Raw genomic sequence first — 55,089 nt, 5'->3', positions numbered from 1 at the left:
CGCCTGCACGGGCTCTCGCCGCTCGCCGGCACCGACGTCGACGCGCTGCTGCGCAACCTCGGCTGCCGCACCCTGATCGTCACGGGGGTCTCCGCCAACGTGGCCGTGCCCAACGCGGTCTTCGACGCCGTGAACCTCGGCTACACGGTCGTCGTTCCCGGGGACGCCATCGCGGGGGTGCCGGCCGACTACACCCCCGCGATGATCCGTCACACCCTCGCGCTCGTCGCCACGATCACCACGACCGACGAGGTGCTGGGGTGCTGGAAGGCCCCCAGGCGCCCCGGGAGTTCCGGAGGCGCCGTCAGCCGGGGCTGATCTCCTCGCCACCACCCGGATCGGCTCCGGCGGCAGCGGCGCGGTCGCCGGGCCGGACGGCCGGCGCCCCCAGCAGGACCGCCGTGACACTGACCGCGACTGGGGTCTGTCGTGAAAGTGCTGGTCATAGCCACTCGTTGATGACTGCGGTCAGCGCGGTCGCTTCGCAGCGGACGGCGAGTTCGTCGTACCGGGTGTCTCACCGTCCCGGCTTCGGCCTCCTGGTACGTCACGCTCCGGGGCGGGTGAGGCGCGTGGAGCCGACGTGAGCCGATCGGTGCGCTGATGTCCGGGCGGGGACTCATGGGACGTGGCCCGGCACCCGGTTCAGGTTCCGGGGAGGATGCGGCGCGTTTCGTAGGCCCACATCGCGATCTCGACCCGGTTGCGGGCGCCGAGTTTGGCCATCAGGCTGGCCAGGTGCGTCTTCACCGTGCTGAGGCTGATGTGCAGTGCATCGGCGATCTCGGTGTTGGTCAGCCCGCGGGCGACGGCGAGGAGCACCTGCTCCTCGCGGGCGGTGACGGGGGAGACCGGCTGGGCCACGGGCCGCCCGGCGGGCAGGTCCGCGAACGCCTGGAGCAGACGGACGGTGACGCTGGGCGCGATGAGCGCCTCGCCGTCGGACGCCGACCGTACGGCCTGCGCCAGAAGGTCCGGTCCCGTGTCCTTGAGGAGGAATCCGCGGGCGCCGGCACGCAGTGAGCCGTAGACGTACTCGTCGAGGTCGAACGTGGTGATGACGACCACGGCCAGCGGGTCGGCGACGCCCGGGCCGGCGATCAGCCGGGTGGCCTCGAGCCCGTCGAGTACGGGCATACGGATGTCGAACAGACAGACGTCGGGGCGCAGTTCGCGGGCCAGGCGTACCGCCTCCCGCCCGTCGGCGGCCTCGCCGACCACCTCGATGCCGGGCTGGGCGTTCAGCATGATCCGCAACCCGGTGCGGATGATCGTCTGGTCGTCAGCGACGAGGACGCGAATGGACACCGCTCTCGCTCCTCGTCCTCGGCAGTTCGGCTTCCACGTGCCAGCCCCGGTCGGTACCCGGGCCGGCTCGTAGTGTGCCGCCGAGCAGCGTCGCGCGCTCGCGCAATCCGGTAAGTCCGTATCCGTCGCGACCCCGGCCGGTGCGCCGGCCGTCGTCGCGCACGCTCACCCGCACCACGTGCCGTTCCGCGGCGACCCGGACGACGAGCTCGGTCGCGTCGACCGCATGGCGCAGCGCGTTGGTCACCGACTCCTGCACGATCCGGTAGACGGCCGCGTCCACGGCCGGGGGCAGCGCGTCCAGCTCGCCGTCGAGCCCCAGGTCGACCCTGAGGCGACCACCCGGGGTGCGCACCAGGCGCTCCAGATCCGCGACTCCTGCAGGGGGCGCCAGCTCGGCGCCGACCCCGCGGTCGCGCAGCGTGGCGACCATGGCGCGCATTTCCTCCAGCGTGCGCGCCCCTTCCTCCTCGACCCCCTCCAGCGCCTCGACGGCGGCGGACGGGTCGGCGCCCGCGAGCACCCGGCCCGCCTGGGCGATGATCACCATGGCCGACACGTGGTGGGCCACCGTGTCGTGCAGTTCCCGGGCGAGCTGCTCGCGCTCGCGGGAGCGCACCTGGTCCAACTGCCGCTCGCGAGCGGTCACCCGGAACCGCACGGCAGCCCCGATCACGCCGGGCGTGAGCAGGAAGGCGAGGCCCACGACGTTCTCGAGGACCGGGGTCTCGTCCGTGACGGAACACAGCGTGCCGGCCGCGAGGATCACCGCGCCGCCCAGCACGGTCTCGCGCCCCGATCCCCACCGGGGCAGCGCGTACACCAGCACGAGCACGACCGCCCCGGTGTACAGGCCGACGGGCTCGCGCGGTGCGCCGACGAGCGAGGCCACCGGAAGCAGGACCACCGAGCCGAACGCCAGCGTCACCATCGCCAGCGGGCGGGTCCGGCGCCACAGGGGCAGCAGGCACAGCCATACGGCGAGCACCACGGCCACCGGCCGCCACACGACGTCCTGGCGCAGGGTGGCCTCCAGCGCCACACCGGCAAGGCCCGCGGCGAGCAGCGCCCAGTCACGCCACACCCGGGCGGGCGCGTCGGGCGGCCGGGGTTCGGTCCACAGGGTTCGCAGGTCGTCTCGGAGCATGGTTCTCAGCCTAGGGACCGCGGCGTGCCGCGCATCGGCCGAAAGGACGGGTCGTCACTCCGCCCCGGGGCCGACGGATCCGCGGCCCGCGGGCCGATGTCGCGGAGCGCCGTGGCGACGAGCCTCGGTACCGGCGGCCGTACAAGGACGGCCGACGAGGTGGTTGGAGGACCCGATGCTCTCGAAAGCCCTGTTGCGCCTGGGCGCAAGCGCCGCCCGCCATCCCTGGCGGGTGATCGCGGCATGGCTGATCGCCGCCACGCTCGCCGTCCTCGCCGCCGTCGCCTTCGGCGGACGGACCGCGGACTCGATGACCGCTCCGGGACTGGACTCGCAACGGGCCGCGGAACTGATCGAGCGGGCCGGCACCGGACAGGAGGGGATGACCGCCCAAGTCGTCGTCACCCCCCTCGACGACGGTGCGACGTTCTTCGACGACGACGACGACGGCGCGCGCACCGCTCTCACGCGACTGCGGACCGAGGTGGAGCGGCTGCCGCACGTGCTCGGCACGAGCGACCCGGCGGGGGCGCTCGACGCGGGCGGGGACACCGCCGTGCGCGGCGGCCTCGTCTCGGCCGACGGGCGGATCGCGGTCGTCCGGGTGCAGTACCCCGACCAGAGCCGGCTGTCGGCGGAAGACCTCGACGCCCTCGTCGAACTCGGTGACCGGCTGCGCCCCGAACTGCCCCTGCGCATCGAGATGGGCGGGAACCTCTTCTACGCCTTCTCCGACCCCGACGGCGGCGCGAGCGAGTTGATCGGCCTCCTCGCCGCGGCCGCGATCCTGTTCCTGGCGTTCGGTTCGCTCGTCGCCGCCGCGCTGCCGATCGGCATGGCGGTCTTCGGGCTGACCGTCGGGGTCGCCACGATGACGGTACTGGCGGGGGTGACGGAGGTCCCCACCTTCGCACCGGTCCTGGGCAGCATGGTCGGGCTCGGAGTGGGCATCGACTACGCGCTGTTCGTGCTCGCCAGGCACCGGGAGTACCTCGCGCGCGGGCTCGACCCGCAGGCGGCGGCCGGACGGGCGGTGGCCACGGCGGGGAGGCCGGTGGTCTTCGCCGGCGGCACCGTCGTCGTGTCGATCCTCGGCCTGGCGGTCGCGAACGTGCCGTTCATGACGGTGGGCGGGGTTGCCGTCTCGATCGTCGTCCTGACGATGGTGCTCGCGTCGGTGACGCTGCTGCCGGCCTTCCTCGGCGCGGCGGGCCCGCGCCTGGCCCGGGTCGGCCGGGTCGGCCGGGTTCTGCGGACCAGGAAGCCGGGCCGACTCGCACGGCGGGACCCGGCGGCAGGCGCCGCCCGCGCCGCCGGTTGGCGTCGCTGGATCGGGCACGTCAGCCGGCACCCGGTGCCGTACGCGGTCGGCGCCGCGGCGCTGCTGCTGACCGCGACGCTGCCCGTGCTCGGCCTGCGCGTCGGCCTGCCCGACGACGGCTCACTGCCCCCCAGCCGGACCGAGCGCCGGGCCTACGACCTCGTCGCCGAGGGATTCGGCCCGGGCACCAACGGTCCCCTCGTCATCGCCGCGGACCCCGCCGGTGATCCGGGCGTGCTGGGCCGACTCGTCGGGGCGGTCGCGGCGGATCCGGGCATCGCATCCGTCGCGCCGACGCACATCGACCGGGCCACCGGCATCGCGACCCTCGTGGTGTTCCCGACCACCAGCCCTCAGGACAAGGCCACGGCCGACACCATCGCCCGGCTGCGCACCGACGTCCTGCCCACGGCGATCGGGCACGGCCCGGCCAGGGCCCACGTCGGCGGCGCCGCCGCGAGCCTGTCCGACGTGGGGCGACGCACCAGCGAACGCCTGCCGGTGCTCGTCGCCGCCGTGCTGGGGATGTCGTTCCTGCTGCTGATGCTGGTCTTCCGCTCGGTACTCGTACCGCTCAAGGCGGTACTGCTGAACCTGCTGAGCATCGGCGCGGCCTACGGCATCATGGTCGCGGTCTTCCAGTGGGGCTGGGGAGGCGCACTCATCGGGCTGGAAGCGACGGTTCCGATCGTGTCGTTCATCCCGATGTTCCTCTTCGCCATCCTGTTCGGCCTGTCGATGGACTACGAGGTGTTCCTCCTCTCCCGCGTACGCGAGGAGTACCTGCGCACCGGCGACAACGGCACGGCGATCGTCGAGGGCGTCTCGGGCACCGCCCGGATCATCACCTCGGCCGCCCTCATCATGGTGGCGGTCTTCCTGTCCTTCGCCGTCGCCGACGACCCCTCCACCAAGATGTTCGGGCTCGGCCTGGCCACCGCGATCCTCATCGACGCCACGGTCGTACGCATGGTGCTGGTACCGGCGACCATGACACTCCTCGGCCGGACCAACTGGTGGCTGCCGAAGTGGCTGGACCGGACGCTTCCCCGCGGCCCGGTCGGCACCGACGACACCGACGCGGAATCCACGGGTGAGGCCCCGCGTCCACGGTTGGCCGACCGCTGACTCGACTCCTGCCCGCCCTTGGCGTCCGGCACCTCGGCGCGTCACCCAGGGGGCCTTTTCCCACCGGGTCATCAGTGCGGCCGACTGCGTCCGGTGGAGAGTCCGGCGCGCAGTGACCGGCTGTGAACGTGCCGGTCAAGGGCCTGTTGCCGACTGGCGTGGCCAGCTGTCCGCAGGCCCTTGACCGGCACGGATGCGAGCTTGGGAAAGCTCGTTCTCCCCAGAGGCTCGGGGAGTTCCGGAGGCGCCGTCAGCCGGGGCTGATCTCCTCGCCCACCACCTGGATCGGCTCCGGCGGCAGCGGTGCGGTCGCCGGGCCGGACTTCACGCTGCCGTCCGTGATGTCGAACTGGCTCTGGTGGCAGGGGCAGACGATGACGCCGTCCTTGATGCTGCTCACGGCGCAGCCCTGGTGGGTGCACTTCGAGGAGAAGGCCTTGAACTCGCCGGCCTTCGGCTGGGTGATGACCAGGCCCTTGTCGGCGAGGATCTTCCCGCCGCCCACCGGGATGTCCCCGGTCCGCGCGAGAGCCGCGCTTTCGGGTGCCGCGCCTCCGGGCGCCGCGCTCTTGTCGTCCGCGCCGCTCCCGCAGGCGGCGAGTGCTGCCGTCAGGCCCGCGCCGCCCGCCGCCGCGACCACCGTCCGGCGTGCCACTCCGCTCATGTACTGCCCCTCTTCGCTCGGTCTGCCTGTTGCATGGGTGACGGTACGGCTGTGAGCTGTGTCCCGTTCACAGGATGCGCGCTTCGGGGCCCTTACAGTTCTGAGTAGAGTGTCGGAACCTGGACATCCTTCGATGAAAGTGTCTAGCTTCCGTGAACTCGTCGGTCAGTACTCATCACGTCCGGGCCGTGCTGCTCGGCGCGGAACGGCGCGGGGTGGACCCGGGCCCGCTCCTCGCCCGCGCCGGACTGCCCTCCGCGCTCCTGGAGGAGTCCCGGGCCAGGATCCCGGCGGAGCAGTTCTCGCAGCTGGTCAGGACGGCCTGGGCCACGCTGGACGACGAGCTGATCGGCTTCGGCGGCGCGCCCAGCAAGGTCGGGACCTTCGCGATGATGGCCCACGTCGTGGTCCACGGCAGCCGGGACCTGCGCGAGGCGCTCCGGCGCGCCCGGACCTTCTACTCCCTCTTCCCGGCGGGGCCGCGCTTCCGGCTCGTCGAGCCCGGCGCGGACGGGAGCGGCGGGACCGGGGGACCCGACGAGGCGCGGCTGGAGTTCGACGTCTCCGGGTACGACGACCCCCTCCACTTCGCCGCCGAGTCCACCGTCCTGGTGGCGCACCGCTTCGCCGGCTGGCTCGTGCGCCGCCGGATCGGCCTGCGAAGGGTCGAGTTCGTCCACCCCGAGCCCCCGCACGCCCGCGAGTACGTCCTCCTCTTCGGCGCGCCCTGCGTCTTCGGCGCCGGGCGGACGGCGGCCGTCTTCGACCGCGCGGACCTCGACGAACCCGTCCTGCGGGACGGGGAGGCGCTGAAGGCCTTCCTCCGCCGCGCCCCGGTCGACGTGCTGGTCTGCGCCGACCAGGACAGTACGGTGACCGGCCGGGTGCGGCACCTGATCGGACGGGCGCTGCCCGCCGGGCCGGTGCCGACGCCCGAGCAGCTCGCCGACCGGCTGTCCGTCAGCCCGCAGACCCTGCGGCGCCAACTGGCCGCCGAGGGGACCACGTACCAGCGGCTCCGCGACCAGGTGCGGCGCGACCGGGCCATCGCCGAGCTGGCCGGCGGACGGGTGTCGATCGAGCGGCTCTCCCGGGAGCTGGGCTTCTCCGAACCGAGCGCGTTCCACCGGGCGTTCCGGCGGTGGACCGGCGAGACGCCCCGCTCTTATCAGACGCGCGGTCAACAACCCTGAGCGGTACGGTCACAGCCGCCGCCCGCCGCCCGGCCTACCTTCCCGCCATGACCGAAATCGACCGGTCCGGCGCCGAGCGGCCGCCGGACCCCATCCGACGCCGATGAACCCGCGCCGGGCGGCCGGCGCCGTCCTCGGGACCGCCGTCCTGCTCTGCCTGATCGCCGGGGTCGCCGTCACGGCCCTCGGCGTCCGGGTCGACGGCACCAGCATGACCCCCACCCTCCACCAGGGAGACCGGATCCTCGTCGCCCCGGACTCGGCGGGCCAGGCGCGCCGGTTCGACGTCGTGCTCCTGCGGGCCACCGGGAGGGACTCCCTGCTGGTCAAGCGGGTGATCGCGCTGCCCGGCGACCGGGTCGGGATCGCTTCCACACCGGACGAGCCCTTCCAAGTCCTCCTCCAGGAGCGGGGGAAGGGCCCCGTGCGCCGGGTGGTGGCGCCCCAGTGGACGGCGCGGGTCCACCGCACGGGCGCCTGCTGCGGGCCCGACGGGACCCGGTCGGCGCGGCCCGCCCTGGTGACCGTGCCCGAGGGCGCCTTCTTCTACCTGGGCGACAACCCCGACCTGTCGGACGACTCGCGGACGTACGGCTGGGGGGCGCTCGACCGGATCGAGGGCCGGGTCGGCGTACGGGTCTTCCCCGTCTCGGCGTCACCGGGGATCGGCAACCGGCCCGTCCTGGAGGAGTACCGGGGGCCGGGTCCCTGACGCCGGTGCGGGCACCGGGCCCTGACGTCCTCCGGGACCGGCCCCTGAGGACGTCAGGGGCCGACCTCTGAGGCCTGCTCGGGGAGCCGCTCCCGGCCCGTGCTCAGGGCGACCCGGACCACGGTGTCCGCGACGCGGCGGGCCGACTCCTCGGGCGAGGGGCCGGCCTGGACGATGTGACTGGCGGTCAGCCGGACCGCGGCGTCCACGGCCAGTTCGCGCGCCACCGGATCGATCGCGGGCCAGGCGTCCGTGACGTACGCGTCGCACATCTCCGTCGCCAGGTCGAAGGCCGCCGCGGACCGGGTCGTGAGGTACGAGAGGAGTCCGTCCTCGCCGGTGCTGGTCAGCATGGCCTTGATCAGCGGGTTCCGGCCGGCCAGCGTGAGCGTGAAGCCGACGGCGGCCTCCACGGCCGCGCGCAGGTCGTCCGGGTGCGCGTCCAGGCCCTGCTGGATGCCGACGAGGCAGCGCTCCAGCTCGCGCTGGAACAGGGCCTCGCCGACCGCCTCCTTGGAGGGGAACTCCGAGTACAGCGTCTGCCGGCTGACGCCGACCGCGCTCGCCAGGTGCGCCATGCGCAGCTTGTCGAAGCCGCGGTCCGCGACCGCCTCGTACGCGGCGTCCAGCAGCCGCTCCCGCAGCAGTGTCCGGACCGTCTCCCTGAACCGTGGCATCGGCCAAGCCTAGTCCAGGCGGAAAAGTCCCCAGGATTGTCAGAAGTGTTGACACTTATTCGGAGAGTGTCCAATCCTCGAACAGGCAGCCGCGAAGTGTCATTCGACCGGTGCGGCACGAAGGTTGGAGATCCCATGCAGCACGAGACCAGAGGCGTCACCCGCTGGCGCAGATCGGCGTTCCTCGCCGTGCCCGCGACGGCGGCCATCGCCGCCATGGCCACGGCCATGGTGCAGGGCGCGCTCGCCGCGAACCTCTCGCTCACCAGCGTCCCCTTCACCCTCAGCTCCAAGACGGTCGCCGCACCGCAGGGCATCGGCGCGGTCATGCACACCATCGACGCCGGCGGGGCCAAGGGCGCCGCCGAGGTCGGCATCGCCAAGGCGGGCCTGGACGGCATCTGCGTCCACGCCACGCAGTCGGTCAACCTCCCGGTGATCGGCAGCCTCGGCACCTGGTCGCTCAACATCTCCTCGCCCGCCGCAGCGACCCCGCTCACCAGCGACCAGCTCGTCGCCGGTGCCGGACTCCAGGCGAACAAGCTCGTCCTCGACGCGCAGGCGCTCAAGGCGGCCAAGGCCACGCTCAACGCGAGCGACACCACCCCGAACGTCATCGGCGCGGCCGCCGACGGCGCCGCGATCAAGGGCACCGGCATCAACGACGGCACCCCCGGCCAGTTCGGTCTCGACGCCACCGGCGGCCGGACCGACATCGCCAACCTCAACGCCGACGCCAACGGGGCCACGATCGCCGGCGCGATCACCCTGCCGGACCTCGCGATCGGGATCGCCCAAGGCGACAAGACCTGCGGCGCCTGACCGCACGCCCCACCCCGGGGCTCCGCGTCCTCCGTACGGCGCGGGGCCCCGGCCCTCCCACCCCGACCCACCGCTGCGAGGCCCCCATGACCACCGATCCGCCGACCGAGCCGACCGAAGCGCCCACCCCCGGCGGGCCGCGCCGCGCGCGTCTCGCCTTCCGCCGCTGGCGCCGCACCCGGCCGTTCTGGGCCGCCCTCTGGACCGCACTCGGCGGCTTCGTCATCTTCTTCCTGCCGATGGCGCCGCTCGGCAAGATCCTCCAGGTCGGCGTCGGAGGCATCGCGGGCATGGCCGGCGGCGTCCTGTTGATGGCGATGGCCCTGCTCATCCTGCTGCTGCCCGGACAGCGGCACACCGCCGGCGTCATCGCGGTGATCGCGGGAGTCGCCTCCTTCCCCCTCTCCAACCTCGGCGGCCTGTTCGTCGGGATGTTCCTCTCCGTCCTCGGCGGCTGCATGGCCTTCGCCTGGCTCCCCGAGAAGCCGGCCAAGCGGCGCTTCCCGCGCCGTACCACCCCCACGGCCCTGGGGAGCGGATCCGCATGAGCAACCTCCTCTCCGGGGCCCGGAGCGCCGCCGCCGACTGGAACGACCGGATGCTCGCCCAGGCCGCCGACGGCACCCGCCGCGGCACCCGCTGGGGGCGCGGCGCGTTCGCCCTCGTTCCCTCCGCGCTCGCCATCGGCTTCCTCGGCACCGCCCTCGCGCAGGGCGCCCTCGCCGCCAACTTCAGCGTCACCGGGCAGCCCTTCACCCTGACCTCCAACGGGGTCGAGGGCAGCGGCTTCGGCGCCATCGTCAACACCCCGGCCGTCGCGCGCCCCGACGGCACCTCGACCACCACCACCGCGATGGCGCGCGTCGGCTTCGCCAGCGCCCATCTCGCCGGACTCTGCGGCATCGTCCACCAGACGATCGCCGGACTCCCGTACTCGCTGCTCCTGACGGGCGGCCAGACGGTGACGGCGACCGCGCCCGCCGCCTTCACCACCGACATCGACGCCTCGAACCTCTACATCCAGGCCACCGAACTCCAGGCGTACGGGCCCACCACCCTCCAGAACGCGGTGCTCGGCCAGTCCGCCGACCAGGTCACCGTCGCCGGCAAACCTCTCACCGGCGCCCTGCCCGGCGGCTTCGGACTCGGCTCGGCCGGCGGCGAGGGCGGCAGCTCCATCGCCCTGCACGGGCTGAACGCCAGCGCGTACGACGCCGAGATGGCCGGGGCGCTCGTGCTGCCCAACCTGAAGATCAGGGTCGTCGCGGGAACGGCGAGCACGTGCTGAGCCGGGCGAGGACCGCGTACGCCTGGTTCCGCGCGTTCCGCCGCACCCGCCCGTTCTGGGGCGGGGTGTGGCTGGTCGCCGGCGGCTGGACCGTCCTCAAGTTCTCCCTCAGCTCCCTGCAGTTGATCGTGAGCACCGGCTTCGGCGGGGTGGCCGGCTACCTCGTCGGCGGCGGGATGATCCTCTGCGGCCTCATCCCGCTCGCGCTGCCCGCCCAGCGCTACACCTTCGGGCTCATCGGCGCGGTCCTCGCCGTCGTCTCCCTCGTCGTCTCCAACCTGGGAGGCTTCCTGCTCGGCATGGCGCTCGGCGTGCTCGGCGGCTCCATGATGGTCGGCTGGGGCGTCAAACGCCCGCGCGGCAGGGCGGTGGAAGGGTGACGGCGCGACGCAAGGCGTGCTCGGTGGCGGCGGCCCTGCTCCTCGCCGTCGTCACGGCCGTCTGGTCCGGGCAGCCGAGCAGCGCCTCTGGCGAGACCGCCGCGGTCGATCCCCTCGGCGTGCCCTTCCTGCCCTCCCCGGACCCGCTGCACGTCACCATCGCCAGCATGGTCGCGGTCTCCATGACGGTCGAGAAGAACGTCACCATCCGCCTCTCCGACGGCTCCACGCGCACCACCACCAAGTACACCTTCACCAAGCTCCAGATCCGCTCCCACATGAACGTGGTCCAGAAGGCGGCCGGGCACACCGTCACCATCGACGTGCCCGCGGAGGGCTCGCTCGGCGGCTACGACAGCGCGGGCAGGGCCGAGACGACGACGATGTGGGGGAACATCACCAACGTCTGCGTCCGCGTCCTCGTCAAGATCTGCGGAGTGCAGGGACTGCTCGACTTCTTCGGCTCCCTCATCCCGCTCACCGCCGGGGCCGAGGACTTCACCGGCGACATCTACGCGATCCGGACGGTCGACGACCACGCGGCCCTCGACTCCACCGACAACCCCGTCCACCTCCCCGGAACCATCTCGGTGACCACGCCATGAACAGCCGTCAGGAAGGCCGCACCCACTGGCGCCGCTCCCTCGCCGTCGCCGTGCCCGCGCTCCTCGCCGCGGGCGGCCTCGGCACCGCCATGGCGAGCGGGGCGCTCGCCGTCGGCCTCCGGATCCAGGACCGGCCCGTCGACTTCACCACCAGCAGCCTGTACGGGACGCAGTACGGCGCCGCCGTCGTCGACCAGGCCGTCGTACGGCCCGACGGCTCCACCGGCAGCGAACGCGTCCTGCGCATGGGCTTCGCCGACGGCGTCATCAACGGCCTCTGCCTGAGCCAGCGCCAGCAGATCGCGGGAGCCACGTACACCCTGCTGCTCACCCTCGGCGACGACAACCCGGGCTCCTGGGAGATCAGGACGAAGAACACCGTCCTCGACCTGCGCAACGCCACCGGGGTCCTCGACATGGACGGCATCGTCGACCTCAACGTCAACGGCGCCGACGTGAAGACCGTCAAGGACGCCACCGGCGCGTACGTCCCCAACCCGCTCGACAGCCCGCAGCACCGCTTCGGCATCCAGGCGCGCTACGCCAAGTTCGACCGGATCACCGGCACCGCCCAGGACTTCCAGATCCCCGGCCTCCTCACCACCCCGAAGCTCTCGCTCTCCGTACGGCCCGGCACGGTCGCCTGCCCGGCCCCGGCGGCGCCCACCGGGACGCCCGGCACGCCGTGACCCGTCAGGGTTCGTCCCGAGGCGGGCCCGCCGCGTCGGCGTCCTTCGCCCTGCGGCGGGCCCGGACGGCCTCGACGACCACCGGGACCAGGGAGAGCAGGACGATCGAGACGAGGATGAGCTCCACGTGGTCCTTGACGAAGCCGATCCGGCCGAGCCAGTAGCCGGCGAGCGTGACGCCCGCGGCCCAGCCGACCGCGCCGACCACGTTGTACGTGACGAACGTGCGGTACCTCATGCGCCCGGCGCCCGCCACGATCGGCGCGAAGGTCCGCACGATCGGCACGAAACGGGCCAGCACGATCGCCTTCGGCCCGTACTTCTCCAGGAACTCGTGCGCCCTGTCCAGGTTCTCCCGCCGGAAGAACCTGGAGTCCGGCCGGTTGAAGAGTTTCGGCCCCACGTACGTGCCGACCAGATAGCCCACCTGGTCGCCGAGCACGGCCGCCACCACGAGCAGGACGATCACCAGCCACAACGGCTGGTGGATGTACCGGCCGTCGGCCACGAGCAGGCCCGCGGTGAAGAGCAGCGAGTCACCCGGGAGGAAGGCGAAGAGCCCCGACTCGGCGAAGACGATGACCAGGATGCCGATCAGGCCGAAGGTGGAGATCCAGTAGTCGGGTGACCACCAGTCGGAGGCCCCGGTCGTGAGGATCGTCGTGCGCACGGGACCGTCAGCGCGCGGCCGCCGGCTTCTGGCCCGTCTTCCAGTGGATCCGCCGGCCGGTACCGGCCCGCGTGTCCACCGGCTCCGGCTCGGACTCGGCGGCCACGCTCATCGGCCCGGTGCCGACCGTCGTGGTGCCCATGACCCGGTCGGTCTCGGTGTCGACGTAGACCGCGGAGCGCGAGCCGAGCCCCGTGGCGACGTACATCTGCCGCCCCTCGTAGCCCAGCGCGAGCCCCTCCGCGCCGCCGGGGACGCGGAAGCTGCGGGCGACGGTGCCGACCTCGGTGTCGATGACCGACACCTCGTCGTTCCCGAAGCCGGAGCTCACGTACACCGACCCTCCGTCGGGCGACACGGCCAGCGACTCCGCGCCCGCCTCGACCGGCACGGCGTCGAGGACGGTGGCCGCGCGGGTGTCGATGACCGACACGTACTCCGTCCCGTTGCCCGTGCTCACGTACGCCAGCCTGCCGTCCGGGCTGACGGCCACGTCGTAGGCCGCGGTTCCGGTGCCCAGCGGCACCGTCGCCACGACCCGGCCGGGGGCGGCGGCGATCACCGACACGCTGCCGGACAGCAGGTTGGCGACGTAGACGTGCTTCCCGTCGGGGGAGACCGCCACGCCCCGGGGGAACGCGCCGACCCGCACCGTGCGCAGGACCCGGTTCCGGCCGGTGTCGATCACGGACACGGTGCCGGAGTCCGCGTTGGCGACGTAGGCGCGCCGGCCGTCACGGCTGACGGCGATGCCCTCGGGCCGGTCGCCGACCCGGATCGTGCCGACGACCCTGGCCCGTTCGGTGTCGACGACGCTGACGGTGTGCGAGCCGCTGCCACCGGTCACGTAGGCGCGGTGCACGCGCCAGGAGACCCCCACGTCGGCCGCGCCGGACGGCACGGCCACCGTGTGGGTGACGGTCCGGTCGTCGGTGTCGAGGAACGACAACGTCCTGGCCGTGGTGTTGGCCACGTAGGCGCGGTCGGACGCCGGCGTGTCCTCCTGCGGCCGCGGCGTCGCCGCCGCGGGCACGACGGGCGCGACGGCCGTCGACGCGGTGACGACCGCGACGGCCAGAGCCGCGCGGAGCCGGCCGAAGGGCCGACGGCGGACGGCTTCCTGCGAGTCGCATGCCGACACGGGGGGCCTCCAAGGGGCAGGGCGCGGGAGCGCATGGGTCCTGTCCCTTCTTCCCGCACCGGACGGGAGGCGAGACCGAAGGACACGCCGAGTCGCCCGACCGGCCCACGCGACGGCCCCCGACCGGGTGAATGCGGCGGTTCGCGGCCCCCGGCCCGGCCGCGCCGGTCCGTCCCGGCCCCCGGCCGCGCTTACGTTCCCGGGGGTGCCTCCGTCCCCGTCGCCCGGCCGAACGCCCCAGACAGGCCGCAGCGGAGGCTGAAAGGACCCATGACATGCCTGTGTTCGCATCCGTCGGACGCCGCCGAGGCCTCCACCTCGCCGGCGCCGCCGTGGCGCTCGGTGCCCTGTCGGCGGCCCTCGCCGCGCCCACCCCCGCCCTGGCCGACCTGCCGGGCGCCTCCCCGGTCCTCACCCGGGCCCCCTATCTGACGGACCTGACCCCCACCTCCATCCGGGTCACGTGGGCGACCACCACCCGCAGCCGGCAGACCGTGAAGTACGGCCCGATCGGCAACTGCACGGCCAACTCGGTCACCTCCGCCACCCTCGGCACCACCATCACCGTCAACGGGGTCACCGAGTACAACAACTCGGTGACCGTGCCGAACCTCAGCCCCGACACCCCGTACTGCTACCGGGTCTTCACCGGCGACGCCACCCCCGTCGACCTGCTCGGCACCAACCCCTCGCCCTCGTTCACCACGATGGTGCCGGGCGCCTCCCCGACGCCCTTCACGTTCGCGGTCTTCGGCGACTGGGGCGACACCACCAGCAACGGGGTCAACAGCGGGGCCGTCAACCAGGACCAGGCCAACGTGATGTCCCGGCTGGCCGCCAGCGGCGCCCGCTTCGCGCTGTCCACCGGCGACGTTGCCTACCCCAGCGGCAGCCAGACCAACTACGGCGACCTCCAGCAGTCCGGCGTCAACATCAGCGGCGTCTTCGCACCCGAGTACTACGCGGCGCCCGGCCAGGTCCTGCCGATGTTCGCCACCAACGGCAACCACGGCCGCAACACCACCCTCCTGCCGACCTGGCCGGAGACCGCCGTCGCCGCCGCCTCGAACGGCGTCTACTCCCAGGTCAGCTACCCGTCGTTCTTCGGCAGCACCCCGGCGAGCTACCCGACGACGTACTACGCCTTCACCAGCGGCGGAGTCCGGTTCTACGTGCTCGACGCGTCCTGGAGCGACAGCAACGTCGGCACCGCCGACGGGAACAACTGCGAGGGCACCGACCACTGCGCCATCTACCAGGTCGACGCGGCCGCCCACTGGGCGACCACCTCGGCCGAGTACCAGTGGCTCCAGCAGGACCTCGCCGCGCACCCGGGCGGCGTCAAGGTGGCCGCCTTCCACTTCCCGCTGCGCTCCGACGACCCGACCGAGCCGGACGACGAGTACCTGAAGAACAACCCCGGCAGCAGCAACACCCTGGAGCAGCTGCTGCACGACAACGGCGTGGGCCTGGTCTTCAACGGCCACTCCCACATCTACCAGCGCAACGTCGCCCCGCCCGGGGGCGTGCCCAGCTACGTGACCGGCGGCGCCGGCGCCAAGCTCAGCTCGATCGGCGGCCACGGCTGCCACCCGACGGACGCGTACGGCCTCGGCTGGTCCTACAGCTCCAACGTCGGCAAGCGCTGCCCCTCCACGGTCCCGGTCCCCGCCGCCGACGCCAACGTGCACCACTTCCTGCTGGTCTCGGTCAACGGCTCGACGCTGACGGTGACCCCGACGGACTCCCTCGGCAACACCTTCGACGTGCAGAGCTACAACCTGGCCGCCGACGGCACCGCGCCCACCGCGCCCTCCCCCCTGACGGTGACCCGCACCGCCTCCACCACCATGCAGCTGACGTGGGGCGCGGCCACCGACGACACCCAGCTCGCGACCTACGACGTCTACCGCGACGGCACGTACATGGCCACGGTCCCGCGGGAGGTGCTCACCTTCAGCGACAAGACGGCCGTGTGCCCGGCCTCGTACACCTACGAGGTCAGGGCACGCGATCTGGCCGGGAACACGGCGGGGACGTCGACCCCGGTGACCTGCTGACCGTTCGATCCGGGCCCGTCCGCTCCTCCGCGACCGGGGCGGGCCCGCGCCGGGAGGCGCGCAGGCGGCGCACCGCGAGCGGGGTGACCAGCAGCACGGGGGCGGCCATGCCGAGGAACGCCCAGTAGCCGCGGGAGGGGTCCGGCCGGGCGACCGGCCGGGCGGAGCCGCTCGGGCTCTGTACGGAGGGGGCGCCCGCGGGGACGCCGCGCAGCTGCCGCAGCACCCCCAGGAAGAAGTCGCCGTGGTCGCGGGAGGGCTCCACGTGGGTGTTCTCGGAGTACTCGTTCCAGCTGATCAGGCCGATGGCGTCCGGTGAGGAGCCGAGCGCCGCGGCGTACTCGGCCCTCAGCGTCGCACCGTCGTCGCGGGGGACCGCCTGGGTGCCTCCGACGAGCCGCGCGTCGAAGCCGGGCGCGCAGGGAGCCACCCAGATCTTGTGGTCGGCATGCACGGCCCGCGCCATCTCCTGGAGCTTCTCCGCGTATCCGGGGGTGGTCCCGGGCACGGCGGAGGACCAGTAGTAGGCGTCGCCGTCGGTGACGTCGGCGATCCGCTGGTAGCCGGCGACGTTCTTCTCGCTGGCCAGTACCTGGAGTCGGCCCCGGACGGCCGAGGTGACGCGGGCGACGTCGGCGTGGGAGTACTCCCAGGTGCCGCTCCAGACGGTCAGCGGGCGGCCGGAGAGGCGCAGCATGGCGGGGCTGTCGGCGAAGTGGTCGCGGAAGTACCGGAAGTCGGCGGCGACCCGGGCGACGGGCAGCGGGCGGCGGTGGAAGTCCAGGCTCTGGTAGATCATGGCGAGCTTGAAGTGGCCCGCCTCGGCGGCGTCGACGAGCTTGCGCAGCCGCCGGTCGTTCACGGTGCCGTGTTTCCACCCGACGACGAACCCGTCGATCCCCGCGGACTTCGCCTCGGCGATCTGCCGGTCGATCACCTGGGTGTCGTCGCTGGAGTACGGGCCGGCGAGCGGCAGGTCGGTCTTGGCCCGCTGCCAGGACCCGGGGCTGAACCACTGGTAGTAGTAGGCCAGCAGCGGCGGCCGGGAGGCGGGCGCGGCGGTGGACGCGGTGGGCGGGGGGCCGGGCGACGCGGAGCTCGGGCCCGGCCGGCACAGGACGAGCGCGGTGAGGAGCGCGGCGAGGAGCGCCCACAGCCGCCTCATCGGGCCGCCGCCCCGGGGCGCGAGGAGCGGGTCGCCTCCTCCTCCCCCTCGGGCCGCTCGGACACCGGCTCTTCCGGTGGTGACTCCGGCTCTTCCGGTGGTGACTCCGGTTCTTCCGGTGGTGACTCCGGTTCTTCCGGCGGTACGGGCTCACGCGGTGCGGCGGCTCCCGGTTCCGCCCCGTCGGCCGGTGCCGGGCCCGCGGCGGTGCGGCGGGTCCGGCGCCGGATCCTGATCGCGACCGGTACCCCGACGACCAGCAGGCCGGCACCGAGGAGGACGAGGACGTCGGTCAGGCTGACCACGGTCACGTCGGCCGTGACCGCCTGGGACAGCTGCACCTCGCGCGGGCTCGCGGTGCCGCCGGGGGCCTTGACCTCGATGGTGTACCGGCCGCGCGGCAGGTGGGTGAGGACGGCGGTGTGGTCCGGGCCGAGCGCCACCGTCGTGGCCCGTCCGCTCGGGGCGGTGACGGTGGCCCGGTCGCCGGTGGCGGAGCCGAACAGCGCGTCGTGGGCGGTGACGGTCAGGTCGTGGAAGGCGCCGGTGAACGTCAGGTGCCGGTCGGTGCCGGGCCGGAAGCCCTGCCGTCCGGCGTCGGCGAGCTGGACGCCGTCGTAGACGAGGCTCCGCAGGGTGTAGTCGACCGGGACGGGTGTCAGGCGGCTGTTGCGGAAGACGGGCACGATCCCGTCCAGCCAGGTGGTGCCGGACACGGACAGGTCGGTGGTGCGGGCGTCGGATCCCTTGACCTTCACCGCCGAGACCAGGGACGGGTCCAGGGGCGTGCCGTGCTGGTCGGTGAAGGAGACGGTCACCGGGTACTGCACGGCGAACCCGGCCGTGATGGTGTAGTCGGCGCGCAGCGGCAGCCCGTCGACGCGGGGCCGGAACGTCTGGTCCGGGTCGCGCTGCCCGGCCCAGCGGGTGAAGCGGTAGCGGGCGTCCGGGGTGCTGACCGAGGTGTCGAGCAGCTGGAGCGACGCGCGGTCGGCGGTGCGGGCGCCGGTGTACGAGGCGGTGCCGTCGGCGCCCGTGACGAGGGAGGCGCCGGCGAAGACCAGCCGGACCCCGGGCACCGCCGGGACCGTGCGGAAGGTGACGGTGACCGGCGGGGCGGCGTGGTGGGGGCCGGCGGAGCGGTGGGCTGCGGCGGCCGGTCCGGCGAGGGCCAGCAGCAGGGCCGTGAGCAGGGCGAGGAGGGCGACGGCGGGGCGGCGGGCGGTACGGCGGTTCACGGCCGGCTCCCTTCCGGCACGGGGGACGGCTCCGCCGGGCCCGCGGAGCGCCTGCGGGCGGTGCGCAGGGCGGCGCCGGTGACGAGCAGCGCGGCTCCGCCGAGTATCCCGCCGTAGACCCCGTACACGAGCGCCGGGTCGACGGGCCGTACGGCGGGCCGCCCGGTGGGGGCGGCGAGCACTTCGGGGGGCCGGGGGGCGGCGGAGAAGTCGAGGGCGGCGGCGAGACCGGCGGCGGTGGTGTCCCGCCCGCCGAGCGGTGCCAGGTTCCAGTTGTCCTCGATGAACCGCAGCGCCGAGGACGAGTCGAGCACCCGGTGGTCGATGTGGCCGGCCGGCGCGTAGGCGCTGATCAGGACGGCCGGTACGCGCAGGCCGCGCGGACCGTCGGCGGCGGGCGGCGGGGCCACGTGGTCGTACCAGCCGCCGGAGCCGTCGTGGCTCCACAGCAGGGCCGAGCTGTCCCAGTACGGGCTGAGGGCCAGCTGCGTGGCCAGCGAGCGGATGAGCTTCTGGCCGGGCGGGATGGCCCGCGCGGAGCGCTCGGAGGAGCCGGAGCTGGCGATGTAGGCCACCGACGGCAGGGTGCCGTCGTCGAGGTCGCGGTAGTACTGGTCCAGGTCCACGATGTGGGAGGCGAGGGCGGGGTCGTCGACGAAGCGGGCGTACCCGAGCAGGGGGGCGCGGACCGGCTGGGTGGCGCCGGGGGCCCGGTAGTTCTCGGCGGGCCGGTAGTTCTCGACGTAGAACTTCCAGCTGACCCCCGCCTGCTGGAGCCGGTCGAAGATGGTGGGGCGGTCGCCCGTCGCCGTCGGGGCGGCCCCCGAGACCCAGTAGGAGCGTTCGGTGGCGGTGCCGTAGGGGACGGCGGAGAAGAACTTGTCGAAGAGCACGTACCGGTCGGCGGCGGCCCAGTCGAACGGCAGGTCCCTGGCGTCGTAGTGGCCCATGACGGTCGTGCCGTCCCTGCCCTGCCGGGTGTACGCGGAGACGAAGCCGTCCATGCGCCCGCCGTTGATCTGCTGGGCGATGATGCTCCGGCTCGGGGAGAGCGGGGCGGGGGCCTTGGCGTGCAGGGCGTAGGGCCGCACGCAGTCGGAGGCGGGGCCGCCGACGGTGCGCGGCTGGCAGGCGCCGGCGGGAACGCCGTCGGCCCCGGGGTACGTGCCGAAGTAGTTGTCGAAGGTCCGGGGGCCCTGCATCACGTAGATGAAGTGCTGGACGGGGGTGGCCGCGCGGTGCTCGGCGGCGGTCCCGCCACCCGGGTCGGTGCCGGCGGAGACCGCGGCCGAAGCGGGGCCGAGGAGCAGCGTCGCGCCGGCCAGGGCGGTCAGCAGACGGGCGGTCAGCGGCTTCATGACGCACGCACCTGATAGATGACGATGACCGGAGCGGGCGTCGGGTCGGTGGCGGACGCGGGAACCCGCACGGCGGAGGTGTAGACGGTCGCGCCGTGGTACTTGTCGACCAGCTGCCTGATCTTCGCGCCGTAGAAGGGGGCGCGGTGGGCGGTGTAGGAGTCCCAGACGAGGTACTGGAACTCGCCGTCGCGCAGCGAGCGGTCGGGGTTGGGCACGGGCGTGTACGAGGGGTTGCGGTAGAGCCGGTTGACGCTCACCGACAGCGCCGAGACCGGTTTGCCTCCGTAGAACTGGAGCACGTTGGCGACCGAGGGCCCGGCGGCGAGCAGCCGTGCCCCGTCGGGCACGTGGTCGCGCACCCACTGGCCCGCCTCGCGGCCGCCCGGCAGGCCGCCGGAACCGGCCAGGAACGAGCCCTTCGGGGGGGCGGTGATCCGGGCGGCGGACGGGAGGGCGAGGGACAGCGCGACGGCGAGTGCGACGAGGACGGCGCCGGCGGCGGACAGCCGTCGGGCCGGCACCCGCAGCCGGCCGGTCCGCAGCCGGAGCCCGGCGAGGGCGCCCAGGGTGCGGCCGGCGAGCACGGCGACCGGTGGTGCGATCGGCAGCAGATAGGGGAATCCCTTGACGGGCCACAGGGTGAAGAACAGGACGGGTGCGGCGATCCAGCACAGCAGCAGGCCCTCGCGCCAGCCGTTGCGCCGCCGCAGCCACACCAGTCCGATCACGGCGGCCGCGAGCACGGCCCAGCCGAGGGCCTGCGGCACCGTCGTGGCGTAGAACCCCATCGGATGGTTGGCGCGCCGGAACAGCTGCCACTGCAGGTAGTTCTGCCCGGTGCCGCCGCGGCCCGCCAGCCACAGCGCGAGCGGGAACGCGGCGAAGACGAGGGCGAGGACGCCGGTGGCGAGGACGGCGTGCCGCCACCGCATCCGCACCGAGCGACTGAGGACGAAGAAGACGTACAGACCGCAGACGAGGACCAGCGCCGTCTCCTTGGCGAGCGCCGCGGCGCCCAGCGCCCCCGCGGCGCCCAGCAGCCAGGGCAGTCCGTCGCGGTCGGCCTGTACGTACCGCACGACGCAGTACAGCGCGACCGTGGCGCACAGCGTCATCAGCCCGTCGAGCAGCACCTGCCGGGTCACCACCACGTGGTACGGCATGACGGCGAGCAGCAGCGCGGCGGCGAGCCCCGCGGCGCGGCCGTAGAGCCTCCGGGCCAGCAGATACGTGACGGCGACGGTCAGGACGCCGATGACGGCCGCGACCGCGCGGGCGGTGAACTCGTCGGCGCCGCCGCGCAGGAAGAGCGACAGGATGCTCGCGAACAGCACGGGGTGGGCGCGGAAGACGGGGAACACCGTCTGCATGGTCGGGTCGCCGGCCAGGGAGGCGGCGGTGCCGGTGTAGACGGCCTCGTCGCTGTTGAGGCCGATCGCGGTGAGCTGCCAGAACCGCAGGAAGGCGGCCAGGGCCAGGACGGCGGTGAGCGGCAGGGCGCTGCGCAGTGCCCAGGAGGCGGTGGGGCGGCGGCGCGGGCGGGCGGTGGGGCGGACGGCGGTGGCTTCGACAGGCCCCGGGGGGCCGCCGGAGCCGACTCCCGTGCCGGGGGCGGCCGCCGTGTCCGAGGCGGAGTACGCGGGGCGGGTCATGGCGTCCTCCCGCCGGGGTCCTCCGGACGGGAGGCGCCGGAGTCGGCCGGAACGGCGTGGTGGAGGGGCAGGATCCCGGAGCTCACGGGCAGGGGCGGTGCGCTCTTCGCCGTCTCCGGCACCCAGTGCGGCCACGGGTGCCCGTCGACCCGGGGAACCGGGTGGCCGTTGACCGCGGGCCGGTCCGCGGCGAGGAGCCGCGGTATCTCGTCGGCCCAGCCGAACCGGTCGGAGGCCAGGACGCGGGTGCGCACGCCGGAGAGGAAGCCGGACAGGATGTCCCGCTCGCGACCGCGCAGTCGGGCGTGGTCGAGCCCGTCGACGGTGATGGCGGGGGCGAAGTACCGGAACGGCGGGAAGCCGTAGGCGTCCTCGGTGTTGACGAGCAGTCGGCTGACGGTCTCCTCGTGGCCGAGGTCGCTCAGGCGGGGCTCGCCGCGCTCGATGACGAACAGTTCGGTCACCTTGACCGCGCTGCTCAGCCGGCAGTCCACGAGCCGGTCGACGGCGTACTTCGGCGGGGGCACCAGGATCTGCGTGACCGCGTTGATGCCCATGATGGGCAGGTTGTGGCGGGCGAGGGTGAAGGCGAAGGAGCGGCCCTCCTTGGAGTGCAGGCGGCTCTGCCGCTGCAGCCGGTGCCACTCGTGCGGGGTCAGGTCGTCGGAGCGCACGGCATGCAGGGTGTGCGCGCTGATGGTGAGCGGCTTGGGGAAGCAGAGGGCGTTGCCGTCGGCGTCGACGACGGTCATGTCGTCGGAGAGGAACCGCCCGTCGTGCTCGCTCAGCAGCCGCAGGACGGTGGACGTCTTGCCGGTGTCGGTGAGCGCGGAGAGCATCACGCCCGTGCCGCCCAGTTCGACGCAGGCGGAGTGCAGGAGCATCCGGTCGCGGGAGACGAGCACGAAGCGCAGCAGCGCCTCCAGGACGTTCGTGTAGACGACGTGCGGGGAGCGGGCGAGGAGCGGGCTGACGAGGACGTCGATGGGGTCGCCGATGTCGACCCGGAAGTTGGCGCCGAGGCGGCCGAGCTGCTCCTCGTACTGCACGGTGGTGGGCTGCGGTGCGCCGCGACCGGGGATCTCGGTCATCACCGCGCGGTGGCGGGGGCGCCGGCGGCCCACGTCGCCGACGCGGACGGTGATGTCGCAGGCGTCCGGCGGCACCCACTGGGCGCGGAAGAACTCCAGCTCGGGCAGGCGGATCTGGGAGCCGATGGTGACGGTGCCGGCGATGTCGTAACGGTAGGTCAGGTACCGGGGGCGCTTGGGGTGCGCCGTGGAGGGCGTGGTGGCGGCGGGGGAGGGGGGCGCGGAGCCGGGGACCTCGGCGCCCGGGGCGACGAGGACGCGCACCGGGTCGCGGCGGGCCGAGGCCTCGTGGCGGCGACGGTAGATCAGCAGGTCGCTGAAGAGGAACCGGACCACGAAGAGCACGACGAGGCTGAGGACGTTGGCGGTGAGCAGTCCGACCCCGGCGAGGACGAACAGCTCCAGGAGGGGCAGGCGGCCGAGCAGCAGGAGGTTGTTCAGGGCGAGGAAGGCGATGCCGCGGCCCAGGGCCGCGCGCCTGCCGCCCTGGCCTCCGCCCCGGTAGACCAGCGTCTCCAGGAGGGCCCAGTTCCACAGGGAGGACACCTGGGTGGCGAGCGTGGCGCCGAGGAGCTGGTGGAGTCCCACGGCGGAGTGGAAGAACCACAGGGCCGCGGTGTTGACGGCGATGCCGCTGAGGCCGACGAGTCCGAAGGCCAGGAACCGCGAGGTGGTGCCGAGGCCGGGGCGGTCGGGCGCCGCGTGGCGGCCCGTGCCGCCGTCGTGGCCCGCGCCGGGGGCGGGCCGGCGCAGCCGGGCCAGGTGCCGCAGGAACCGCAGCCCCTCGCGGAGCGAGGCCTTGGAGGTGCCGGCCGCGCGGGGCGCGAAGCGGTAGGAGACCTCGGCGACGCGTGCGCCCGGGTGCCTGACGAGCACTTCGAGGAGCACCTTGAAGCCGAGGGGGCTGAGCCGGTCCAGGTCGGTCGCGGCGATGCGGAAGGCGAAGAGCCCGCTCATCGGGTCGCTGACGCCGGCGAGCCGGCGGGGGAAGACCGCCTTGGCGAGCACGGTGCTGCCGAGGGAGACGAGCCGGCGGGCGGGGCCGTCGAGCCCGTCACCGGTCGATCCGGACCCGGCGTAGCGGGTGCCGACCACGATGTCGACGCCGTGTCCCAGAGCCGTACGGGCCAGCGCGGCGGCGGCCTCCGGCGGGTGCTGGAGGTCGGCGTCCATGACCAGGGCCCATTCGCCCCGGGCATGGCGCGCGCCCGCGAGGACGGCACCCGCCAGGCCGCCCTCGCGGGCCCCCTTCTCCCGGTGGAGCATGCGGACCGGCAGCCGACAGCCCGGGGCGTGCAGCGCGGCCGTCTCCGGGGTGTCGTCGTCGCTGTCGTCGACGAACAGGATCTCGGCGGGCAGCCCGTCGAAGGCCGGTTCCAGGGCGCGCAGCAGCAGCGGGACGGATTCCCGCTCGTTGCGCGTCGGGACGACGAGGGTCAGACGGGGTCGAACGCGCGGACGCGGGTCGTTCAGCTCGGAGCACTCGGTGCGGGGAGTGGGGTTGCCGTCCATGTCAGCGGCCTCCAGCGGCGACCGTGCGGGGGGCTGTCGCCGTACGTCTACGTTTTAAACATACATATTGCGCCGCTATGTCATGCCTGTCAATAAATGTCCACTTATGGTGTAAACGTATTCTTTAGGGGCATTCGGATATAGTCGGGAGCAGTCGCGTCGCGACGTCGAGCCCGGAGGCGCCCCATGGCCAGCAGCACCCAGCCGGACCGCAGGAAGGTGGACATCGGCCACGCCACCGAGCGCCGCCGGGGCCGCCGCCGGCTGAGCCGTGAACGCGTGCTCGCCGCGGCCCTCGACGTGGTGGACCACGAGGGCCTGTCGGCCCTGAGCATGCGGCGGGTCGCCGCCGAACTCGACGTCGAGGCGATGGCGCTGTACCGCTACGCGCCCAGCAAGGACGCGCTCCTCGACGGACTGGTCGAGCAGCTCTACACCGAACTGGACGAGGACCTCGCCCGCGAGGAGCCCGCCCCCCTCGGTCAGGCGTCCGACCTGCCCGAATGGCGCGCCGAGCTCCGCCGCGGCGCCTGCGCCCTGTACCGGATCTCCCTCGCCCACCCGCACGTCGTGCCGCTGCTCGCCACGCGGCTGCTCGCCGTCCCGCTGGCCCGGCGCCCCCTCGCGGTGCTCCAGGCCCACGAGCGGGTGCTGGCCCTCCTCGACCGCGCCGGGCTCGACGCGCAGGGCGTCGTGACGGCCTACCGGGCGGTCACCGCCTGGGTGCTCGGCTACATCTTCAGCGACCTGCGGGCCATGGTCGACAACCCCGACGAGCCCGATCCGGCCTTCCGCCTCGGCCTGCACCTGATGCCGGCCCGCGAGCTCCCCCGGCTGCGCGAGACCGCGCCCGCCCTCGCCGAGAAGGGCGGCTACCAGGAGCTGACGGACGGCCTCGACGCACTCCTCGACCGCATCCTGGCCGCGTCCGCCGCCCGCGCGGACCGTCCGGCGGACGCCCCTCCCGCCGGGGAGAGCGCCGGGCGGACTCCCGGCCCCTGAGGGTCACCCCGCCGATACCCTGGGCGAATGCTTACAGAGGTGACAGCGACCCGCTATGTCACGCCCCTGCGCGAGGGCGGTTCGCTCCCCGGAATCGTCGAGGCCGACGACTACGGGACATACGTCATGAAATTCACGGGCGCCGGACAGGGCCGCAAGACCCTGGTCGCCGAGGTCGTCTGCGGGCAGCTCGCCCGCAGGCTCGGTCTGCGGGTGCCGGAGCTCGTCACCATCCAGCTCGACCCGGTCATCGGGCTCTCCGAACCCGACCAGGAGGTGCAGGAGCTGCTCAAGGCGAGCGGCGGGCTCAACCTGGGCATGGACTTCCTGCCCGGCTCGCTGGGCTTCGACCCGCTCGCGTACGAGGTCGACCCGAAGGAGGCCGGGAAGGTCGTCTGGTTCGACGCGGTGATCAACAACGTCGACCGGTCCTGGCGCAATCCGAACATGCTGGTCTGGCACGGCGACCTGTGGCTCATCGACCACGGCGCCACCATGATCTGGCACCACAACTGGCCGGGCGCCCAGGCCTCCGCCGCGAAGCCGTACGACGCCTCCGACCACGCGCTCGCCCCCTTCGCCCCGGACATCGCCGCCGCGGCCGCCGAGCTCGCCCCGCTCGTCACCCGCGAGCTCCTGGAGGAGGTCGCCGCAGACGTCCCCGACGAGTGGCTCGTCGACGAGCCCGGCTTCGACAGCACGGACGAGGTGCGCGCCGCGTACGTCTCGGCCCTGCTGCCCCGCGCCGCCACCATCCACGAGCGGATCACGCTCGGGCCCCGCACCGAGAACCGGCCGCAGCAGCCGCCCGGCTGGCTCGCCGAGCGCCTCGCGCCCCGGAAGCCCACCACCGAGAAGGACAGCACGACGTGACCGACCGCGATGTCTTCGAGTACGCGCTGCTGCGCGTCGTGCCGCGGGTGGAGCGCGGTGAGTGCTTCAACGCGGGAGTGGTCGTCTACTGCCGCGCCCGGTCCTTCGTGGCCGCCCGCACGCATCTGGACGAGGCCAAGCTGACGGCGCTCGACCCGGCCGCCGACGTGACCGGCGTACGGGCCGCGCTGCGCGCCGTCGAGGGGGTCTGCCTGGGCGGCGAGGCGGCGGGCCAGGCCGCGCGCGACGACGCGGGGCGGCGCTTCCGCTGGCTGATCGCGCCGCGCTCGACGGTCGTGCAGCCGGGGCCCGTCCACACGGGGCTGACCGTCGACCCCGAGGCCGAGGTGGAACGGCTGCTCGATCTGCTCGTGCGCTGAGTGACCGAGGAGTGACCTGGTGCACCCGGTGGGCCGTTGACACCGGGTGCCAGGGCTTCTAGCGTCTCGTCCTGCGGACGGATACTAAGCGGTCGCTCATGTGCGGGACGCAGGAGCGGCCACCGGTCCGACCGCGACCAGGGACGATCCAAGGGCGAGGAGAACCAAGCATGTCCACCACCGAGCAGCGCGTAGCCGTCGTCACGGGTGCCGCACGGGGCATCGGCGCCGCCACCGCGCTCCGCCTGGCGGCCGAGGGCCGCGCCGTCGCCGTACTCGACCTCGACGAGGCGGCCTGCAAGGACACCGTCGAGAAGATCACCGCCGCGGGCGGCACCGCCCTCGCGGTCGGCTGCGACGTCTCGGACAGCGCCCAGGTGGAGGCCGCCGTCGCGCGGATCGCCGCCGAGCTCGGCGCGCCGACGATCCTCGTCAACAACGCGGGCGTGCTCCGCGACAACCTGCTCTTCAAGATGTCCGAGGACGACTGGGACCTCGTCATGAACGTCCACCTCAAGGGCGCCTTCCTGATGGCCAAGGCCGTCCAGAAGCACATGGTGGACGCGGGCTTCGGCCGGATCGTCTCCCTCTCCTCCTCCTCGGCGCTCGGCAACCGCGGCCAGGCCAACTACTCGGCGGTCAAGGCGGGTCTGCAGGGCTTCACCAAGACCCTCGCCAAGGAGCTCGGCAAGTTCGGCATCACCGCCAACGCCGTCGCCCCGGGCTTCATCGTCACCGAGATGACCGCGCAGACCGCCGAGCGCGTCGGCATGGGCTTCGAGGACTTCCAGGCGGCCGCCGCCTCCATGATCCCGGTCCAGCGGGTCGGCCGCCCCGAGGACGTCGCCAACGCGATCGCCTTCTTCACGGGCGACGACGCCGGCTTCGTCTCCGGCCAGGTCATGTACGTGGCCGGCGGACCGCTCAACTGACGGCCGGCGGCGACAGGAGGAGGCAGGCATGAGCACGCAGGAGAGGCCGGAGCTGTCCGGCAAGGTCGCCCTCGTCACCGGCGCCAGCCGGGGCATCGGCTACGGCGTCGCCGAGGCCCTGGTCGCCCGCGGCGACCGGGTCGTCATCACCGGGCGCGGCGAGGAGGCCCTCAAGGAGGCCGTCGAGCGGCTCGGGGCCGACCGCGCCATCGGGGTCCCCGGCAAGGCGCACGACGAGGCCCACCAGGCCGCCGCCGTCGAGGCGGCGATGGACGGCTTCGGCCGTCTGGACTTCCTGGTCAACAACGCCGGTACGAATCCCGTCTTCGGGCCCCTCGCGGACCTGGATCTCGGGGTGGCCCGCAAGGTCTTCGAGACGAACGTGATCTCCGCGCTCGGCCTCGCGCAGCGGAGCTGGCACGCCTGGCAGAAGGAGCACGGCGGGGCGATCGTGAACATCGCCTCGATCGCCGGCGTCTCCGCCTCGCCCTTCATCGGCGCTTACGGCATGAGCAAGGCCGCGATGATCAATCTGACCCTCCAGCTGGCGCACGAATACGCGCCGCTCGTGCGGGTCAACGCGATCGCCCCGGCCGTCGTGAAGACGAAATTCGCGCAGCCGCTCTACGAGGGCCGTGAGGCGGAGGCCGCCGCCTCCTATCCGCTCGGCCGGCTCGGCGAGCCCGAGGACATCGGAGGCGCGGCGGCCTTCCTGACCTCGTCCCAGTCGGAGTGGATCACCGGTCAGACGCTCGTCCTCGACGGCGGCCTTTTCCTGAACGCCGGAGTCGGGTGACCGATAACCGGACACTTTCCGGGATCCCCTGTCCGGATTGAGCACGGTTATACGTCGAATGCCTCAAGTGCCCCGCCGGGCTCGAAGATTGACCTGGCGGGGTGCTGCGGTATGGTCGGCCGACCCCTGGCTGAACGAGGAGCGTGCACGTGTTCAACCGGACCAGTCTGCAGGCCGCTGCAGCCCTTGTGTCCATATCCCTGGTAACCGGATGCGGTGTCTTCTCGGACAGCGAATCCGCCGGGGATCAGAGAATCGTCGTCGGTACGATGAGTTCTCCCTCCACGCTTGATCCAGCCGCCGCCTGGGACAATTCCTGGGAGCTCTTCCGGAATGTCTTCCAGACCCTGGTCGCATTCCCGACGGGCAGCACCACGCCGCAGCCGGACGCCGCCGACTGCAAGTTCACCGACACCTCCAGCCGGGTCTTCGAGTGCAAGCTCGTGGAGGGCCTCACGTTCTCCAACGGGCACAAGCTGGACGCCGAGGCCGTGCGGTACTCGATCGAGCGCATCCGCACGATCAACGTCAAGGGCGGCCCCAACGGGATGCTCGGCTCGCTCGACAAGATCGAGACCGTCGGCGACCGCACCGTCGTCTTCCGGCTCAACAAGTCGGACGCGACCTTCCCGTTCATCCTCGCCACCCCCGCGATGTCGCTGGTGGACCCGGCCGAGTACCCGGCGGACCAGCTCCGCAAGGACGGCAAGATCATGGGCTCGGGACCGTACGTCCTCGACTCGTACACCGAGCGCAAGACGGCCGAGCTGACGAAGAACCCCTTCTACAAGGGCTTCGCCGACCGGAAGAACGGCGGCGTCACGATCAAGTACTTCGACGACTCCGACGCCATGGTCGCCGCCCTCCGGAAGAACGAGATCGACGCCACCTACCGCGGTCTCACCGCCGAGGAGGTCGTCAACCTCCAGGAGGACAAGCCGGAGAACAAGCAGCTCCAGCTCATCGAGTCGACCGGCGCCGACATCCGCTACCTGGTCTTCAACACCCAGGACGAGTCCGTCGCCAAGCTCCCCGTCCGCAAGGCCATCGCCCAGCTCGTCGACCGCGACGAACTGGTCAACAAGGTCTACCAGGGCACCGCCGAGCCCCTGTACTCGATGGTGCCCAAGGGAATCGCCGCCCACACCACCAAGTTCTTCGACCGCTACGGCGCGCCGAGCAAGGACAAGGCGAAGAAGATCCTCCGCAACGCCGGCATCACCGAGCCCGTCGCGCTGGACTTCTGGTACGCCACCGACCGGTACGGCTCCTCGACGGCCGCCGAGTTCGCCGAACTCAAGCGGCAGCTGGAGGAGTCCGGCCTCTTCAAGGTCACCCTGCACGGCAAGCCCTGGAAGGAGTTCCAGGCGGGCTACCAGAAGGGCGAGTACCCGGTCTTCGGCCGCGGCTGGTTCCCCGACTTCCCGGACCCGGACAACTTCGTCGCCCCCTTCGTGGGCAAGGAGAACGTCCTCGGCACGCCGTACGAGAGCCCCCGGATCACCGGCGAACTGCTCCCGAAGTCCCGCCGCCAGAGCGACCGCGGGACCGTCACGGACGAGTTCGTGGAGGCCCAGGAGATCATGGTCCAGGACGTCCGGCTGCTGCCCCTGTGGCAGGGCAAGCTGTACATCGCGGCCGGCGAGGACATCGGCGGCGGCGAGCGCGCCCTCGACCCGCAGACGGTCATGCAGATGTGGGAGCTGAGCCGCCGGGCCAGCTGGTAGCGGGACCCGCTCCGGGCCTGAGGGGGCCACTGTCAGTGGCCCCCGATAGGTTCTCGGTGGAGAAACAGGAACGTCCACCGGAGGTTGTGACCGTGACCGACACCAGCATGCTGCCCGAGTCCTGGCGGGGTGTCCTCGGCGAGGAGCTGCAGAAGCCGTACTTCGCCCAGCTCACCGAGTTCGTCGAGGAGGAGCGCGCCAAGGGACCGGTCTTCCCGCCGAAGGACGAGGTCTTCGCCGCCCTCGACGCCACCCCGTACGACAAGGTGAAGGTCCTGATCCTCGGTCAGGACCCGTACCACGGCGAGGGACAGGGCCACGGTCTCTGCTTCTCCGTCCGCCCCGGCGTGAAGATCCCGCCCTCCCTGCGGAACATCTACAAGGAGATGCAGGCGGATCTCGGCCTCCCCATCCCGGACAACGGCTATCTGATGCCGTGGGCCGAGCAGGGCGTCCTCCTGCTCAACGCCGTGCTGACGGTCCGCTCCGGCGAGGCGAACTCGCACAAGAACAAGGGCTGGGAGAAGTTCACCGACGCGGTGATCAGCGCCGTCGCCTCCCGCCCCGACCCCGCCGTCTTCGTCCTGTGGGGCAACTACGCTCAGAAGAAGCTCCCGCTCATCGACGAGGAGCGGCACGCCGTGGTGAAGGGCGCCCACCCCTCGCCGCTGTCGGCGAAGAAGTTCTTCGGGTCCCGCCCCTTCACCCAGATCAACGAGGCCGTCGCGGCCCAGGGGCACGAGCCGATCGACTGGCGCATCCCGGACCTCGGCTGAGCCTCGGCCCGATCCGGGCCGGCTGCGGCTAGCGTTTCAGTCCCAGTGGGTGAGCGGGTGGAGGTCGCGGTGACCGAGCAGCACCAGGTGTCGGACGACGGGGTCATGACCAGGATCGGGCAGGCCATGATGCTGCTCCACGGCGGCGACCGCGAGGAGGCCCGCAACCGCTTCGGCCTCCTGTGGCAGCAGATCGGGCCGGACGGCGACCCCCTGCACCGCTGCACCCTCGCGCACTACATGGCGGACGCCCAGGACGATCCCGACACCGAGCTGGCCTGGGACCTGCGGGCGCTGAGCGCGGCCGAGGGCCTCGCCGAGGAGCGGCTCGCCGCGCACGATTCGGCGGCCGCGCTCCGGGCCCTCTACCCCTCGCTCCACCTCAACCTGGCCGCCGACTACGTCAAGCTCCAGCGGCCCGACGCCGCGCGGGTCCATCTGGACCGGGCCCGCGCGGCCTCGGACCACCTCGACGACGACGGCTACGGGAACGGGGTGCGGGCCGCGATCGAGCGCCTGGAGCTGCGGCTCAGGGGCGTGTGACGGCCTCTCCGGGGGAGCCTCACCGGCCGTACGCGCCGTGGCAGATCCCGGCCTGACCGCTGCCGGGGACCCAGCCCCCGTACCGCTCGCCCAGGTCGCAGACGTCCGCCCGGGAGACCGGCGGCTCCACCGGCAGCCCCCTGAGCTCCGGCAGTTCGGGAAGGTCCGGCCGGGCCGCCGGGCGCGGACGCTCGCGCCGCTCCGGTACGGGGTCGGGGTGCGGGGCCGCCGGCCGGGGAGGTGCCGCCGTCCGCCGGTGCGGCTCCGCCGGATGCGTCGCGCGGGGCGCGGCGGACGGCGGGGGAGCGGGGAGCGCCGCTTCGAGCGCCTCGCGGGCCGGGCCGTCGACGATCTGCGGTGCCACGTCCTGGGCGGGGCGTACGGTGTCGGCCGCGGGGGCGGGGGCCGGGGCGGGCGCCGTCGGCGGGGCGTCCACCGAGACGCAGCCGGCGAGGGCGGCGACCGCCGCCCCGACCAGGATCTTCACTGTGGTTCGGGTTCCATGCACCCGCGCCACTCTGCTGGTCCGTACGTGATCTTCGCGCCCCTACCGGCGGGGAATGCCCCGCACGGGTGAGCCGTGCGGGGCCCGGTCTTGACCTGCCCGGAGCCGGTGCCGGGGACCGGTGCCCGGGGCCGGCCCCGGAGCGGGGTCAGTCGCCGGTCGCGCCGTCGATCCGCTCGCGGATGAGGTCCGCGTGGCCGTTGTGGCGGGCGTACTCCTCGATCATGTGGAGGTAGATCCACCGGAGGTTGAAGGTCTCGCCGCTGCGGTGCTCGCCCGTGCCCAGGTCGTCGAGGTCACGGCCGGCGGCCAGCTCGCGCGCGCGGGCGATCTCGGCCTGCCAGGTGGCGTGGGCCTCCTCGTAGGTGTCCTCGTCGGTGGCGTGGATGTCCCGGTCGCGGTCCTCCTGCGTCGAGTAGATCCACGGCGCCTCCTCGCCGGCCAGGACGCGGCGGAACCAGCCGCGCTCGACCTCGGCCATGTGGCGGACCAGGCCGAGGAGGTTGAGGTCCGAGGGCGGGGCGGACGGGGTGCGCAGCTGGGCGTCGTCGAGTCCCTCGCACTTCTTCGCGAGGGTCGCGCGGTGGAAGTCGAGCCATTGCTCCAGCGCCTCGCGCTCGCCCGTGGTGGTGGCCGGGTCGACGCGCGGGACGGTCTCGGTGTGTTCGGTGGTCATGGGCGGCATCGTCTCCCATGATCACCGGCGGCGCCAGGGGTTCCCGCCGGCTTCCGGGCGCATGCGTCAGTCCCGGTCCCCGAGCATCCCGTGCAGCAACTCGCCGAATCCGGTGCGCAGTTCCGCGCGGCTCGGTACCGCAGCGTGGAAGGAGCCCGCCGCGCAGGAGAACATCAGCCCCTCGCACCAGGCGATCAGGGAGAGCGCGTGCCGTTCGGGCTCCGGCGAGCCGGCCGCCGTCATCATCGCGATCAGCGGGGTGTGGAAGGTCGCCCCGGCGGTGTCGAAGAAGCTCCGGAGCTCGGGGCGGCGGGTGGCCTCCAGGGCCAGTTCGTAGCGGGAGACCAGCAGGGAGCGGTGGTCGGTGAGGTAGCGGTGCAGGGCGAGCGCGAGCGCGTCGAGGAGCGCGTCGCCGCCGCTGCGGGGGTCCGGCAGCTCGTGCGGGGTGAGGACCTCGGACTCCCGCTGGACCTGGCGCCGTACGGCCGTCTCCAGGAGGGCCTGGCGGGTGCGGGCGTGGTTGGACGTCGATCCCTGCGGCAGCCCCGCCCGCTCGTCCACGGCGCGGTGGGTCAGGCCCCGCATCCCCCGTTCGACCAGGAGGGCGAGGGCGGCGTCGCCGATCCGCTCGGCGCGGGAGGGGGGCGACTCCGGGGCGGGGGTCCCGGCGGTGGCTGAGGTCATGGGGACAACCTACTACCGGCGCGACTACAGCTGTAGTACGGTCACGGTGTCGAGCTCACTACACCTGTAGTGAGCGTCGGCCCCTCCGTCCTCTCGTCCCGCCCCGATCCGAGGAGCAGCCATGGAACAGCACCGTGCCGTCGTCGTCGGAGCCGGCATCGGCGGACTCACCGCCGCCGTCGCCCTGCACCGGCGCGGCTGGCGGGTCACCGTCCTCGAACGCGCCGCCGACCTCACCCCCGTCGGCGCCGGCATCGCCCTCGCCCCCAACGCGCAGCGCGCCCTCGACGTCATCGGCCTCGGCGACCGCGTCCGTGCCCTCTCCGCCTGGCAGGGCGACGGCGGCATGCGCACCCCCGGCGGCCGCTGGCTCGCCCGCACCGACGCCAAGGCCGCCGCCGAGCGCTTCGGCGGGCCCCTCGTCCTCCTCCACCGCGCCACCCTCGTCGAGATCCTCACCTCCGCCCTCCCCGAGGGCGTCGTCCGCACCGGCGTGACCGCCGCCGTCACCGACCCCGGCGACGAGCACCGCCCCGCCCGCCTCACGGTCACCGGCCCCGGGAGCGCGGCCCCGGGCGAGCTGGAGGCCGAGCTCGTCCTCGGCGCCGACGGCATCCGCTCGGCGACCCGCGGGGCGCTCTTCCCCGACCACCCCGGGCCCCGCTACTCCGGCGCCACGACCTGGCGCGTCGTCGTCCCCGCCCCCGGGCGCCCCTTCGCCCCGCACGAGACCTGGGGCGCGGGCCGGCTGTGGGGCAGCCAGCCCCTCAAGGACGGCCGGGTCTACGCGTACGCCATGGCCACGGCCCCCGCCGGCGCCCACGCGCCCGACGACGAGAAGGCCGAACTGCTCCGGCTCTTCGGGGACTGGCACCACCCCGTCCCCGAACTCCTCGCGGGCGTCGAGCCCGACCGGATCCTGCGGCACGACGTCCACCACCTGCCCGACCCGCTGCCCGCCTTCCACCGGGGCAGGGTGGCCCTCCTCGGCGACGCCGCGCACGCGATGATGCCGAGCCTCGGCCAGGGCGGGAACCAGGCCGTCGAGGACGCCGTCGTCCTCGCCCACCACGCGGGCGCCGCCGCCGGCTTCGCGCCGGGCCGCGCCCTCGCCGCGTACACCGCCGACCGGCTGCCCCGCACCACCGCCATCGTCCGCAAGGCCGCCCGCACCGGCGCGCTCACCCTGCTCGCCGCCCGTCCCGCCGTCGCCCTGCGCTCCGCGGCCGTCAGCGCCGTCTCCCGCTTCGGCCCCGGCCTCGCCCTGCGCGGCTTCGACGGCATCTGCGACTGGCGCCCGCCGGTCGACGCCCCTTCCCACGGGGCCCGCCCCGCGTAAGCTGACCTGCGCGAACGGCCCCCACGGGCAGGGGCCGGCGGACGACGACAAGGGAGACCCCGTGAAGGTTGGCTGCATCGGACTCGGCGACATCGCGCAGAAGGCCTACCTTCCCGTCCTCGGCACCCTCCCCGGGGTCGAACTGCACCTCCAGACCCGCACCCCGGCGACCCTGGAGCGAGTGGCCGACACCCTGCACCTGCCCGCCGAGCGCCGCCACCACGACCTCGACTCCCTGATCTCCGCAGGGCTCGACGCGGCCTTCGTCCACGCCTCCACCGCCGCCCACCCCGAGATCGCCGCCCGGCTCCTGGACGCCGGCGTCCCCACGTACGTCGACAAGCCCCTCGCGTACGAGTACGCCGAATCCGAGCGGATCGTGGAACTCGCCGAGAAGCGCTCGGTCAGTCTCGCCGTCGGCTTCAACCGGCGCCTCGCCCCCGGCTACGCCCAGTGCCTGGAGCACCCGCGCGAGCTGATCCTCCTCCAGAAGAACCGCGTCGGCCTGCCCGAGGACCCCCGCACCCTCGTCCTCGACGACTTCATCCACGTCGTCGACACCCTGCGCTTCCTGGTCCCCGGCGAGATCGAGCACATCGACGTGCGGGCCCGGATCCGCGAGGGGCTCATGCACCACGTGGTGCTCCAGCTCTCCGGCGACGGCTTCACCGCCATCGGCATGATGAACCGGATGAACGGCTCCACCGAGGAGGTCCTGGAGGTGTCGGGACAGGACACCAAGCGCCAGGTCCTCAACCTCGCCGAGGTCGTCGACCACAAGGGGCAGCCGACCGTGCGCCGGCGCGGCGACTGGGTGCCCGTCGCCCGGCAGCGCGGCATCGAGCAGGCGGCCCTCGCCTTCCTCGACTCGGTACGGGAGGGCCGCCTGCTCAGCGCCCGCGACGCCCTGCTCACCCACGAGCTGTGCGAGCGCGTCGTCCGCGAGGCGCTGACCCAGGCGTCCTGAGCGCGCCCGCGCCCTCGGCGGCGCACACCGCGCCGACCACCGCGAGCGCCCCGTACAAGGGCCAGTCGCCCCACCGGACATAGGCCGTCGTCGTCCCCGAGAGCGGCAGCTCGCGCACGACGGCGGCGCTCGCGTCCGTGCCGAGCACCGGACCGATCCGCCGTCCGTCGGGACCGTACGCGGCACTGATCCCGGTGAGCGTCGCGTGGACGACGGGCCGTCCCGTCTCGGCCGCGCGCAGCGCCGCGAGCGAGGCATGCTGGGCGGGCGCCCAACTGTCCTGGAAGGTACTGGTCGACGACTGCACGACCAGGAGGTCCGCCCCGTCGCGGGCGAGCCGCCGGCTCATGTCGGGGAACGCGGACTCGAAGCAGATCAGCGGCCCGACCCGGAGCGGGGACGCGCCGGCCGCACGGGCGGGCAGGGCCATCACCACCGGCTCGGTGCCGCGCCGCCGGTCCTCCTCCGCGGCGCGGCCGGCGGAGGTCACCCAGCCCAGGAGCGGGCGCGCCGGGATGTACTCGCCGAACGGGACGAGCCGCATCTTGTCGTAGCGCTCGCCCGTGAGACCCGCCGGGCCGACCAGGACGGCGCTCTTGTAGATGCCGGGACGGCCGGCGGCCCGTGCGTCCACGTTCACCAGGAGCGGCGCGCCCACCGCCCGCGACAGCGCGGCCAGCCGGGCCGCGAGCGCCGGGTCGCCCGCCGGATCGGCGCCCACCCCGCTCTCGCCCCACACGACCAGGTCAAGGCGCTGCCCGGCGAGGGAGCGGGTCAGCGCCTCGGCCCGCGCGAGACGCAGCGCGGGCCCGTCGGGGCCGCCGAACACCCCCGGCTGCACGAGGCCCACCCGTACCGACCCGCTCTCCCGCGGGGCCGGAACGCCCCAGGCGGCCGTCCCCGCCACCAGGGCGCAGGCCACGAGCCCCACCACCCCGACGGAACGCCGCCCCGGCACCGTCACGAGCAGGACCACGGCCGTGTTCACCGCCACCACGAGGAGGCTCACCAGCCACACCCCGCCGACCGAGGCGAGCCGCAGCGCCGCCGGGACCTGCCACTGGCTCGCCCCCAGCAGCCCCCACGGTCCGCCGAGCCCCTCCCAGGACCGGGCCAGCTCGACCAGCAGCCAGCCCGAGGGCACCGCGAGCAGCGCCGCGCCCGCCCGCAGCGGTGAGGGGGTGCCGCCGAGCAGTCCCCTGACCAGCCACCCCCAGGGCAGCCACAGCAGACCGAGCAGCGCGGCCAGCGGAAGCAGGAACACATGCAGGCTCGGCAGCAGCCAGTGGTGCATCGCCAGCATGAAGCCGAACCCGCCGGACCAGCCGTCGAGACCGGCCCGGCGGGCCCCCGGCGCCGTACGGATCAGCAACAGCCACGGGACGAGCGCCAGCCAGGCCCACCACCAGAGCCCGGGAGCCGGGAAGGCGAGCACGGGCAGGGCCCCGCAGCAGACGGCGAGCAGGGAGCGCGCCGCCCCGCCCCCGCCGCGTCGGGGAGCGGGGGAGCGGTCGGCCCGGCCTCCGGGGCGGCGGACCACGAACGGACCACGCATGACGTGCCTCCCGTCGATGCCTCAAGTCTCCGTGACGCCCGGGCCGTGTCCGGGGTCAGCCGTGGCGGCGCCAGCGTTCGTCGACGACGACCGAGGTCAGCCGCCAGCCGTCGGCGGTGCGGCGGGCCGCGAAGGCGTAGCGTCCGCCGCAGACGAAGTCCTCGCCGGAGGCGAACCGCATCGGGTTCACGTAGTCGGCGGCGACGTCCGCCCGGTCCCCGGTCTCCGGGTAGCCGCCCGGCTCCGAGAACCGCACCCGCCGGTTCACGATGAGGTGCTGGCGTACGGGAAAGAGGGGGAGCGTCTCGGCCAGCCACTCGGCGACCTCCGCGGCGGGCCCCTCGATGCCGCCCGAGCCCCGGTAGTCGGCCCTGCCGTCCGGGGCGAACAGGCCCCGGTAGGCGTTCCAGTCGCCCTCGTCCACGGCCGCCGCATAGCCGGTGACCAGGTCGTCGAGGGCGAATCGGTCCATCACGGTCGCGAGGTCCACGCGCTGCGTCATCGGCTCAGTGTCGGGGAGCGGAGGCCGGAGGCCAAGGGTCGTGCAGGTGTGCGATGACGGTCGGCGCGCCGGTCATACTGGCCGCCATGCGCGTGAACATCGATCCCGGACTGACCGACCGCACCTCCTTCTACCGCCTCCTCACCGCCACCGTCGTGCCCCGGCCCATCGCCTGGGTGTCCACGGTCTCGGCCGACGGGACGGACAACCTCGCCCCGCACTCCTTCTTCACCATCTCCTCGGTCGCCCCGCCGGTCGTGCAGTTCACCTCGGTCGGACGCAAGGACTCGCTGCGCAACGTGGAGGAGACGGGGGAGTTCGTGGTGAACCTCGCCCCCGAGGGCCTCTTCGAGCGGATCAACGCCACGGCGACGGACTTCCCGCGCGGGGTGAGCGAGTTCGACGCATGCGGCATCGAGCGGGAGCCGAGCCTGCGGGTGAAGGCGCCGCGGGTCGCCCAGTCGCCGGTGGCCCTGGAGTGCGAGCTGCACAGCACGCTGCGGATCGGCGACTCGACGGTCGTGTTCGGCCGGGTCGTGCACGCGGCGGTCGACGGGTCGGTCATGGTCGACGGCCACCCCGAGATGACCCTGATGCGCCCGCTGACCCGGCTCGGCAAGAACGAGTGGGGCACCCTGGGCGGCATCGAGGAGATCGCCAGGGTGCCCTACCGGGGCTGAGGGCCCCGGCCCGCGCGGACCTCCCCTCCTCGCGTCGTTTCCGCATCGTCCTGACCTCGTAGGGTGGCTGACATGTCCGATACGGCTCACGGGATCACGACCGGCGCCGTGGCGCGGCGTCTGGGCGTCTCTCCCACCACGGTGCGTTCCTGGGACCAGCGGTACGGCATCGGCCCGGCCGTGCGCGCGGACGGACGGCACAGGCGGTGGAGCCCGGCGGACATCGCGATGCTCGACGAGATGTGCCGCCTCACGGCCTCGGGCGTCCCGCCCGCCGAGGCCGCGAGGGCCGCCCGGCGGGCGCGGACCTCGGCGGAGCCGACCGTTCCCGACGCCACCCCCGACGCCCCCGTGGCCCCCGCGAGGCCCCGTCGGCCCGGACCCGGCGGCGGTCTGCCGCTGGGCGACGTACGGCAGGAGGCCCGCGGGCTCGCCCGCGCCGCCGTACGCCTCGACGGCCCCGCCGTGGAAGGGCTGCTCCAGGAGGCGCTGGCCGAACACGGCCTGGTCACCGCGTGGCAGGAGATCATGGTCCCGACGCTGCACGCCGTGGGCCGCAAGTGGGAGTCGTCCGAAGACCGCTACGTCGAGGTGGAGCACCTGCTCTCCTGGCACATCTCCACCGCCCTGCGCCGGGCCGCCGTGACCGGTCCGGCGACGGCGTCCCCGGCCGCTCCGGTCGTGCTGGCATGCGTCCCCGGGGAGCAGCACTCGCTGCCCCTGGAGGCACTCGCGGCGGGACTGGCCGAGCGGGGCCTGCCGACCAGGATGTTCGGCGCGGCGGTCCCCGCGGAGGCCCTCGACGCGGCGGTGCGACGTTCGGGTCCGGCCGCCGTCGCCCTCTGGTCCCAGACGAGGTCCACCGCGCACCACGCCCTGGCCCGGCACGTTGCGGGGACGGCGTTCGGAGTACGGGGAGCACGCAGGACCCCCGTGGTCCTGCTCGCGGGCCCCGGCTGGCTCGGCCGGCCCCCCGCCCCCGGCATGGTGCGTCCCACCGGGCTGCCCGAGGCCATCGGCGTGATCTCCCGGTTGTACGGGGAACCGGCCGCGGGCGCGAAGGAGTGAGGCCGCCTCTCACCCGCCGGTCGCGGCGGGGGCGAGGCTGTGGCGCATCCGCTGGAGGCCGCGACGGGCGTGGCTCTTGACCGTGCCGAGCGGCAGGCCGGTGCGGTGGGCGATCTGCGTCTGGGTCAGGTCGGCGAAGTAGGCGAGCTCCAGGACGTCGCGCTGGACGCGGGGGAGCCTGGCCAGTTCCTCGGTGACGACGAGCCGGTCGATGATCCGCTCGGGGCCTTCGCGGGAGCCGCCGGTGTGCTCCAGGGCGGCGCCGAGGGCCGCGGTGAGTTCGGCGCGCCGGGTGCGGGCGGTCAGCGCGTCGGCGATCTTCCGGCGGGTGATGCCGGTGAGCCAGGCCGACAGGGTTCCCCGGTCGGGGCGGAAGTTCGCGCGGCCCCGCCAGGCGGCGACGAACACCTGCTGGGTGACGTCCTCCGCCTCGCGGTGGTCGCCCAGGGCACGGGCCGCGAGCGTGTGCACGAGTCGTCCCCAGCGCTGGTACGCCGCGTCCAGGCAGCGCTCGTCCCCCTGGACCAGCCCTCGGGCGATCCGGTCGTCGGCCGCCGTGTCGCACCTCACGCGCTGGGCGCGGGGCTCCGTCGAGGTGGCGGGGCGGCCGGTCGTCCGGTGCGCGGTCATGACGGTTCCTCCTCCGGGCGGCGGCGGCGCGGGTGACCACCGGGACGTGCGACCGCCGGTCTCGGAGCGGCGGTACGGCGGAACCTCGTCGATTCCGTGTCCTCACGTTCCGGCGGGAACCCCCTGCCCCTCAACTCGCATCGTTTCCGCATCGAAACGCAAGCGGTGCGCATCGATCCACCCGTCCGCGCCGGGAGACGCGGCTCCGCTCAGGAGGCCCCCCGGCCCCGGCGGAAGCGCTCCAGCCCCTCGGAGAGCCCGATCAGCGGGTCCGGGTAGTCGTAGGCGGCCCGATCGAGGCCGGAGAGCCGCCAGGGCTCGTGGACGGCCGGCGCGCCGAGGCCGGCGAGCTCCGGCACCCAGCGCCGGACGTAGGCGCCGTCCGGGTCGTACCGCTTGCCCTGGAGCACGGGGTTGAGGACGCGGTGGGGACGGCTGTCCGTCCCCGTGCCGGCCACCCACTGCCAGTTGAGCTGATTGTTCGCCACGTCGCCGTCCACCAGCAGATCGAGGAAGTGCCGGGCGCCCTCCCGCCAGTCGATGTACAGCGTCTTGGTGAGGAAGGAAGCGGCGAGCAGCCGCCCGCGGTTGTGCATCCAGCCCTCGTGGGCGAGCTGCCGCATCGCCGCGTCGACGACGGGATAGCCGGTCCGCCCCTCGCGCCACGCCGCCAGGTCCGCCTCGGCCCCGGCACCCCGGCGCCAGCGGTCGTGACGAGGACGGTAGTCCGCGCCCGCCGCCCGGGGCCGGGCGGCGAGCACCTGGCGGTGGAAGTCGCGCCAGCACAGCTGGCGCACGAAGGCCTCCGCCCCGGCACCGCCGCGCCTCCTGGCCCGCTGCACGGCCTCCAGGGCGGAGACGGCCCCGAAGTGGAGGTACGGCGAGAGACGCGACGTGGCGTCCCCCGCCAGGTCGTCGTGGCGCTGCTCGTACGCGTCACCGTGCGCCGTCAGCCAGGAGGCGAGCCGCTTGCGCCCCTCGCCCTCCCCTCCCGCGGCGAGCCCCGGCGACACGTCGGCGATGTCCGAGCGCCGGGGCATCCGCTCCGACCGCACCCCCGTCGGCACGCGCACCGCCCTCGGGGCGGACAGCGGTGCGCGCAGGGGTTCGCCCGCCCAGCGCCGGTAGTACGGCGTGAAGACCGCGAAGTGGTCCGATCCCTGCGGGGTGACGTCGCCGGGCGGCACGACGTCCACCACGCCGTCGTGCACGTACAGCCGGCAGCCGTCCTCCTCCAGCACCTTGCGCAGGCGTTCCTCCCTCGCCCGGGCGAAGGCCGTCACACCGCCGGCCAGGTGCACCTCGTCGGCCTCGGTCTGCCGCACCAGCGCCCTCACCTCGGAGACCGTGTCCCCCTTCCGCACCACGAGTCGGCCGCCCCGCTCCCCCAGCGCCCGGTCGAGGTCCACCAGACAGTCCGCGAGGAAGGCCAGCCGGTTGGCGGCCGCGAAGCCCGCCCGGTCCACGGCCGGATCACGCACGAACAGCGGCACCACCTCCTGCGCCCCGTCGAGCGCGGCCCTCAGCGGCGGGTGATCGTGCACCCGGAGGTCGGAGGTGTACAGAACGACGGCGACGGTCATCGCGTCCTCCCTGCTCGGCCGCCGGTCGCGAGCGCGCCGCCGGCGTATGGATGTCCCACCCCCACGGTTCCGCGCCGCCCCGCATGCCGGATGCGCGCGGGGGCGGCCGCCTTCGCCGGGCCGGAGAACACCGGTGGCCCCGCGTCCCGGGCAGGGGCCGTGCCGCATGGGTGTGCCGCGCGGCGGGTAAGTGAGGCAGGAGGCGATTCCCGTGTCCCTGGTGCTGATCGACAGGCTGCGTGGAAGGGCCGGGGAAGCGCTGCTGCTGCGAGTGGCCGGACCCACGGCCCATCGGAAGCGCGCCCGGATCCACGGCACGCCGGGCCCCCGCTGGTTCGCTCCGGACCGGCCGATCCGGGTCGTGCACGCGGACGCCTCGATGTACGTCGGAGGGCTCGCGGCGCTCCTCCTGCAGTCCCTCCATCCGGTGGCCATGGCCGCCGTATGGGCGCACTCGGGGTTCCGCGGTGACCCCTGGGGGCGCCTCCAGCGCACCAGCACCTTCCTGGCGGAGACGACGTTCGGGCCGGCGGAGGACGCCGAGCGGGCGGTCGCGCGGGTGCGCGGGGTGCATGCCCGGGTCACCGGGACGACGCCCGGCGGGGTGCCCTACCGGGCCTCGGACCCGGCACTGCTCGCCTGGGTGCACATCGCCGAGACCGCCTGCTTCCTGCGGGCGTACCAGGAGTACGGCCGGGCCCCGCTCACCGGGGCCCGGCGGGACGCCTACGTCGAGGACATGGCGTCGGTCGCCCGCCGGCTGGGCGTTCCCCGGCCACCCGTGACCGAGGCCGCTCTCGTCGAGGCGCTGGACCGGCGGCGCCCCGAGCTGGCGGCCACGGAGGAGTCGGCGGCCACGGCCCACTACCTGCTGGCCGCGCCGCCGCTGCCGTGGCCGGTGCGCCTTCCGTACGCCCTCCTCGCGGCCGCCGCGGTGGACCTCCTGCCCTCCTGGGCCAGGGAGTTGCTCCCCCTGCCGGTGAGCATCCGGCTGCTCCTGCCCTTCGCGCGGCGGGGCGGCCTCGTCGTCACCGCGTTGATCCGCTGGGTGATGCCCCGGCCGCCCGGCCGGACGGCCACCAGCACCTCGGGTCAGGGCCGGTGACGGGCGGGACCGCCCCCCCCGGGCGCAAGGCCCGCTCCCGGGCCTCGGACGGTGCCCGTGACGACCGAGGTACGTCCCCGGAGGTCCCGTGAACGGCTCATCGCCGCGGTCTCCTCGTGCCGGTGCGCGCGGAGCGGGCCTTTCGCGGGACCCGGACGCATGCGGAGCGGAGGTGGTCACCGCCCGTCCCGCCGCCCGCTCTCCGTCTCTGCGGTCCGGGCGATGTTCCGGGCCATGCCGCCGAAGACCACGGCGTGGAAGGGGGAGACGCTCCACCAGTACGCCTGGCCCGCGAGGCCCTTCGGATGGAAGAGCGCCCGCTGCCGGTAGGACGTACGGCCCGCCTCGTCCCGTTCGACGATCATCTCCAGCCACGCGAGGCCGGGCAGGCGCATCTCGGCCCGGAGACGGAGCAGCCGGCCGCGGTCGATCTCCTCCACGCGCCAGAAGTCCAGGGCGTCGCCGACCCGGAGACGCGTCGCGTCCCTGCGGCCGCGCCGCAGTCCCACGCCGCCGACGAGCCGGTCGGCCCAGCCCCGGACGGCCCAGGCCAGCGGGAAGGAGTACCAGCCGTTCTCCCCTCCCACGCCTTCGACGACCCTCCACAGTGCGTCCGGGTCGGCGTCGACGGCGCGTGACCGTTCGTCCGTGTAGAGGCTGCCGCCCGCCCAGTCCGGGTCGGTGGGCAGCGGGTCGCTCGGCGCGCCGGGCGGCGAGGCGGACGACCAGCGGGTCGTGACCCGCGCGTCCCGCACCCGGCGGAGGGCGAGGCGGAGGGACTCCTCGAAGGGGACGGGCCGCCCGGGTCCGTCGGGAACGTACCGGGCGATGTCGTGCTCGCCGCACACCACCTCGTGCCGGAGCGACTCGGTGAGGGGCTTGGCCAGGGAGGCCGGGACCGGTGTGACGAGACCGATCCAGTGGCTCGACAGCCGTGGGGTGAGGACGGGCACGGGGACGATGAGGCGCTTGCGGAGACCGGCGACCTCGGCGTACCGCACCATCATCTCCCGGTAGCTGAGCACGTCGGGTCCGCCGATGTCGAAGGTCCGGTTGACGTCGGCGGGCATGTCGGCGCTCCCCACCAGATACCGCAGGACGTCGCGCACGGCGATGGGCTGGACCCTGCTGCCGACCCAGCTGGGCGTGACCATGACGGGCAGCCGTTCCGTCAGGTACCGCAGCATCTCGAAGGAGGCCGATCCGGAACCGATGACGACGGCGGCCCGCAGCACCGTGGTGGGGACGCCCGAGCCGAGGAGGATGCGGCCCACCTCGGCGCGGGAGCGCAGGTGCGGCGAGAGCTCGTCCTCCGGCACTCCGGGCGGGGTGAGGCCGCCCAGGTAGACGATCCGCCGCACGCCGGCGGAACGGGCCTCCGCGGCGAAGACACGGGCGGCCCGGCGGTCCTTGTCCTCGAACTCCGCCGTAGAGCTCATGGAGTGGACGAGGTAGTAGGCGACGTCGACGCCGTCGAGCGCCCCGCGGAGGCTCACGGCGTCGGTGACGTCACCGCGCACCGCCTCCACCCGGTCCACCCAGGGGAAGTCACGGAGCCTGTCCGGGTGCCGGGCGAGGCAGCGCACGCGGTGACCGCCGTCGAGGAGCTCCGGTACCAGGCGGCCCCCGATGTAGCCGGTCGCGCCGGTGACCAGGCAGCGGGCGCCTCCGGCCGGGCTTGGAGTGTTCATGCGCTGATCCGTTTCGCCGATCGCGTTGGCGTACACGCCCTACGCCGGTTCTTCGCCCCGGCGGGTGCGCGCGGATGCGGCGGTGCCCCCGGCGTCGGACGAGCGGGCCTCCCGCTTCGGACCCGGGCCGCGGCCGGGCGGGACGGACGGGCGCCGCCGGGGGCTCGCGCGATCAGTTCGGGGCGGGGGCCCTGGCGGGGTCGGGCGCGGCCGGCACGGCCTGCTGGTAGAAGATGTCGATGTCCACCTCTTCGCCGCCGACCATCAGGGTGTCCCAGGCTCCGCTCTCCCACAGGGTCCGCAGGGTGGAGGAGCCGAGCGTCTCCAGGTGGTTCCGGAGGGTCGCGTCGTCGGGCATGCCGGGAACGCGCGGTGCCAGCCGGTCGCGGATTCCCCGCAGCCGTTCCATGAGCGCGTCGATGTCCGCGTCCCTCTCCAGGTCCTTCCCCTCCGCCTCCTCGATGCTCTGGGCGATCTTCTCCTTGATCGCGCGGCTGACGCCGTTCTCGTCGGTGGTGATCATCGTGTTCCAGGCACGGCTCTTGTGCCGGTACTGGAGCATGGACATGGCCGCTTCGTGGCGGGCGAAGTCGGCGTCCCGGAACGCCCGGCCGGTCCAGCCGCCGTTGAGGGAACGGGCCAGGGAGATGGCCGAGCCCAGACCGCTGTTGAGTCCGCGGCCGGGCCAGAAGTGGATCGCGTTGGCGGCGTCGCCGAGGAGGAAGCCGTACGTCCCCGGGGTGGTCGACGTGGCCGGGAGCAGCCGGGTGGTGAACCGGGGCCGCTGCACCATGTCGAGCCGGAAGGCGGTGACGGCGCTCAGGTCCCGTTCGGCGACGCCGAACAGCGCCAGCCCCTCCTTCACCCGCCTCCACAGGGCCGAACCCCTGACCATGGCGGGCAGGAAGAGGGTGCTGTGCGTCGAGCACTGGAAGTCGCCGTGGCCGTCCCGTCCCATGACGCACGGGCGTGAGGCGATGCACTCCTCGAAGACGTGCCGGACCGGGTCGATGCCGACCACTTCCGCGGCCTCGGCGTCGGTGAGCCGCATGTTCAGGAAACCCTCGCCGCGCAGGGCGTTGAGGAGGAAGCGGTTCTGGGCCACGGTCAGCAGGACCGTCATGGGGTCCGTCAGGGTCGATTTGACGCGCAGGCCCAGGACCACGTCCTGAACGTGCTCACCGGAGAGCGAGTAGATGGACTTGTCGGCGTTGCCGAACTTGTCGGTGAAATACTCGCGCGTCCGGGAGCGGCTCCCCTCGCAGACGGCGAGTACGTGCCCCCGGTTCTCCGCCCTGTGGTACTCGGCCGGGTCGAAGACCTCGGGAACCAGCCGGATCCGCTCCGGTTTCTCGTTGGCCAGTTCGAGGAGGGTGTCCTCGATGTAGGCGATGCGGAGGTTCCTCGGTTTGCGGCCACGGAGCGAATCGGGGCCGACCGGCCACATCTCGGAGTACGCGTCGCCGCGGAAAAGCCGGGCCTGCACCTCTTCGGGAAGGTTCAGGTACTGGCGGCTCTGGACCGTGACGACCTGCTGCCGCCTGACGTTGCCCTGTCCCTCGCTCTTCCAGACGACCTTCGCCCCGTCCCGCACCCACCGGCCGTCGTACACGGTGATCGCCACGCGGGGGCCCATGAGGCTTTCCAGGAGGAGGGCGAAGCCCAGACCGACGGGGCCGCCGCCGGTCACCGTGACCTCCAGGACCGGCCCCGCCGCGAGGGTGGCCTCGGACGGGGTGACCGGCCCGAGCACGGAGAGGTCGAGGATGGTCTCCATCGCGTCGGCGGCTTCGAAGCGGAACGTCTCGGTGCCGATCTCGATGAGGTCTCCGGGCTGCAGTTCGTGCGAGGTGACACGCGTCCCGTTGACGCGTGTCCCATTGCTGCTGCCGCTGTCGTAGAGGATGAATCCGTGGCGTTCGCGACGCACCTCGGCGTGAAAGCGCGAGACGTTCCCCACCGTTATCACCACGCTGTTGTCGCCGTTGCGACCCAGGGTGAGCGGTGTGGCGCCGATCGGAAACTGCTGTCCCGCCAGAGAGCCCTGATGGCCGACGAGCCGAGGAGGCATGGGTCACCCAATTCCATGAGTCACGGATCCGATGACGAAATCGCGAGACCGGCCACCCGGACGAACAGCACCCCCTGCGTCACACACGGCGAGCGGACCGGAACGCAGGGCCATGGTATTCGCGCCGCGAGGCGGATGAGAAGGCGTGCGGACCCATGGGTCGCCGCACGACGCGGAAGGGCCCGCACGGTCACAGCCGTGCGGGCCCTTTCCCGTCGTCACGTCAGCCGGCGGACTCGCCCGCGTGCGGGCTCAGGACGTCCGCGCCGACCAGGACGAACAGCAGGATGCCCAGCGCGATCCGGTAGATCACGAACGGCATGAAGGACTTCGTGGTGATGAACTTCATGAACCACGCGATCACCGCGTAGCCCACGGCGAAGGCGACGATCGTGGCGAAGATCGTCGGACCCCAGGAGACGCCGCCGTCCGCGGCCGCGTCCTTCAGCTCCATCCCGCCGGAGGCGAGCACCGCCGGAATGGCGAGCAGGAAGGAGTACCGGGCGGCGGCCTCGCGGGTGTAGCCCATGAGTAGACCGCCGGAGATGGTCGCGCCGGACCGGGAGACCCCGGGGACGAGCGCCATCGCCTGGCAGACGCCGTAGATCAGGCCGTCCCGCACGCCGAGGTCCTTGAGCGTCTTGCGCTCGCGCGCGGCCCGGTGCCGGCCGCCGACCTCGTCGCGGGCGGCGAGCCGGTCGGCGATGCCGAGGACGACGCCCATGACGATCAGCGTGGTGGCGGTGAGCCGCAGATCACGGAACGGGCCCTCGATCTGGTCCTTGAGCGTGACGCCCAGGACACCGATCGGGATCGAGCCGACGATCACCAGCCAGCCCATCTGGGCGTCGTGGTCGGAGCGCATCGCCTTGTTCGTCAGCGAGCGGAACCAGGCCGAGACGATCCGGGCGATGTCCTTGCGGAAGTAGATCAGGACCGCGGTCTCCGTGCCGATCTGCGTGATCGCCGTGAAGGCCGCACCCGGGTCGTTCCAGCCGGCGAAGGCCGCGGTGAGACGGAGGTGCGCGCTGGAGGAGATGGGAAGGAACTCCGTCAGCCCCTGGACGAGTCCGAGGATGAACGATTCGAACCAACTCATGGGGCTAGGGCCGTCCCGTTTGTACGTGTGCGGTCAGAAGGTCGTGCGCAGCGTACAGGTACAAGATGACAAGCCTACGGCGAGGCCCGTGGCCGCTACTTGAGGACCGGCTCCCGCTCCGGCCGGGGAGCCGGGACGGCGGCCCGCAGGCGGTGCCGCTTGCGCCAGGCCACCACCGCCCCGCCGAGGCCCGACAGGACGATGAACCCCGAGGAGAACAGGAACGCCGGCGAGCCCGGCGAACCGGCCTGGGCGCCCGCCACCACGTACGCCGCCGTGTTCGGCAGCGAACCCAGCGCCGTCGCCAGGAGGAACGGCACGTACCCCATCCGGGAGACGGCCGCGCAGTAGTTGGCCGCCGCGAACGGCACCCCCGGGAACAGCCGGATCGCCAGCATCGAACGGAAACCGTGCCGGCTCAGCTGCCCGTCCGCCGCCGTCAGCCAGCGGCCCCGCACGAACGGCCGCAGCGCGTCCTGCCCCAGGAACCGGCCGAGGGTGAACGCGATCCCCGCCCCGAGCACCGTCCCCGCGAGCGCCCCCGTCAGACCCGCCGCGGAACCGAAGAGCGCGCCCGCCGCCAGATTGAGCACCGGCCGCGGGACGAACGCCGCCGCGCACGCCCCGTACGCGAGGGCGAACAGCAGCACCGCCCCGGCGCCGCTCGTGTGCGGCGGCCAGCCCGAGGTGAACATCCGCTGCGGCTCGTACAGCACCACGAGGGCGGCCGCCGTGAGCAGCAGCAGAGCGAGCAGCGAGAGCCGCGAGCGGGGGGAGAGCAGGGCCCGGGAGCAGCGGACGGCGAGGGAGCCCGGCGGCCGGGGCACGGGAGCGAGCATTCGGGGAGAGTAACGGACGCGTCCGTATGATCGCCGTAATGTGCGTCATGTCCGCCCGGGGCGCGCGTCACGCACGTCCGGGCGCGCTCCCGGGGCGCGCCGTGACCGAGAGGGCCCCATGACCGAGACCGCGCCGCCCGCGAGCGCCCTCGCCGACACCGTCCTGGAACGGCTCACCACGGTCTACCCCGCCGCGGGGAACCCCTTCCGGGCCCAGGAGATGGTCGCGTACATGAAGGGCGTGGCGCCCTTCCTCGGCATCCGCACGCCCGAGCGCCGCGCCCTGTCCCGTACGGTCCTCGACGGCACCCCGCGCCCCGACGAGACCGACTGCGCGGCGATCACCCTGCGCTGCTTCGCCCTCCCCGAGCGCGAGTACCACTACTTCGCCGTCGACTACCTGCGCCGGCACGTGAAGCGCTGCTCCTCCGGCTTCCTGCCGGTCGCCCGCCGGCTCGTCACCACCACCTCCTGGTGGGACACGGTCGACCACCTCGCCGCCCACGTGGTCGGCGGGCTCGTGGCGGCCGACCCCGCGCTCGCCGGCGAGATGGACGCGTGGATCGACGACGAGGACCTGTGGGTCGCCCGCACCGCCCTCCTCCACCAACTCCGCTTCAAGGACGCCACCGACGCCGACCGGCTCTTCGCGTACTGCCTGCGCCGCTCGGCCCACCCGGACTTCTTCGTCCGCAAGGCCATCGGCTGGAGCCTGCGCGAGTACGGCAAGACGGCCCCCGCCGAAGTCCGCGCCTTCGTCGCCGCCCACGGCTCCCGCCTCTCCCCGCTCTCCGTCCGCGAGGCCCTCAAGAACCTCTGACCCCACCCCCGCCGCCGCCCGGGTCAACTCCTGCGCCAGACTGCGTCCATGACGCAGATGGAGAAGCGGACGGGGAAGCGGACGGCTCTGGTGCTGGGCTCCGGAGGGCTCGTCGGAGGCGCGTGGGAGATCGGGGTGCTGCGCGGGCTCCTCGCCGCCGGAACCGACCTGACCGGTGCCGACCTGATCGTCGGAAGCTCCGTGGGAGCGGTCGTGGGGGCGCAGCTCGCCGCCGGGCAGGGCGGGCTCCGCGCCCTGTACGAGCAGCAGCTCGACGGCGAGGCCACCGAGCCCGCCGTGCGGCTCGGGGTCCCGACGATCCTCCGGTACGCCGTCGCCGTCCTCCGGTCCCGCACCCCCGAGGAGTACGGGCGCAGGCTCGGCCGGCTCGCCCTCGCCGCGACCACCGTCCCCGAGGCGGACCGGCGCGCGGCCGTCGCCCGGCGCCTCGGCCGGGTCACCGACTGGCCCGCGCGGCCGCTGCTCGTCACCGCGGTCGACGCGGTCACCGGCGAACTCACCGCCTACGACGAGGACAGCGGGGTCCCGCTGACCGACGCCGTCACCGCGAGCTGCGCCATACCCGGCGTGTGGCCCCCGGCGACCATCGGCGGCCGGCGCTGGATCGACGGCGGCATCCACTCCACCGCCAACGCCCACCTCGCCGCCGGCTACGACCGGATCGTCGTCGTCGCCCCCAGCGCGCAGGGGAGCAAGGCCGTGCTCTCGCCGGCGCGGCAGGGGGCGGACCTGGCGGCGGGCGGGGCGGCGGTGGAGGTGATCACGCCGGACGCGGCGTCGCGCAAGGCGATGGGACGCAACGCGCTCGACCCCGCGCACCGGGCGGCTGCGGCCCGTGCGGGGCGCGCCCAGGCCGCTTCCCGTGCCGAGGCGGTCGCCGCGGTCTGGACGGGCTGACGTCCGGGCAAGCCCTCGTGGGCGCCGTGAACGGGGCCGGAACCCGGCACCGTGGGGCTGTGCCCACCCGTTCCGCCCTGCGGAACGATTGCCCACAGCAGTGCGGGGCCACGCCAGTGATGGCGGCACAATGAACGGGTGAACGAGAGCATCCCCGTCATCCGCGAAGTCGACCACGGCACCGCGCGGCTCATGCCCGACGTCGACCGGGAGCGGGCCTGGCTGCTGACGGTCGACGGGGCGCCCCAGTCGTACGTGGACCTGGACGATCCGGCGTATCTGGAGTTCGAGTACGCGCGGCGCCTGGCGCATGTCGTCGACGGTGCCGCCGAGCCCGGCGCGGCCCTGGACGTGGTGCACCTGGGCGGCGGGGCGCTCTCGCTGCCCCGGTACGTGGCCGTGACCCGGCCCGGCTCGCGGCAGGAGGTCGTCGAGGCGGACCGGGGGCTGCTCGCCCTCGTGGAGGAGTACCTGCCGCTGCCCGAGGGCTCGGGGACCACCGTGCACGGGGCGGACGCCCGGGCCTGGCTGGAGGCGGCGCCGGACGACTCGGCCGATCTGATCGTGGGGGACGTCTTCGGCGGCTCGCGCGTGCCCGCGCACCTCACCTCCGTGGAGTACGCGCGGGAGGTACGGCGCGTGCTGCGGCCCGGCGGGCTGTACGCCGCGAACCTGGCCGACGGGGCGCCCTTCCCGTTCCTCCGCTCCCAGCTCGCCACCTTCGCCGCCGTCTTCCCGGAGCTGGCGCTCGTCGCCGAGCCCGCCGTGCTGCGCGGCCGGCGCTTCGGGAACGCCGTCCTGGTCGCCTCCGCACGCGAGATCGACATCGCCCGCCTCGCGCGGCGGGCCGCGGCCGACGCCTTCCCCGCGCGCGTGGAGCACGGGGAGACGCTCAGCCGGTTCACCGGCGGCGCGGAACCGGTCCTCGACGCCGGGGCCGTACCGTCACCCGTTCCCCCGGAGGGCGCCTTCGGCATCGGCTGAGGTCTCCTGGGCGGGGGCGCCCGCGACCTCCTTCGTGTGCGGGCGCCGCGTCAGGTTCCGTACGTCCGGCACGAAGAGGACGAGGGCGGTGACCAGCACGGTCAGCACCGCCGAGCCCCACAGCGCCTCGCTCCGGCCGAAGGCGCTCTCCGCCGGGCCGGCGAGGGCCGTGGACAGCGGCAGCAGCGCCGTCGAGCCGAACCAGTCGTAGGCGGAGACCCGGGACAGCTTCTCCTCCGGGATCTCCTGGTGCATCGTCGTCATCCACGAGACGCCGAAGACCTCGATCGCCACCCCGCTGACGAACATCGCCGCCGTCAGGCCGGCCGCGTCCAGCGGCACCGCGAGCGCCGCCGAGGGCAGCGCGACCGGGAAGACGCACAGGGTCCCGACGAACAGCATCCGGCGCGGTTTCCACCGGGTCATCAGGACGGCACCCGCGACCGTCCCCGCCCCGTACGCGGCCAGCGCGATGCCCCAGGGGCGCGAGCCGCCCAGCACGTCCCGGGCGACCAGCGGTCCGTACACCGACTCGACCGCGCCGATCAGTCCCACGACCACCGAGAACTGGGCGACGATCGACCACAGCCAGGGCCGGCCGGAGAACTCCCGCCAGCCCTCCCGCAGATCGGCGAAGAGCCCGCCGCCGGGAGCGCGGTCCGGGATGCCGCTCACGTCGAGGAAGGCCCGCAGGCCGCCCGCGACGGCGAAGGCGACCGCGTCGATCGCCAGGACCCAGCCCGGTCCGACGAAGGCGACGAGCGCGCCGCCGAGCGCGGCACCGCCGATGGCGGCGCCGTGCATCGCCATCCGGAAGACGGCGAAGGCGCGGCCGGCCTGCTCCCCGCTGACGCTGGACATGAGCATGCCCTCGGCCGCCGGGTTGAAGAAGGCCTGGCCGGTGCCGCAGAGCGCGGTGAGCACCATCATCTGCCAGACGCGGGCCTCGCCGGAGAGCACGAGGGCGGCGAAGGCGGCCTGCGAGACGCAGTTGAGGGCGTTGGCCGCGACCATGACCCGGTGCCGGGGCACCCGGTCGGCCACCGCGCCGCCGATGAGCAGGAAGAGGACCAGCGGCGCGAACCGCGCCATGGCCACGAGACCCACGTCGCCCGCGTCGCCCCCGGAGTCGAAGACCGCCCAGGTGGTGGCGATCAGCGCGCCGTGCGTGCCGAGGTTGGTCACGATCGTGGCGGCGGTGAGCAGGAGGTAGTTGCGGCCGGCCCACTCGGGGCGGCGGGAGCGGGCTGTTCCTCGGCGGGGGGAGGCGGGTGAGGTCACTCCCGGGACTATCCCCGGCTCCTGCCCGTACCGACAACCGATATTCGGACGGCGCGTCGGTGTGAGGGGTGCCGCTGGGGAGCCCGTCCACCGGGTCCGGCGGTGCCGGGCCCGGTGGAGGGGGAGGGGTCAGGCGGAGGGGGCGAGCCGGACCGTGGAGAGGATCTGCCGGATCGTCGCGTCGGGCAGCTCGTCCTTGACGCCGTCGGCCCCGTAGAGCACCCAGGTCGAGAAGTCGCCGGCGGCGTTCTTGAAGGTGAAGGCGTAGGACTTGCCGTCCGACTCGCACTTGTTGCGCTTCTTGACGCCCGGCGCCGTGGCGGTCGCCAGGCTGCCGGTGAGACCGGACTTCGTCGTGTACGGCACCGACTTGGTGATCTTGATGGTGCTCTGCGGCATGTGCTGGGCGTAGCCGCCCCACACCCAGGTGCCGGCCTCGCCGCGCGCGGCGGACGCGGTGTCCTTGGCGCCCTGGCCGCCCTTGGTGCCGGCGGCGGCCAGGTCCCAGGTCTCGGCGGAGCCGTTCTTGTCGGTGTCGTACGAGCACCAGTTGCTCTTGTAGCGCGTGGGGCCGGACATCGTCACCAGCGGGGTGCCGTCGTGCTTCTTCTCGTCCTCGAAGAAGTAGATCGACCCGGGCTTCTCCACCTCCCACTCCGGCGGTACGTCGAAGAGGGTGCCGTACTTGGGGTTGTAGACGACCTTCCAGCCGGGGATCGTCGGCTGCTGGGCCGCGCCGTCGCGCGGGTTGGCGATCCCGGAGGACTGGCTCGGGTCGGGCGCCGGGGCGGAGGAGGGGTCCGCGGAGGCGGTGGCCGGTGCGGACGGCTTGTTGTCGGCGACGTCCTTCTTGTCGTCGTCCTTGCCGAGCACGAGGAACGCGGTGACTCCGGCCGCGACGACCACGGCCGCAGCGGCGACGATCGCCACGACCGTCGTCCGCTTCTTCCCGCCGCCGGGCTGTCCGGGCTGTCCGGGGCCGCCCGGCACCGCGTACTGCTGCGGCACGGTCGGCTGCTGGTACGGGTTCGGGTAGCCCGGCTGCTGCCCGTACCCCTGCTGCGGGTATCCCGGCTGCTGCGGATAACCGGGCTGCGCGGGCTGCTGCTGCGGATAGCCGGGCTGTGTCGGCGGCTGCGGGTACCCGGGCTGGGCCGGCGGCTGCTGATACGGGTTGGGCTGCTGGTACCCCGACTGCTGGTACGGGTTCTGACTCTGGTCCTGCGGGTTCTGCTCGCCCCCGGGCGGCTGCTGTCCTGGCCACATGGCCAGTAACCATAGAGGTGCGGGGGCCCCTCGGCCACGCCCGCCCCCGGCCCGGGGCGGGCAAGGGATGGCCAAGGCTGCTACTCGTGGGTAACATCACGGTCCATGAGCGCAGACCAGATGTCCGTCGGCGAGATGCTCGCCGCCACGGTCCCCATGGCCGGAACCCTCAACCTGGAGTTCCTGGAGACCACCGCCGAGCGCGCCGTCGTGCGCCTCCCGGACCAGCCCGCCTACCACAACCACGTCGGCGGCCCGCACGCCGGAGCGATGTTCACCCTGGCCGAGTCCGCCAGCGGCGCCATCGTGCTCGCCGCCTTCGGCGACCAGCTGGGCCGCGCGGTGCCGCTCGCCGTCAGCGCCGAGATCGGCTACAAGAAGCTCGCCATGGGCGTCGTCACCGCCACCGCCACCCTCGGCCGCCCCGCCGCCGAGGTCGTCGCCGAACTCGACGCCGGACAGCGGCCGGAGTTCCCGGTGCGGATCGACATCACCCGCGAGGACGGCGCCGTGACCGGCGAGATGACCGTCGTCTGGACCCTGCGCCCCAACGGCAAGGCGTAGTCCGCCGCACCGTGCGTGCCGTGGCCCCCGCCGGAGCGGGGGCCACACGCGTCACGCGGTGTGGAACCAGAAGGCCTCGATCGGCAGGCCGCGGCCCGTGGTGCCGATCATGTAGTTGGGCAGCGTGTTGAACTCGCTCGAGCCGAGGTAGGCCGCGCCGTTCTGCCAGCCGATGTTGCTGACGTGGGCGTCGGAGTTCATCGTGGGCGAGCTGGCGAACATGATCGCCTCCATCGCGACGTTCACCCCGTCGATGCCGATCTGGTCGGTCGTGTGCGAGCCGTTCACGCAGACCTGGCGGTCGTCCCAGCCGTAGTTCGCGCGGTGGGCCATGGCGCAGAACCGGATGGAGCTGCCCGGCTGCACGTGGAAACGGACGGCCTCGACGGCGAGGGAGCGGCCGGTGGTCCCGGCCCACTCCCCGTCGCAGCGCCAGTCCTGCCAGCCGATGTTCTGCACGTGCGCCTGGTAGCAGAAGGTTCCCGTGGGTTCGCTGCGGGCTTCGGCCTGGCCCGCCGCCGTGACCGTGGCGGCCGCCGTGATCGCCAGCGCGGCGACCGCGCGCGTGATCTGCTTGAGCATCTGGTGCTTCCCCCTTGTGAGTTGGCGAGCCGTTCACGGCTCGGCGGGATCTTAACCAGCATTTATGTCGTCGGCGTCCGGGGGGTGCGCCCCGCGCCCGACCCGCCGGCTCGCCCCCGGGTTGCCTCCCGGGCGGGTGACAATGCCCTCACACCGGCGCGTCGAGGTCGGGCACGTCCGAGCCGGTACGCTGCCCGGGTGTGCCCGACGCGGTGCACACCTGGTCGGGTCGTCACGGGAGGTGCCGCGTTGCACGTGCAGGAATGGCTGGAGACGATCCCCGCGGTCGCCGTCTACGTCCTCGTGGCGGTGGTGATCGGGGTGGAGAGCCTGGGCATCCCGCTCCCCGGCGAGATCGTGCTCGTCAGCTCGGCGCTGCTCGCCTCGCAGCACGGCCACATCGATCCGTACGTCCTCGGCGCCTGCGCCACCGCCGGCGCGATCGTCGGCGACTCGATCGGCTACGCGATCGGCCGCAAGGGTGGACGTCCGCTCCTCGCCAAGCTGGGCCGGAGATTCCCCAAGCACTTCAGCGAGGCCAACATCGGGCTCGCCGAGAACTCCTTCCAGAAGTGGGGCATGTGGGCGGTCTTCTTCGGCCGCTTCATCGCCCTCCTCCGCATCTTCGCGGGGCCGCTCGCGGGCGTGCTGCGGATGCCGTACTGGAAGTTCCTCATCGCCAACGTCCTCGGCGGCATCGTGTGGGCCGGCGGCACCACGGCCGTCATCTACACGGTCGGCGTCGTCGCCGAGGCCTGGCTCAAGCGCTTCTCCTGGCTGGGCCTCGTCCTCGCCGTGCTGATCGGCGTCGTCTCGATGCTGGTGGT

Annotated in this window: 53 protein-coding genes and 1 pseudogene (2 of these 54 cut by a window edge); 29 read left to right on the top strand and 25 right to left on the bottom strand. The window is 73.4% G+C overall.

From position 1 onward, the window contains the following. Nucleotides 1-318 carry the 3' end of a cysteine hydrolase gene (locus ACH4TP_RS22760; protein ID WP_398181774.1) on the top strand. The gene continues 363 nt to the left of window position 1, outside the view, so the window shows 318 of its 681 coding nt (coding positions 364-681); its start codon lies beyond the left edge, outside the window; its stop codon occupies nucleotides 316-318. 327 nt (nucleotides 319-645) lie between these two features. Here ACH4TP_RS22760 and ACH4TP_RS22755 read toward each other — a convergent pair whose 3' ends face one another. Both ACH4TP_RS22755 and ACH4TP_RS22750 read right to left on the bottom strand, forming a co-directional pair. Continuing rightward, a complete protein-coding gene (locus ACH4TP_RS22755; protein WP_266600833.1) occupies nucleotides 646-1,308 on the bottom strand; it encodes a response regulator transcription factor in 663 nt (220 codons plus the stop codon). After that, nucleotides 1,283-2,455, bottom strand: coding sequence for a sensor histidine kinase (locus tag ACH4TP_RS22750; RefSeq protein ID WP_389229631.1), 1,173 nt, complete (start codon nucleotides 2,453-2,455; stop codon nucleotides 1,283-1,285). Before ACH4TP_RS22750 ends, ACH4TP_RS22755 begins: the two co-directional genes overlap by 26 nt. A 175-nt stretch (nucleotides 2,456-2,630) precedes the next feature. Here ACH4TP_RS22750 and ACH4TP_RS22745 point away from each other — a divergent pair, with 175 nt between their 5' ends. Then, nucleotides 2,631-4,904, top strand: a complete 2,274-nt coding sequence (locus ACH4TP_RS22745; RefSeq protein ID WP_398438942.1) for an MMPL family transporter — start codon at nucleotides 2,631-2,633, stop codon at nucleotides 4,902-4,904. 250 nt (nucleotides 4,905-5,154) lie between these two features. Here ACH4TP_RS22745 and ACH4TP_RS22740 read toward each other — a convergent pair whose 3' ends face one another. Next, nucleotides 5,155-5,568 carry a Rieske (2Fe-2S) protein gene (locus ACH4TP_RS22740; RefSeq protein ID WP_389229625.1) on the bottom strand — a complete coding sequence of 138 codons (414 nt, stop codon included), beginning with the start codon at nucleotides 5,566-5,568 and terminating at the stop codon, nucleotides 5,155-5,157. A 152-nt stretch (nucleotides 5,569-5,720) separates the two neighbouring features. Here ACH4TP_RS22740 and ACH4TP_RS22735 point away from each other — a divergent pair, with 152 nt between their 5' ends. Together ACH4TP_RS22735 and lepB are read left to right on the top strand one after the other, a co-directional pair. After that, a complete protein-coding gene (locus tag ACH4TP_RS22735) occupies nucleotides 5,721-6,761 on the top strand; it encodes an AraC family transcriptional regulator (RefSeq protein WP_389229622.1) in 1,041 nt (346 codons plus the stop codon). A 103-nt stretch (nucleotides 6,762-6,864) separates the two neighbouring features. Continuing rightward, nucleotides 6,865-7,473 (top strand): signal peptidase I, encoded by a 609-nt coding sequence (gene lepB, locus ACH4TP_RS22730; RefSeq protein WP_398438941.1) that lies wholly within the window; start codon nucleotides 6,865-6,867, stop codon nucleotides 7,471-7,473. Between the two features lie 53 nt (nucleotides 7,474-7,526). On the opposite strand, the gene ACH4TP_RS22725 is transcribed toward lepB, so the two are convergent. Then, nucleotides 7,527-8,150 carry a TetR family transcriptional regulator gene (locus ACH4TP_RS22725; protein ID WP_398438940.1) on the bottom strand — a complete coding sequence of 208 codons (624 nt, stop codon included), beginning with the start codon at nucleotides 8,148-8,150 and terminating at the stop codon, nucleotides 7,527-7,529. Between the two features lie 135 nt (nucleotides 8,151-8,285). Here ACH4TP_RS22725 and ACH4TP_RS22720 point away from each other — a divergent pair, with 135 nt between their 5' ends. From ACH4TP_RS22720 to ACH4TP_RS22695, 6 genes are all read left to right on the top strand, one after another. Further along, nucleotides 8,286-8,972: a cholesterol esterase gene (locus ACH4TP_RS22720; RefSeq protein WP_389229613.1), complete on the top strand. Its 687-nt coding sequence runs from the start codon at nucleotides 8,286-8,288 to the stop codon at nucleotides 8,970-8,972. An 86-nt stretch (nucleotides 8,973-9,058) separates the two neighbouring features. Continuing rightward, the gene (locus ACH4TP_RS22715; protein WP_398438939.1) at nucleotides 9,059-9,520 is read left to right on the top strand and encodes a DUF6114 domain-containing protein; all 462 of its coding nucleotides are present in this window, start codon (nucleotides 9,059-9,061) and stop codon (nucleotides 9,518-9,520) included. Next, nucleotides 9,517-10,260, top strand: coding sequence for a DUF6230 family protein (locus tag ACH4TP_RS22710; RefSeq protein WP_398181793.1), 744 nt, complete (start codon nucleotides 9,517-9,519; stop codon nucleotides 10,258-10,260). Before ACH4TP_RS22715 ends, ACH4TP_RS22710 begins: the two co-directional genes overlap by 4 nt. Further along, nucleotides 10,254-10,640 carry a DUF6114 domain-containing protein gene (locus tag ACH4TP_RS22705; protein WP_389229604.1) on the top strand — a complete coding sequence of 129 codons (387 nt, stop codon included), beginning with the start codon at nucleotides 10,254-10,256 and terminating at the stop codon, nucleotides 10,638-10,640. Before ACH4TP_RS22710 ends, ACH4TP_RS22705 begins: the two co-directional genes overlap by 7 nt. Then, nucleotides 10,637-11,245: a hypothetical protein gene (locus ACH4TP_RS22700; RefSeq protein WP_389229601.1), complete on the top strand. Its 609-nt coding sequence runs from the start codon at nucleotides 10,637-10,639 to the stop codon at nucleotides 11,243-11,245. The genes ACH4TP_RS22705 and ACH4TP_RS22700 overlap by 4 nt, the downstream gene beginning before the upstream one ends. Beyond that, nucleotides 11,242-11,934, top strand: a complete 693-nt coding sequence (locus ACH4TP_RS22695) for a DUF6230 family protein (protein ID WP_389229598.1) — start codon at nucleotides 11,242-11,244, stop codon at nucleotides 11,932-11,934. Before ACH4TP_RS22700 ends, ACH4TP_RS22695 begins: the two co-directional genes overlap by 4 nt. A gap of 22 nt (nucleotides 11,935-11,956) precedes the next feature. Here the strand turns inward: ACH4TP_RS22695 and ACH4TP_RS22690 are convergent. Both ACH4TP_RS22690 and ACH4TP_RS22685 read right to left on the bottom strand, forming a co-directional pair. Then, nucleotides 11,957-12,592 (bottom strand): annotated as a pseudogene (locus ACH4TP_RS22690) (DedA family protein); the annotation flags it as partial. A gap of 19 nt (nucleotides 12,593-12,611) precedes the next feature. Continuing rightward, nucleotides 12,612-13,745, bottom strand: a complete 1,134-nt coding sequence (locus ACH4TP_RS22685) for a cytochrome D1 domain-containing protein (protein WP_398438938.1) — start codon at nucleotides 13,743-13,745, stop codon at nucleotides 12,612-12,614. A 275-nt stretch (nucleotides 13,746-14,020) separates the two neighbouring features. Between ACH4TP_RS22685 and ACH4TP_RS22680 the strand changes: the two genes are divergently transcribed. Beyond that, a complete protein-coding gene (locus ACH4TP_RS22680; protein ID WP_398438937.1) occupies nucleotides 14,021-15,805 on the top strand; it encodes a fibronectin type III domain-containing protein in 1,785 nt (594 codons plus the stop codon). Here the strand turns inward: ACH4TP_RS22680 and ACH4TP_RS22675 are convergent. From ACH4TP_RS22675 to ACH4TP_RS22655, 5 genes are read right to left on the bottom strand one after another with little or no spacing between them, the layout of a single operon-like run. After that, complete coding sequence (locus tag ACH4TP_RS22675; protein WP_398438936.1) at nucleotides 15,747-16,970, bottom strand: endo-1,3-alpha-glucanase family glycosylhydrolase; 1,224 nt, start codon at nucleotides 16,968-16,970, stop codon at nucleotides 15,747-15,749. The genes ACH4TP_RS22680 and ACH4TP_RS22675 overlap by 59 nt on opposite strands. Then, nucleotides 16,967-18,208 carry a hypothetical protein gene (locus ACH4TP_RS22670; RefSeq protein ID WP_398438935.1) on the bottom strand — a complete coding sequence of 414 codons (1,242 nt, stop codon included), beginning with the start codon at nucleotides 18,206-18,208 and terminating at the stop codon, nucleotides 16,967-16,969. The genes ACH4TP_RS22675 and ACH4TP_RS22670 overlap by 4 nt, the downstream gene beginning before the upstream one ends. Further along, nucleotides 18,205-19,566 carry an alkaline phosphatase family protein gene (locus tag ACH4TP_RS22665; RefSeq protein WP_398438934.1) on the bottom strand — a complete coding sequence of 454 codons (1,362 nt, stop codon included), beginning with the start codon at nucleotides 19,564-19,566 and terminating at the stop codon, nucleotides 18,205-18,207. Before ACH4TP_RS22665 ends, ACH4TP_RS22670 begins: the two co-directional genes overlap by 4 nt. After that, entirely contained in the window at nucleotides 19,563-21,221 is a 1,659-nt protein-coding gene (locus ACH4TP_RS22660) for an ArnT family glycosyltransferase (RefSeq protein WP_398438933.1), read from the bottom strand. The genes ACH4TP_RS22665 and ACH4TP_RS22660 overlap by 4 nt, the downstream gene beginning before the upstream one ends. Beyond that, nucleotides 21,218-23,824 carry a glycosyltransferase gene (locus ACH4TP_RS22655; RefSeq protein ID WP_398438932.1) on the bottom strand — a complete coding sequence of 869 codons (2,607 nt, stop codon included), beginning with the start codon at nucleotides 23,822-23,824 and terminating at the stop codon, nucleotides 21,218-21,220. The genes ACH4TP_RS22660 and ACH4TP_RS22655 overlap by 4 nt, the downstream gene beginning before the upstream one ends. Before the next feature lie 186 nt (nucleotides 23,825-24,010). On the opposite strand from ACH4TP_RS22655, the gene ACH4TP_RS22650 reads away from it, so the two are divergent. The 8 genes from ACH4TP_RS22650 to ACH4TP_RS22615 all read left to right on the top strand — a co-directional run bounded on the left by ACH4TP_RS22650 (nucleotide 24,011) and on the right by ACH4TP_RS22615 (nucleotide 30,853). Then, nucleotides 24,011-24,826 (top strand): TetR/AcrR family transcriptional regulator, encoded by an 816-nt coding sequence (locus ACH4TP_RS22650; RefSeq protein WP_389229574.1) that lies wholly within the window; start codon nucleotides 24,011-24,013, stop codon nucleotides 24,824-24,826. A gap of 27 nt (nucleotides 24,827-24,853) precedes the next feature. After that, the gene (locus tag ACH4TP_RS22645) at nucleotides 24,854-25,699 is read left to right on the top strand and encodes a HipA family kinase (RefSeq protein WP_398181822.1); all 846 of its coding nucleotides are present in this window, start codon (nucleotides 24,854-24,856) and stop codon (nucleotides 25,697-25,699) included. Next, a complete protein-coding gene (locus ACH4TP_RS22640) occupies nucleotides 25,696-26,079 on the top strand; it encodes a DUF3037 domain-containing protein (protein ID WP_389229568.1) in 384 nt (127 codons plus the stop codon). Before ACH4TP_RS22645 ends, ACH4TP_RS22640 begins: the two co-directional genes overlap by 4 nt. Before the next feature lie 170 nt (nucleotides 26,080-26,249). Then, a complete protein-coding gene (fabG, locus tag ACH4TP_RS22635) occupies nucleotides 26,250-27,011 on the top strand; it encodes a 3-oxoacyl-ACP reductase FabG (RefSeq protein ID WP_389229565.1) in 762 nt (253 codons plus the stop codon). 28 nt (nucleotides 27,012-27,039) lie between these two features. Continuing rightward, a complete protein-coding gene (locus ACH4TP_RS22630) occupies nucleotides 27,040-27,807 on the top strand; it encodes an SDR family oxidoreductase (RefSeq protein ID WP_389229562.1) in 768 nt (255 codons plus the stop codon). Nucleotides 27,808-27,956: 149 nt separating this feature from the next. Next, nucleotides 27,957-29,534 carry an ABC transporter substrate-binding protein gene (locus tag ACH4TP_RS22625; RefSeq protein WP_398181827.1) on the top strand — a complete coding sequence of 526 codons (1,578 nt, stop codon included), beginning with the start codon at nucleotides 27,957-27,959 and terminating at the stop codon, nucleotides 29,532-29,534. 92 nt (nucleotides 29,535-29,626) lie between these two features. Next, a complete protein-coding gene (ung, locus tag ACH4TP_RS22620) occupies nucleotides 29,627-30,310 on the top strand; it encodes a uracil-DNA glycosylase (protein ID WP_389229556.1) in 684 nt (227 codons plus the stop codon). 105 nt (nucleotides 30,311-30,415) lie between these two features. Beyond that, nucleotides 30,416-30,853, top strand: coding sequence for a hypothetical protein (locus tag ACH4TP_RS22615; protein ID WP_398182627.1), 438 nt, complete (start codon nucleotides 30,416-30,418; stop codon nucleotides 30,851-30,853). 19 nt (nucleotides 30,854-30,872) lie between these two features. Here ACH4TP_RS22615 and ACH4TP_RS22610 read toward each other — a convergent pair whose 3' ends face one another. The 3 genes from ACH4TP_RS22610 to ACH4TP_RS22600 form a co-directional block, all read right to left on the bottom strand. Then, nucleotides 30,873-31,361, bottom strand: a complete 489-nt coding sequence (locus tag ACH4TP_RS22610) for a hypothetical protein (protein ID WP_398438931.1) — start codon at nucleotides 31,359-31,361, stop codon at nucleotides 30,873-30,875. A 145-nt stretch (nucleotides 31,362-31,506) separates the two neighbouring features. Then, on the bottom strand, nucleotides 31,507-32,043 hold the full coding sequence (locus tag ACH4TP_RS22605) for a DinB family protein (protein ID WP_398438930.1): 537 nt from the start codon (nucleotides 32,041-32,043) through the stop codon (nucleotides 31,507-31,509). A gap of 57 nt (nucleotides 32,044-32,100) precedes the next feature. Next, the gene (locus ACH4TP_RS22600; RefSeq protein ID WP_398438929.1) at nucleotides 32,101-32,718 is read right to left on the bottom strand and encodes a TetR/AcrR family transcriptional regulator; all 618 of its coding nucleotides are present in this window, start codon (nucleotides 32,716-32,718) and stop codon (nucleotides 32,101-32,103) included. Between the two features lie 121 nt (nucleotides 32,719-32,839). On the opposite strand from ACH4TP_RS22600, the gene ACH4TP_RS22595 reads away from it, so the two are divergent. Further along, on the top strand, nucleotides 32,840-34,057 hold the full coding sequence (locus tag ACH4TP_RS22595) for an FAD-dependent oxidoreductase (protein ID WP_398438928.1): 1,218 nt from the start codon (nucleotides 32,840-32,842) through the stop codon (nucleotides 34,055-34,057). 61 nt (nucleotides 34,058-34,118) lie between these two features. Continuing rightward, entirely contained in the window at nucleotides 34,119-35,024 is a 906-nt protein-coding gene (locus tag ACH4TP_RS22590) for a Gfo/Idh/MocA family protein (RefSeq protein ID WP_398181842.1), read from the top strand. On the opposite strand, the gene lnt is transcribed toward ACH4TP_RS22590, so the two are convergent. Both lnt and ACH4TP_RS22580 read right to left on the bottom strand, forming a co-directional pair. Continuing rightward, nucleotides 34,969-36,579 (bottom strand): apolipoprotein N-acyltransferase, encoded by a 1,611-nt coding sequence (gene lnt, locus ACH4TP_RS22585; protein ID WP_398438927.1) that lies wholly within the window; start codon nucleotides 36,577-36,579, stop codon nucleotides 34,969-34,971. The genes ACH4TP_RS22590 and lnt overlap by 56 nt on opposite strands. Nucleotides 36,580-36,634: 55 nt before the next feature. After that, on the bottom strand, nucleotides 36,635-37,081 hold the full coding sequence (locus tag ACH4TP_RS22580) for a nuclear transport factor 2 family protein (RefSeq protein ID WP_389229535.1): 447 nt from the start codon (nucleotides 37,079-37,081) through the stop codon (nucleotides 36,635-36,637). A gap of 86 nt (nucleotides 37,082-37,167) precedes the next feature. On the opposite strand from ACH4TP_RS22580, the gene ACH4TP_RS22575 reads away from it, so the two are divergent. Next, entirely contained in the window at nucleotides 37,168-37,761 is a 594-nt protein-coding gene (locus ACH4TP_RS22575) for a flavin reductase family protein (protein WP_389229533.1), read from the top strand. A gap of 72 nt (nucleotides 37,762-37,833) precedes the next feature. Further along, nucleotides 37,834-38,829: a MerR family transcriptional regulator gene (locus ACH4TP_RS22570; protein ID WP_398181848.1), complete on the top strand. Its 996-nt coding sequence runs from the start codon at nucleotides 37,834-37,836 to the stop codon at nucleotides 38,827-38,829. Nucleotides 38,830-38,838: 9 nt separating this feature from the next. Here ACH4TP_RS22570 and ACH4TP_RS22565 read toward each other — a convergent pair whose 3' ends face one another. Beyond that, nucleotides 38,839-39,459 (bottom strand): sigma-70 family RNA polymerase sigma factor, encoded by a 621-nt coding sequence (locus ACH4TP_RS22565; protein WP_398438926.1) that lies wholly within the window; start codon nucleotides 39,457-39,459, stop codon nucleotides 38,839-38,841. Between the two features lie 209 nt (nucleotides 39,460-39,668). Beyond that, entirely contained in the window at nucleotides 39,669-41,042 is a 1,374-nt protein-coding gene (locus ACH4TP_RS22560; protein WP_389229524.1) for a cryptochrome/photolyase family protein, read from the bottom strand. A 211-nt stretch (nucleotides 41,043-41,253) separates the two neighbouring features. Between ACH4TP_RS22560 and ACH4TP_RS22555 the strand changes: the two genes are divergently transcribed. Then, nucleotides 41,254-42,147, top strand: a complete 894-nt coding sequence (locus tag ACH4TP_RS22555; protein WP_398438925.1) for an oxygenase MpaB family protein — start codon at nucleotides 41,254-41,256, stop codon at nucleotides 42,145-42,147. Nucleotides 42,148-42,323: 176 nt separating this feature from the next. On the opposite strand, the gene ACH4TP_RS22550 is transcribed toward ACH4TP_RS22555, so the two are convergent. The 4 genes from ACH4TP_RS22550 to ACH4TP_RS22535 all read right to left on the bottom strand — a co-directional run bounded on the left by ACH4TP_RS22550 (nucleotide 42,324) and on the right by ACH4TP_RS22535 (nucleotide 47,847). Further along, nucleotides 42,324-43,838, bottom strand: a complete 1,515-nt coding sequence (locus ACH4TP_RS22550; RefSeq protein WP_398438924.1) for an SDR family oxidoreductase — start codon at nucleotides 43,836-43,838, stop codon at nucleotides 42,324-42,326. A 172-nt stretch (nucleotides 43,839-44,010) separates the two neighbouring features. Continuing rightward, nucleotides 44,011-45,909, bottom strand: a complete 1,899-nt coding sequence (locus ACH4TP_RS22545) for an FHA domain-containing protein (RefSeq protein ID WP_398438923.1) — start codon at nucleotides 45,907-45,909, stop codon at nucleotides 44,011-44,013. A gap of 223 nt (nucleotides 45,910-46,132) precedes the next feature. Then, entirely contained in the window at nucleotides 46,133-47,008 is an 876-nt protein-coding gene (locus ACH4TP_RS22540) for an undecaprenyl-diphosphate phosphatase (RefSeq protein ID WP_398438922.1), read from the bottom strand. Between the two features lie 95 nt (nucleotides 47,009-47,103). Next, nucleotides 47,104-47,847 (bottom strand): TVP38/TMEM64 family protein, encoded by a 744-nt coding sequence (locus tag ACH4TP_RS22535; protein ID WP_398181873.1) that lies wholly within the window; start codon nucleotides 47,845-47,847, stop codon nucleotides 47,104-47,106. Between the two features lie 118 nt (nucleotides 47,848-47,965). Between ACH4TP_RS22535 and ACH4TP_RS22530 the strand changes: the two genes are divergently transcribed. The 3 genes from ACH4TP_RS22530 (at nucleotide 47,966) to ACH4TP_RS22520 (ending at nucleotide 50,569) form a co-directional block, all read left to right on the top strand. Then, nucleotides 47,966-48,667 carry a DNA alkylation repair protein gene (locus ACH4TP_RS22530; protein ID WP_398438921.1) on the top strand — a complete coding sequence of 234 codons (702 nt, stop codon included), beginning with the start codon at nucleotides 47,966-47,968 and terminating at the stop codon, nucleotides 48,665-48,667. A 48-nt stretch (nucleotides 48,668-48,715) separates the two neighbouring features. Beyond that, entirely contained in the window at nucleotides 48,716-49,585 is an 870-nt protein-coding gene (locus ACH4TP_RS22525; RefSeq protein WP_398438920.1) for a patatin-like phospholipase family protein, read from the top strand. Nucleotides 49,586-49,723: 138 nt separating this feature from the next. After that, entirely contained in the window at nucleotides 49,724-50,569 is an 846-nt protein-coding gene (locus ACH4TP_RS22520; protein ID WP_398181882.1) for a spermidine synthase, read from the top strand. Here the strand turns inward: ACH4TP_RS22520 and ACH4TP_RS22515 are convergent. Both ACH4TP_RS22515 and ACH4TP_RS22510 read right to left on the bottom strand, forming a co-directional pair. Continuing rightward, nucleotides 50,531-51,850: an MFS transporter gene (locus ACH4TP_RS22515; protein WP_398438919.1), complete on the bottom strand. Its 1,320-nt coding sequence runs from the start codon at nucleotides 51,848-51,850 to the stop codon at nucleotides 50,531-50,533. The genes ACH4TP_RS22520 and ACH4TP_RS22515 overlap by 39 nt on opposite strands. A 129-nt stretch (nucleotides 51,851-51,979) precedes the next feature. Next, complete coding sequence (locus tag ACH4TP_RS22510; RefSeq protein WP_398438918.1) at nucleotides 51,980-53,116, bottom strand: hypothetical protein; 1,137 nt, start codon at nucleotides 53,114-53,116, stop codon at nucleotides 51,980-51,982. A 120-nt stretch (nucleotides 53,117-53,236) separates the two neighbouring features. Between ACH4TP_RS22510 and ACH4TP_RS22505 the strand changes: the two genes are divergently transcribed. Beyond that, the gene (locus ACH4TP_RS22505) at nucleotides 53,237-53,680 is read left to right on the top strand and encodes a DUF4442 domain-containing protein (protein WP_389229709.1); all 444 of its coding nucleotides are present in this window, start codon (nucleotides 53,237-53,239) and stop codon (nucleotides 53,678-53,680) included. Between the two features lie 51 nt (nucleotides 53,681-53,731). Here ACH4TP_RS22505 and ACH4TP_RS22500 read toward each other — a convergent pair whose 3' ends face one another. Continuing rightward, entirely contained in the window at nucleotides 53,732-54,262 is a 531-nt protein-coding gene (locus ACH4TP_RS22500) for a hypothetical protein (RefSeq protein WP_398181891.1), read from the bottom strand. A gap of 249 nt (nucleotides 54,263-54,511) precedes the next feature. Between ACH4TP_RS22500 and ACH4TP_RS22495 the strand changes: the two genes are divergently transcribed. Beyond that, on the top strand, nucleotides 54,512-55,089 hold the 5' portion of the coding sequence (locus ACH4TP_RS22495) for a DedA family protein (RefSeq protein WP_398438917.1). Its footprint extends 73 nt past the window's final position; 578 of the gene's 651 nt are visible here — the first part of the coding sequence; the start codon lies at nucleotides 54,512-54,514; its stop codon lies off the right edge, out of view.

The organism is Streptomyces sp. NPDC021012 (assembly GCF_044333355.1).
GTDB lineage: Bacteria > Actinomycetota > Actinomycetes > Streptomycetales > Streptomycetaceae > Streptomyces.
The sequence above is the reverse complement of the archived record's forward strand: the minus strand, read 5'-3'. Positions and strand labels throughout refer to the sequence as shown.

Excerpts from the sequence above, each read along its gene's own strand:
- ACH4TP_RS22750 (WP_389229631.1), bottom strand. The coding sequence starts at position 2,455 with ATGCTCCGAGACGACCTGCGAACCCTGTGGACCGAACCCCGGCCGCCC.
- ACH4TP_RS22745 (WP_398438942.1), top strand. The coding sequence starts at position 2,631 with ATGCTCTCGAAAGCCCTGTTGCGCCTGGGCGCAAGCGCCGCCCGCCAT.
- ACH4TP_RS22740 (WP_389229625.1), bottom strand. The coding sequence starts at position 5,568 with ATGAGCGGAGTGGCACGCCGGACGGTGGTCGCGGCGGCGGGCGGCGCG.
- lepB (WP_398438941.1), top strand. The coding sequence starts at position 6,865 with ATGAACCCGCGCCGGGCGGCCGGCGCCGTCCTCGGGACCGCCGTCCTG.
- ACH4TP_RS22725 (WP_398438940.1), bottom strand. The coding sequence starts at position 8,150 with ATGCCACGGTTCAGGGAGACGGTCCGGACACTGCTGCGGGAGCGGCTG.
- ACH4TP_RS22720 (WP_389229613.1), top strand. The coding sequence starts at position 8,286 with ATGCAGCACGAGACCAGAGGCGTCACCCGCTGGCGCAGATCGGCGTTC.
- ACH4TP_RS22715 (WP_398438939.1), top strand. The coding sequence starts at position 9,059 with ATGACCACCGATCCGCCGACCGAGCCGACCGAAGCGCCCACCCCCGGC.
- ACH4TP_RS22710 (WP_398181793.1), top strand. The coding sequence starts at position 9,517 with ATGAGCAACCTCCTCTCCGGGGCCCGGAGCGCCGCCGCCGACTGGAAC.
- ACH4TP_RS22695 (WP_389229598.1), top strand. The coding sequence starts at position 11,242 with ATGAACAGCCGTCAGGAAGGCCGCACCCACTGGCGCCGCTCCCTCGCC.
- ACH4TP_RS22680 (WP_398438937.1), top strand. The coding sequence starts at position 14,021 with ATGCCTGTGTTCGCATCCGTCGGACGCCGCCGAGGCCTCCACCTCGCC.
- ACH4TP_RS22675 (WP_398438936.1), bottom strand. The coding sequence starts at position 16,970 with ATGAGGCGGCTGTGGGCGCTCCTCGCCGCGCTCCTCACCGCGCTCGTC.
- ACH4TP_RS22665 (WP_398438934.1), bottom strand. The coding sequence starts at position 19,566 with ATGAAGCCGCTGACCGCCCGTCTGCTGACCGCCCTGGCCGGCGCGACG.
- ACH4TP_RS22660 (WP_398438933.1), bottom strand. The coding sequence starts at position 21,221 with ATGACCCGCCCCGCGTACTCCGCCTCGGACACGGCGGCCGCCCCCGGC.
- ACH4TP_RS22655 (WP_398438932.1), bottom strand. The coding sequence starts at position 23,824 with ATGGACGGCAACCCCACTCCCCGCACCGAGTGCTCCGAGCTGAACGAC.
- ACH4TP_RS22650 (WP_389229574.1), top strand. The coding sequence starts at position 24,011 with ATGGCCAGCAGCACCCAGCCGGACCGCAGGAAGGTGGACATCGGCCAC.
- ACH4TP_RS22645 (WP_398181822.1), top strand. The coding sequence starts at position 24,854 with ATGCTTACAGAGGTGACAGCGACCCGCTATGTCACGCCCCTGCGCGAG.
- fabG (WP_389229565.1), top strand. The coding sequence starts at position 26,250 with ATGTCCACCACCGAGCAGCGCGTAGCCGTCGTCACGGGTGCCGCACGG.
- ACH4TP_RS22630 (WP_389229562.1), top strand. The coding sequence starts at position 27,040 with ATGAGCACGCAGGAGAGGCCGGAGCTGTCCGGCAAGGTCGCCCTCGTC.
- ACH4TP_RS22615 (WP_398182627.1), top strand. The coding sequence starts at position 30,416 with ATGACCAGGATCGGGCAGGCCATGATGCTGCTCCACGGCGGCGACCGC.
- ACH4TP_RS22605 (WP_398438930.1), bottom strand. The coding sequence starts at position 32,043 with ATGCCGCCCATGACCACCGAACACACCGAGACCGTCCCGCGCGTCGAC.
- ACH4TP_RS22600 (WP_398438929.1), bottom strand. The coding sequence starts at position 32,718 with ATGACCTCAGCCACCGCCGGGACCCCCGCCCCGGAGTCGCCCCCCTCC.
- ACH4TP_RS22595 (WP_398438928.1), top strand. The coding sequence starts at position 32,840 with ATGGAACAGCACCGTGCCGTCGTCGTCGGAGCCGGCATCGGCGGACTC.
- lnt (WP_398438927.1), bottom strand. The coding sequence starts at position 36,579 with ATGCGTGGTCCGTTCGTGGTCCGCCGCCCCGGAGGCCGGGCCGACCGC.
- ACH4TP_RS22580 (WP_389229535.1), bottom strand. The coding sequence starts at position 37,081 with ATGACGCAGCGCGTGGACCTCGCGACCGTGATGGACCGATTCGCCCTC.
- ACH4TP_RS22575 (WP_389229533.1), top strand. The coding sequence starts at position 37,168 with ATGCGCGTGAACATCGATCCCGGACTGACCGACCGCACCTCCTTCTAC.
- ACH4TP_RS22570 (WP_398181848.1), top strand. The coding sequence starts at position 37,834 with ATGTCCGATACGGCTCACGGGATCACGACCGGCGCCGTGGCGCGGCGT.
- ACH4TP_RS22565 (WP_398438926.1), bottom strand. The coding sequence starts at position 39,459 with ATGACCGCGCACCGGACGACCGGCCGCCCCGCCACCTCGACGGAGCCC.
- ACH4TP_RS22560 (WP_389229524.1), bottom strand. The coding sequence starts at position 41,042 with ATGACCGTCGCCGTCGTTCTGTACACCTCCGACCTCCGGGTGCACGAT.
- ACH4TP_RS22550 (WP_398438924.1), bottom strand. The coding sequence starts at position 43,838 with ATGAACACTCCAAGCCCGGCCGGAGGCGCCCGCTGCCTGGTCACCGGC.
- ACH4TP_RS22545 (WP_398438923.1), bottom strand. The coding sequence starts at position 45,909 with ATGCCTCCTCGGCTCGTCGGCCATCAGGGCTCTCTGGCGGGACAGCAG.
- ACH4TP_RS22540 (WP_398438922.1), bottom strand. The coding sequence starts at position 47,008 with ATGAGTTGGTTCGAATCGTTCATCCTCGGACTCGTCCAGGGGCTGACG.
- ACH4TP_RS22535 (WP_398181873.1), bottom strand. The coding sequence starts at position 47,847 with ATGCTCGCTCCCGTGCCCCGGCCGCCGGGCTCCCTCGCCGTCCGCTGC.
- ACH4TP_RS22530 (WP_398438921.1), top strand. The coding sequence starts at position 47,966 with ATGACCGAGACCGCGCCGCCCGCGAGCGCCCTCGCCGACACCGTCCTG.
- ACH4TP_RS22525 (WP_398438920.1), top strand. The coding sequence starts at position 48,716 with ATGACGCAGATGGAGAAGCGGACGGGGAAGCGGACGGCTCTGGTGCTG.
- ACH4TP_RS22510 (WP_398438918.1), bottom strand. The coding sequence starts at position 53,116 with ATGTGGCCAGGACAGCAGCCGCCCGGGGGCGAGCAGAACCCGCAGGAC.
- ACH4TP_RS22505 (WP_389229709.1), top strand. The coding sequence starts at position 53,237 with ATGTCCGTCGGCGAGATGCTCGCCGCCACGGTCCCCATGGCCGGAACC.
- ACH4TP_RS22500 (WP_398181891.1), bottom strand. The coding sequence starts at position 54,262 with ATGCTCAAGCAGATCACGCGCGCGGTCGCCGCGCTGGCGATCACGGCG.